We start from the raw sequence: 47,324 nt of genomic DNA, 5'->3' as shown, positions 1-47,324 counted from the left end.
GGCGCGCGCGTCGTCGTGGGCCTTTTTTCTTTGCGGCCCCCGGTGGGGGGGGCGGCGCGGCCCCCCCCCCCCCCGCCCCTCTACGTGCCTACTTGCACTGGGGCAGGTCGGCGGTGTTCCCGGTGCGGATGTCCTTCAACGCGTCCACGGCGTCGTCGATCGTGTTCACCTTGACGAGGGTGAGCCCGTCCGGGACGTCCTTGGCCGCGGCGGAGCAGTTGTCCTTCGGGGTCAGGAAGTACTGCGCTCCCTTGTTGCGCGCGCCGACGGTCTTCATCTGGATGCCGCCGATCGGGCCGACCTTGCCGTCGTCGTCGATGGTGCCGGTACCGGCCACGAACTTGCCGCCGGTCAGGTCGGTGGGCGTGAGCTTGTCGACGATGCCGAGGGAGAACATCAGGCCCGCGCTGGGACCGCCCACGTCGGCGAGCTTGATGTCGATCTGGAACGGGAAGGTGTGGTCGGTCCCGGCCTGAATGCCGACGATCGCGCGGCCGTCCTCGGCCTTGTCCGTCTTGATCGTCACATTCTCCGTACGGGTCGCCTCCTTGCCCTCCTTCTCGGCGGCGGCCGCCTCCTTGACGGGGACGACGGTGAAGACGACGTTCTCGCCGGGCTTGTGCTCGGTGACGAGCTTGGCGACGTCGGCCGGCTTGGTGACCTTGGTGCCGTCGACGGCCTTGATCACGTCGCCGGCGTGCAGCTTGCCCTCGGCCGGGCTGTCCTTGACGACGGTGGAGACGATGACCCAGGACTTCACGGGGATGTCCAGCTCGTTCAGGGCGGCGACCTTGGCGCTCTCCTGGGACTGGCTGAACTCCTCGGCGTTCTCCTGCGAGGACTGCTCCTCGGTCTGGCCGTCGGGGTAGAGCGTGTCGTGCGGCACCACGATGCTGTCGTGCGCGAGCCACCCGTAGACCGCCGACACCAGGTTCATGTTGTAGTCGGCGCTGGTGACCCGCACCGTCGTCATGTTGAGGTGCCCCGACGTGTCGTACGTCTTGTGCCCGGAGATCTGGATCACGGGTTCGCCGTCATGGTCCGCAAGGGTGTTCACCGTCGGCCCCGGGGACATCTCCGCGTAGGGCACTTTGATCAGAACTCCCGCGCACAGCAGCGCGATCAGGATCAGGGTCGAGGCGAGCATCGTCGCAGTGCGGCGTGGCATGGAACGACAGTACGGGACGCGCCTGTCAGCGCACCCCTGGGGCCGGTCCGTACGAGGTCAGGCGCCGGGGTCAGGTTCCGGAGTGCGACTTCTCCATGGCTTCGCGGAAGCGGGCGTAGCCGCTGAGCTCGCTCACATCGCCGGTCTTGTGGCGATTGCGACCGGCCCACGTTCCCCACAGCCCGGCGCCGACCGCGGCGACAACCGGAATGAGCAGCCACATGAGCGCTGCCATTCGGACCTCCCGACCCCATGAGCGACCGCAACTGACTGATCAGCAGATTAACCATCCGCACTGTCAACGCTCGCCGCAGGGGTGCGGTTACGCAACCGGAACCTCAGCAGGCCCCGACCCACTCTTCTGTCCCGTCCGAGAACGTCTGGTGCTTCCAGATGGGGACTTCGTGCTTCAGGTCGTCGATGAGCATGCGGCACGCGTCGAAGGCCTCGCCGCGGTGCGGGCACGACACGGCGACGACGACGGCGAGGTCACCGACCGTCAGATCACCGATCCGGTGGACCGCCGCGAGGGCGCGCACGGGGTACTCGGCGACGACCTTCTCCGCGATGCGCCGCATCTCGGCCTCGGCGCTCGGATGGCAGGAGTAGCCGAGCTTGTCCACGTCGGCGCCGCCGTCGTGGTTGCGCACGGTGCCCACGAAGAGCGCGGTGCCGCCCGCCGCGTCGTCCCCGACGGCCTGGAAGACCTCGTCGACGGAGAGCGGCGTGTCACGGATGGCGAGCAGCTTGATCGGATCCTGCGCCGCCTGCTCACCGGGGTGGTCCTGCTGAGTGGGTGCCATGCCCTCATCGTGCCGCACGTCACTGACAGCCGGGAATTGGATCCTCCTACAGTCGCCCCCGCCGCTTCTTAGATGCGCCGCCGAGCCTTGCGCACCCGCCGCACCACGGCCGCCGTGCCGAGCAGCGCGACCGTCGCGCCCGCGGCACCGGCCGCCGTCGCGTCCTTGCGCCCGAGCCGCCGTCCGGCGACCGTGCGCCGCCCCGCGACCTCTTCGAGGAGCTCGGCGAGGACCTCCTCGTTGGTCCACTGGGGGCGCCACCCGGCGTCGTGCAGCCTGCTGCCGCTGACGACCCACGGGTACATCGTGTAGGCGAGGTCGCCGGCCGGGGACGGGGTGAGGCCGATGCGGTGCAGCCGGGCCGCGGCGCCGAGCGCGACGGCGGACGGCAGCTCCATGCGCCGGATGCCGCTGAGCTCCTCCACCTCCTCCTGCTCCAGCCAGCCGTCACAGCCGACGGCGAGCTCCCCGTCGACCTTCTCCAGAACGGCGTACTCCAGGGCGCTGCACAGGTCCTCCACGTGGCAGAACTGCCAGGCGGGACGCGAACCGGCCACCACAAGGAGGCGCGGCGACTCGAAGTAGCGGGTCAGGGCCGTGTCCGTGCCGCCGACGAGCACCGCGGGACGCACCACGGTGACGTTCAGGCCGGGGTGGGCGCGCGGGGCGCGGCGCGCGAGGCGCTCGACCTCCAGGAGGTCGCCGACTCCGGTGGCCTCGGCCGTGGCGCGCAGTTCGGCGTCCTCGGAGAGAGGCAGCTCGTTCTCGGCGAGCGCTCCGTAGACCATCGTCGAGGTGCACAGGACGACTCGGTGCACCCCGGCGGCAGCGGCGGCGGTGAGCACGGTCTGGGTGCCGCGCACGTTGTAGGCCGTGCGGGCGGCGGGGTCGGACTCCAGGTCGAGGTCGAGCGCCAGGTGGACGACGACGTCCGCGCCGCGCAGTTTCTCGGCGATGGCCGGATCCCGTACGTCCAGGATGTGCCACGTCGCGGAGGCGCACTCGCCGCGCCGCTCGTCGATGGCGAGCACCTGCTTGATCGCGTCGGAGGCGGCGAGCCGCTCGGTGAGCAGGGCGCCGACGCCGGAGGCGGCTCCGGTGATCGCGACGACGGGCCCGCGCACGGCGGGACTGGTTGAGGGGTTTCGCGCTGCGCGAACCTGCGGATCTGGGGAACTCACCGGGCGTCTCCAGCGGTTGTCTTCAGTACGTACGTGTATGACGCGTACGTACCAGGAGGCATCCATCCTGCCGCAGGCCATGAGTCGGCGAAGCACCGAGGCCCGATCCCGCCATGGTGTCTACGCTGGGTGTGTAGTCGGGCAGTCGCCGCCGGGGCAGAACCGGTGGCCTTACCAGCCGAGGAATCCCGTGAGTGACACCCCATTCGGTTTCGGCCTTCCGCCGGAGGAGCCGGACGACGGCGACGAGGGCAAGAAGAAGGACCAGCAGGGCGGTGGCGGTCAGGGACCGGCCAACCCCTTCGGATTCGGGTTCCCGGGCCTGCCCGGCGCGGGCGGCCCGGGCGGCGAGGGGGGTGACAACCCGTTCGCGGCCATGTTCGGCTCGATGAATCCGAACGATCTGGGGGCGGCGTTCCAGCAGCTCGGCCAGATGCTCTCCTACGAGGGCGGCCCGGTGAACTGGGACATGGCGAAGGACATCGCCCGCCAGACCGTCTCGCAGGGCACGCAGGACGGCGTGAAGGACGCGAGCGTGGGCGGCGCCGACCGCACCGCGGTCGAGGAGGCCGTCCGCCTGGCCGACCTGTGGCTGGACGACGCGACGTCGCTGCCGTCCGGCGCCGGCTCGGCCGTGGCGTGGAGCCGCGCCGAGTGGGTCGAGGCGACGCTCCCCGCCTGGAAGGAGCTCGTCGACCCGGTCGCCGAGCGTGTCGGCCTGGCCATGGGCGATGTGCTGCCCGAGGAGATGCAGGCCATGGCGGGCCCGCTCATCGGCATGATGCGCTCCATGGGCGGCGCCATGTTCGGTTCGCAGATCGGGCAGGCCCTCGGCGTGCTCGCGGGCGAGGTCGTCGGCTCCACCGACGTCGGCCTGCCGCTGGCCCCGGCCGGCAAGGCCGCGCTGCTACCGCTGAACATCGAGGCGTTCGGCAAGGACCTCGGTGTCCCCCAGGAGGAGGTCCGCCTCTACCTGGCGCTGCGCGAGGCCGCCCACCAGCGCCTGTTCGCGCACGTGCCGTGGCTGCGCTCGCACCTGTTCGGCGCGGTCGACGGGTACGCGCGCGGCATCAAGGTCGACACCACGAAGCTGGAGGACGTGGTCGGCCAGTTCGACCCGCAGAACCCGGAGCAGATCCAGGAAGCACTCCAGCAGGGCATGTTCCAGCCAGAGGACACCCCGGAGCAGAAGGCCGCTCTCGCGCGCCTGGAGACCGCTCTCGCGCTCGTCGAGGGCTGGGTCGACGCGGTGGTCCACGCGGCCGCCAAGCCGCGTCTGTCGTCCGCCGACGCGCTGCGCGAGACGCTGCGCCGCCGTCGCGCGAGCGGTGGCCCGGCGGAGCAGACGTTCGCGACGCTGATCGGCCTTGAGCTGCGCCCGCGCCGGCTGCGGGACGCCTCGCGCCTGTGGGCCTCGCTCACGGACGCCCGTGGCGTGGACGGCCGGGACGGCCTGTGGGCCCACCCGGACATGCTGCCGACGGCGTCCGACCTGGACGACCCGGACGGCTTCGTCCACCGCGAGCAGCTGGACTTCTCCGAGCTCGACAAGATGCTCGGTGACGCGGCGGCGGGCGGTTCCGGCGACAAGCCGAACCTCTCCAAGGACGACAGCGGCGAGGACGACGACACCAAGTGAGCCTGTACGACGACGCGGTCCTCGTGCTGAAGAGCTACGAGGACCAGCCGGAGCTGCGCCAGACCTACCTGGACCATCTGGCCGAGCACGGTGACGCCGGCATGTGGAAGCCCTGCACCGCGGGCCACCTGACGGCGAGCGCCCTGGTCATCGACCCCGCGCGCGGGCGCGTGCTGCTCACGCTCCACAAGAAGCTGCGGATGTGGCTCCAGATGGGCGGCCACTGCGAGCCCGGCGACGCGACGCTCGCGGCCGCCGCGCTGCGCGAGGCGACCGAGGAGTCCGGCATCCAGGGGCTCACGCTCCTGCCGGGCGGCCCGGTCCGCCTCGACAAGCACCCGATCCCCGGGCCCTGCTCGTGGCATCTGGACACGCAGTACGCGGCGCTCGCCCCGGCGGACGCCACGGAGGCGATCAGCGACGAGTCGCTCGACCTGCGCTGGTTCCCGTACGACGAGGTCGCGGACGTGGCCGACACGTCGGTGGTGCGGCTCGTGGAGGCGACGCGGGCGCGCCTCTGAGGACGTACGTGTAAGGGGCGGACGCCATTGGCGTCCGCCCCTTACACATGCACCAGTAGGCGCTAACTCCAGACGTTGCCCTGGTTCTGGCCCCGGGCGCCCTGCTGACCCATCCCGTACTGCGCGGCGAGGCCCTGCCCGACCACCGCGTTCTGCGGCGGCAGCAGCTCGCTCGGCTGGACGAGCGCGTAGCCCGTTCCCATGAAGCTGAGCTCCCAGCCCTCGCCGGTGTTGCCGCGGCGCCGCCAGACGCCCGAGGAGTGCGTCTGGGCCTGCATCTGCACCCGGAGCCCGGTCGACCAGGCGACGATGGCGTCCGCGTCGGCATTGACGTACTTGTCGGGCGTGACCTGGAGCATCAGCGGCTGGCCCGACGTCATCAGGGCGACCTTGCCGCGCCCGGTGATGTTGAGCTGGTACTTGCCGGAGCCGGAGATGCCGAACTGGCTGTCCACGGCGATGACCTCGTGGTGCAGGGACGAGTCCATCGCCAGGACGTAGCTGCTGTCGACGGTCAGGCCGTCCTGCTCGACATCCACGACGTGGATGTACTGGGCGAGGTTCGCCAGGTAGACGGTGCCCTGCCCGTGGCAGCGCATCAGGCTCAGGCCCTCACCGGTGGTGGCGCGGGCGCGCCGCTGCCCCGACGTCTGGACCTCGCCGTCGAACTCCATCAGCCCCTGGTAGGCGACCATCGCGCCCTTACGGGCGAGGATGTCGTCGTGGCCTTCCAGGGTGACCCGCAGCATCTGCGGGTTCTGCACCGTGTAGCGGTCCTGGGACTGCTGCTCGGCGTGTGCGAAAAGCGGGCTCTGCATGGTGTGTTCGCTCCCCCTCAGCCCCGGACTCGGAGACGGTCGGTGCTGTCCTCACTGGGCTGTACGACGACGATGCCCTCGCCGGAGAAGCCCATCTGGTAGGCCTCCCCGCTGCCGCGCCCGATGAGCGAGCCGGCCCGGAAGCTGCGCTTGCCCTTCACCTTGAGCTTCGGCGACCACGCGATGAGCGCGTCGGGGTCCACGTACGTCTCGTCCTCGCCGCGGCCGCAGTCGACGACGATGGGGGCGCCCCGCGACGTCAGGGCGACGAAGCCCTGGCCGCTGATCGTGATGTTCCACAGGCCCTGCCCCGCGAACTTCGCGAGGCCCTTCACGCGCTCGACGCCCCACTGGAGGTGCGCGTCGAAGGCGAGCAGGTTGGTGCCGTTGACGGAGATCGAGTCGCCGCCGAGGTTGATGACGACGACGTCCGCTCCGTAGTCGGCCAGGTAGAGCAGACCGTCACCGGTGCACTTCATAAGAGGCGCGCCCTCGCCGGTCATCCAGTCGCGGGCGATCTGGCGTACGGCGGGCGGGTTCGGCTCGTACTGGACGAAGCCTTCGTAGGCGACCATCGAGCCCACGCGCGCGAAGAGGTCGTTTCCGGTCTGCATGGCGACCTTCAGCATGTTGCTGCCGTGGTTCTCCATGCGGGCGGCTACCGGGGTCGGGGCGAAGCCCGCGATCGGCTGGTTCATGACGGGCTCCCTCAGACCTCGTACGGCTGGACGACGATGAAGTTGCCGGGTGCGCCCCGGAACTGGAGGTTGACGCTCTCCCCGCTGTGGCCCGGGAACGCGTTGCGCCGCATCCGGACCTGGCTGGAGACGATCGCCTGGGCGGCCGCCGACCAGGCCACCACGGCGTTGCAGTCGGCGAAGGTCGTCGGCGTCACCGGGAGCACGACCGGCGTGCCGTGCGTCTTCACGACGACGGTGCCGGTGCCCTGGAACTGCATGACGAACAGGGCACCTCCAGGGATGCCGTGTCCTTCGATCCTGCGCACCTCGTGCTGGAGGCTCTCGTCGTAGGCAAGGACGTTCTCCGCGGAGACGCAGATCGCGTCGCCCTGGAGCTCGATGGGGTGCAGGTGGGTGGCCTCTTCCGCGAGGAAGACCTGGCCGCGGCCGGTGCAGCGCATCAGCTGCATCTCCTGGCCGGTGGCGTTGCCCACGATGCGTCCCGCGAACCCGGCGCCCTTGTAGCTGAATTCGACCTTGCCCTGGTAGAGCACCATGCTGCCCTGGCGCGCGAGCACGGCCTGGTCGCCGCCCGCACCGAGGTCGACGCGGATCAGCTTCTTGTTCTGAAGCGTCCAGCGCTGGCCGGTCGGTGCCTCGCGGTACTTCTCGAAGGCGGCCGACACACCCGGGGCGGGAGCCTGCTGCGGGACGCCCTGCGGAGCGCCGTACGGGGACGGTGCCCCGGGCGGCTGCTGGCCGTAGCCGGGAGGTGCGGCGGGGGTCTGCGGCTGCTGCCCGTAGCCGGGCGGCAGGGGCGCGCTGCCCTGGCCCGGGACCTGCCCGAACTGGGGCTGCTGCGGTGGCTGCTGACCGTACGGGCTCGGGGCTCCCGGCGCCGGAGGCGGCGGCACCGTGCCCGGCGGCGTGGCCAGGGGGGCGACGATGGTGGGCGCCGCGTGGACCGGCGGCGCGGCCGGAGCGGGCGCCGGCGGGGGCGTGGGCTGCTGCGGCGGCGCGAAGCCCTGCGGCGCCGGGGCCGGAGCGGGCGCCGGCGGGGGCGTGGGCTGCTGCGGCGGCGCGAAGCCCTGCGGCGCCGGGGCCGGAGCGGGCGCACCGAAGGCGGGTGGCGCGGTCGCCTGGGCGGGCGGCGCGAAGCCGGGGGCGGCGGCCTGGGGCTGCGGCGCGGCGGGCTCCTCCTCGGCGACCTCGCCGCCGAAGTTCTTCAGCAGCGCGTCGAGGCCGCCGTCGAAGCCCTGTCCGACGGCCGCGAACCGCCAGACGTCCTTCAGGTAGAAGTCACCCAGCATGACCGCGCGCTCGGTGGTGAACTCGCCACCGCCGAACGAGTAGCGGGCGACCTCCTCGCCACCGGCGACGATCCGGAGGTAGCCGGGCGCCACCTGGGACATCTGGCCCGCGCCGTCGATGGTCGCGGTGAACGACAGCTTGTGGATCTGCGCGGGGATCTTGTCGAGGGTGACGCGGAAGGACTCCGTGTCGCCGGCCTGCGCGCCGAGCAGCTGGACGGACTCCTCGGGGGTCTTCGGCTGGTTGAAGAAGACGAAGTACCGGTCGTCGGACAACCGCTCATCGGCGTCGAGGCCGAAGCAGCTGATGTCGAAGGAAAGGCCGGGGCCGCTGATCTGTACGCCTACGTACAGATCGGTGCCCGCGGTGAGGTCACTGATCTTGGCCTTGTGGCCGCGTTGGAATTCCCTGGCCATGCGTAACGACCGTCCCCCATCCCGATGGTGATTGCGTCGCGCCAGGCTAACGGCAAACCCTGTAGGCGGAAGAAGTCGGTACAGCCCTGGTACACACCCGAGGGAGGACCGTCACTCACCGCGCGCGGTCGGCAGATGCGGCAGCCGGTCGGCCGCCACCACCCCTTCGAGGTAGCCGCGCGCCCGCTCCGTCCGCGGATACGCCTCGAGGAGGCGCCAGAACCGCGGGCCGTGCCCCGGCACGAGGAGATGGGCGAGTTCGTGGACCAGGACGTAGTCGACGACGTACTCGGGCATGCCCTGGAGGCGGTGCGAGAGACGGATGCTGCCTTCGGCGGGGGTGCAGGAGCCCCACCGGGTGTTCTGGTTCGTGACCCACCGGACGGACTCCGGGCGGGCCTTGCCGTCGAGGTACTGCTCCGAGAGCCGCTCGGCACGCTCGGCCAGCTCGGCGTCGCCGAGGACCCGCTTGCTCTCCTGCGCCGCGAGCTTGTCGAGCATGACGCTGACCCAGCGCTGCTCCTCGGCCTCCGACATCCGGGCCGGGATGAGGACCACGGTGCGGTCGCCCTCGCGATAGGCGGAGACCGTCCTGCGCCGTCGGGCGCTCCTGCGGACCTCGACCGCGCTCACCCCCGGACCGCCTGGCGGCGGGCTGGTCGTGCTGCGCTGCGTGTTCGTGGCACGGTGCAGTGGGTCGGCGGGCACGCCCCGACGTTACCCGCTGTACAGGGCGGAAGTCCCGCCTCCTGACCTCTTCGGTGTGCTCCCGCGCCCCCACCCTTCGACTAGTACGACTATCCCCACAGCCCTGTGGACAACTTTCCGCACGCTTCCGGCCGGACGGGCATGCTGACGATCGGTCGACGCGAAGAGCGCGTACGACGGTCCGGCCGTACGGCGCCATGAGCGCAGTCGGCACAGCACGGGGGGGACAGCCATGCATCCGATTCTGAAACCGGCGCTGCGGCGCGGCTGGCACGACCTGAACACGGTGCAGTGCGGGATGACGCCGGCGCACGCGGTGATCCTCGGCCCGGTCGACACGGCGACGGGCAGCTTCATGACGCTGCTCGACGGGACGCGCGGCGTGCCGTTGCTGCGCGAGGAGGCGCAGCGGATGGGTCTGCCCGACGGACATGTGGACGCGCTTCTCGAACGGCTGGCCGGGGCGGGGCTGCTGGACGACGCCACCGGGGGCGGCCCGGCCGCCGAGGCGCTGCGCGCGCAACCGCGGGTGATGGACCGGCTCCGCCCCGACCACGCCGCGCTGACGGTGACGACGTCCGAACCTGCCGAGGCCGTGCAGAAACTGGCGGCGCGGCGCGCCGTGCGGGTGCAGGTCAGAGGGGCCGGTCGGGTGGGTGCCGTCGTGGCCTCCGTGCTCGCCGCGGCGGGCGTCGGCCATGTCGACGTACGCGACGGCGGCTGCGTGGAGCCGTGGGACGTGGCGCCGGGCGGTCAGGGCGTGGAGGCGGTGGGCGAGCGCCGTGACGTGTCGGCCCGGCGGGTGGTGCGGTCCATGGCCCCGGCCCGGGCACCACGCCCCGACCGGCGCAGGACCTCCTCGCGTCCGGCGCAGGAGGAGCCCGGGGAGCCGCCGCTCTCCTTGGTGATCGTCGCTCCGCGGGACGGACTCGCGATCCACTCCCCCGATCCCGCCGCGGTCGAGGACCTGGTGGCTGCGGGCATCCCGCATCTGTACGCGGGGGTCGTCGAGGCCACCGGGATCGTGGGGCCCCTGGTGCTGCCGGGCGGCACGGGGTGCGCGCACTGTTTGTCGCTGGGCCGCGCGGACCGCGATCCGACGTGGCCCCGGCTGCTCGCGCAGTGGCGCTCGGGGCGGGCCTCGCGCCAGGTGGGGGCCTGTGACGTGGGGCTCTCCACGGCGGTCGCCGGACTTGCCGCGGCTCATGGACTGGCGTTCCTGGACGGGGAGTTGCCGTCGAGCACGGGAGCGCGCTGGGAGGCGTCGGCGCCCGGTCTGGACTGGCACGCCCGGCCGGTGTGGCCGCATCCACAGTGCCCGTGCGGTGCGGGTGAGAGAGCTAACGGGCAGGAGGCCTCCGTGGAGCAAGGGCCGCACGACACAATGGTCGGGTAAGCAATGGCTGACGGTGTCACGTCGCCTGGGCATGCGCAGCACGGCTGTCCGGCACTTGGAGGGGTGTATGTCTGATCTTCCCCGGAAGGCGGTTACCCGGACCGCCAAGTTGGCCGCGCTGCCAATCGGCTTCGCCGGCCGTGCCACCTGGGGCCTCGGCAAGCGCATCGGCGGCAAGTCCGCCGAGATCGTCGGCCGTGAGCTCCAGCAGCGCACGGCGGAGCAGTTGTTCAAGGTCCTGGGTGAACTCAAGGGCGGGGCGATGAAGTTCGGGCAGGCCCTGTCCGTCTTCGAGTCGGCGCTGCCGGAGGAGGTCGCGGGCCCCTACCGGGCGGCTCTGACCAAGCTTCAGGAAGCGGCTCCTCCGATGCCGACCCGCACCGTGCACGCGATTCTGGCGGAGCGGCTCGGCGAGCAATGGCGCGAGCTGTTCCTGGAGTTCGAGGACAAGCCGTCGGCGGCCGCGTCGATAGGGCAGGTGCACCGGGCCACGTGGCACGACGGGCGCGAGGTCGCCGTGAAGGTGCAGTACCCGGGCGCGGGCGAGGCGTTGCTGTCCGATCTCACCCAACTCAGCCGTTTCGCGCGGCTGTTGGGGCCGCTCATCCCGGGGATGGACATCAAGCCGCTCATCACCGAGCTGCGGGACCGCGTCTCGGAGGAGCTGGACTACGCGCTGGAGGCCCAGGCCCAGCGCGCCCACGCCGAGGAGTTCGACGACGACCCGGACGTCGTGGTGCCGCACGTGGTGCACCAGTGCGACCAGGTCCTGGTGACGGAGTGGATCGACGGGACGCCGCTCGCGGAGATCATCAACGACGGTACGGAGGAACAGCGCGACCGCGCGGGCCAGTTGCTGGCGCGCTTCCTGTTCTCGGGCCCGGCGCGCACCGGGCTGCTGCACGCCGATCCGCATCCGGGCAACTTCCGTCTGCTGCCGGACGAGGAGGGCGGCTGGCGGCTCGGCGTCCTGGACTTCGGGACGGTGGACCGTCTCCCGGGCGGCCTGCCCGCACCGATCGGCGCCTCCCTGCGGATGACGCTCGACGGTGACGCGGTCGGGGTCTACGAGTTGCTGCGCGAGGAGGGCTTCGTCAGGGAGTCGATCGAGCTCGAGCCGGACGCGGTGCTCGACTATCTGCTGCCGATCATCGAACCGGCCGAGGTCGAGGCCTTCACGTTCACCCGCTCCTGGATGCGCAACCAGGCGGCGCGGATCGCGGACCCCCGCTCGCCCGCGCACCAGCTGGGCAAGCAGCTCAACCTTCCCCCTGCCTACCTGCTGATACACCGGGTGACGCTGAGCACGATCGGGGTGCTGTGCCAGCTCGGCGCCACGGTCCGGCTCAGGGACGAACTGGAGGCGTGGGTGCCGGGGTTCGTGCCGGAGTTCGCTGAGGAGGAGTCGCCGGGCAAGGCCGCCGAGGCCTGATCACCGCCGGTCGTGGTCACCACCAGTCGGAGTCGAGCCGCCCCTCGATGGCTCTGATGTTCTCCCGGGAGCAGGTGTCGCAGAAGTAGCGGCTGACACCGCTCTCTCTGGAGCACGTCCAGGTCAGCGGCACTCCTGGGGCGCGCGTGCCGCATCGGGTACAGACGACGGCCGAGGGTTCGGGCTGCTGGTCACAGTCCCCGCCAGGAAGAGACGTCACCCGGCGACGATAACTCCGCGGCGCGGGGAACGCCGGTCACACCACGCACCGCGGGGGCCGGTCCGGGAAGGACCGGCCCCCGCGGGGACAGCTACGGCGTCCGGCTGTCACGTCCGGTGGTCACTGCATGACGGCCATGGCCAGCGCGCGCCGGGCGCGCAGGGACGCGCGCTCGGCACGGCGCTGCATCCGGCGCGCCACGACGAGGCGCACGGCCCTGCGTTCGCTCTCGGCCTCACGCAGCTGTTCGTGCATATGCGCACGAGCCAGGGCTTCTGGGATGAGTTGCATCTGACGGGTCCTGTTCTGACGCGAGTCGTTCGCGCCGGTGGGGGTGAAGTCTGGGATCGCGGAGCCGGCGGGCTCGCTCGTGGACGGCTTCATCGGGGCCTGCTTCTTGGGGTCGTGCGTGAGGGGGCGGTCGATCGTTCCTGGGGTGTTCATGCCGCAACCGGGTTCTTGCGCGGGCGGCCACGCGGCCGCTTGCGGGCCACGACAACTCCCTGGACGAACAGCTCGCCACCCCAGACGCCCCACGGCTCACGCCGCTCCTTGGCGCCGGCGAGGCAGGCCTCGACCAGCGGGCAGGTACGGCAGAGGGACTTGGCGTACTCGACATCCGCCGGCGACTCCGCGAAGAAGACCTCGGGGTCGTAGGCACGGCAGGGGACGGGCACGCCGAGGTTCTCGATGGCGTCGTCGAGCGCGGTGAGCGCAGTCAGCGGGTTCAAGGTGGAGTCCTCCGTGGACACGGGCGGGGGCAGAGGGTCTGAAGGCGGTACGGACGGGGCGTGCGCTTCGAGTTGCACGGTGTTTTCTTCCTCGTCTGGTCATTCCGGCCGGTGGGCCGGGTGGCGGTGGTACCGGGTTCTTTTCTTGTCCCGAGGCCCCTTCGCTCTGGTTCCTCGGAAGATCGCTGGGTCTTCCGGGAAAACAGAAGGGCCGCGGATCCCGGGTGGGGTTCCGCGGCCCTGAAGGCGCCGGCCTGATCGTCGATCAGGCTGGATCACTCCAGGGTTCAGGCCCACGGAAGGCCCACATCGTGTGGTGCTGCGTCGTCTGCTTCCGGAATCCGGCACCGGCCGCGGCAAAGGCATAGGCCTGAGCCTGTGCCGTCGCTACTGCTTCCGGTGCCTTGGTCGGTCGCTCATTGCCCTCGCGAATGGGAAGACCCGCGAGAGACAGGGCAGAGGCCGGACGCATGGCGCTGACGCCAGACAGACCGGTGCCCAGGTTCGAGAAGCCGAGCAGGCAGGAAGCGACGACCGAGCGATCGGTCATTTTGACGGTGCTGGTGGAGCTGGCCTTGATGCTGATCACTGGATTCGCCTCCTCTCGGCGTCTAGGGGACCGGTCACCCGGTCCGACGGCTTTCAAGTACAACACGGAACCAGGGCCTTCGAGAAGGCCGCTGCTCTCGTGCTTAAGAACCTATGGGGATTCCTGGGGCATGCGCAAACTATTTTTTCGTCGAGTTTGAATCAGTCGTCCGACTCGTCGGCCACGGGCTCGTCGCCCACTGCCTGACCTGCACAAATGGCCAGGACATCGGATCCGTAGGTGCGAAATTTCCGTCTGCCGACGCCCGGGATGCGGGACAGATCCCGCTCGTCCTCCGGCGACGCCTCGGCGATGGCGATCAAGGTCTTGTCGGTGAAGACGCAGAAGGCGGGCTGACCGAGCTCGGCCGCGGTGCGCGAGCGCCACTCGATGAGCCGCTCGTACAGGCCCTCGTCCATGTCCGACGGGCAGTCCTCGCAGCGCATCAGCTTCATCTCGGCGGCCTCCAGCGTGCGCCCGCACACTCGGCAGCGCGCCACCTTCCGGTCGGTGCGGCGCTGTGCGGCGGCGCCGAGCGGTTCGCGCGCCTGGCGTCGGGTGCCGAGCTCGACGCCGCCCTGCCCGACGCCCGCGCCGCGCCCGGCCGCGCCGGTGGAGCCCGGGCGCAGGCCGTCGAGGAAGCGGCTGGGGCGCCGGTTCGGCCGGCCGCCGGGCGAGCGGGACAGGGCCCACGAGAGGCCGAGGTGGCGTCTGGCCCGGGTCACGCCCACGTAGAGGAGACGGCGCTCCTCCTCGATCTGCTCGTCGGTCTTGGCGTACGTGATCGGCATCATGCCCTCGGCGAGGCCGACCAGGAACACGGCGTCCCACTCCAGACCCTTCGCCGCGTGCAGCGACGCGAGCGTGACGCCTTCCACGGTTGGGGCGTGCTGCGCGGCGGCCCGCTCGTCGAGCTCCGCGACGAAGTCGGCGAGGGTCGCGTCCGGGTTGGCCCGGGCGAAGTCCTCGGCGAGCCGGGCGAGGGCCGCGAGGGACTCCCAGCGCTCCCGGACGGCGCCGGAGCCGACGGGCGGCTCGCTCGTCCAGCCCTCGCCGGAGAGCACGGCTCTCACCTGGGAGGGCAGGTCCACGGCCTCGTCCAGGCCCGCGTCGTTGCTCCCGAAGCGGGCCGCCGCGCGCAGGGAGTGGCCTGCCTTGCGGACCTCGGCCCGCTCGAAGAAGCGCTCGGCTCCGCGCAGCTGGTAGGGCACTCCGGCGTCGGCGAGGGCCTGTTCGTAGATCTCCGACTGTCCGTTCGTCCGGAAGAGGATCGCGATCTCGCCGGCCGAGACCCCGCCGTCGATCAGCTCACGGATGCGGCGGGCCGCGCCCTCGGCCTCGCTGGGTTCGTCGGCGTACTCGACGTAGACCGGCTCCGGGCCGGCCTCGCGCTGCGAGATCAGCTCCAGGCGGTGCTCGGCGGCGCGGCCGCTCGCCCGGGACAGTACGCCGTTGGCCAGGTGCACGACCTGGGGCGACGAGCGGTAGTCACGGACGAGCTTGACGACGGTGGCGCCGGGGTGGCGGGTACGGAAGTTGATCAGGTGGTCGGGGGTGGCGCCGGTGAAGGAGTAGATCGTCTGGCTGGCGTCGCCGACGACGCAGAGGCTGTCGCGGTCGCCGAGCCACAGGTCGAGCAGGCGCTGCTGGAGAGGGCTGACGTCCTGGTACTCGTCGACCACGAAGTGCTGGTACTGGGCGCGGATCTGCTCGGCGATGTCCTGGCGGTCCTGGAGGATGCCGACCGTCAGGAGCAGGACGTCCTCGAAGTCGATGACCGAGCGGTCCCGCTTGAGCGTCTCGTAGTTGGCGTAGATCTGGGCGATCTCGGCCGGATGGCGGGGCGATTCGCGGCCTGCCTTGTGGGCCGCCGCCGCGTAGTCCGCGGGGACGGTCTGGGTGACCTTGGACCACTCGATCTCGGCGCTCACGTCGCGCAGCTCGCCCCGGTCGAGGCGGATCCGGCAGGCCGTCGCGGCGTCGGCCACGAGCTGGATCTTGCGGTCGATGAGCCGCGGCAGGTCGCCGCCGACCGCCTTCGGCCAGAAGAACTGGAGCTGGCGCAGCGCCGCCGAGTGGAACGTGCGGGCCTGCACTCCCCCGGCGCCGAGCTGGCGCAGCCGGCCGCGCATCTCGCCGGCGGCGCGGTTGGTGAACGTGACGGCGAGGACCGTGCCGGGCTGGAGGATGCCCGCCCGGACGCCGTACGCGATGCGGTGGGTGATCGCGCGGGTCTTGCCGGTGCCCGCGCCCGCGAGCACACACACCGGACCGTGCAGGGCCGTCGCCACGGCGCGCTGCTCGGGGTCGAGCCCGTCGAGCACCGCGTCGGCCGATTCCGGGACCTGCGGGAACAGGGTGGAGTGCGTTGCTGCTGTCACCCCGCCATGCTGCCAGGTCGCCGGGGGCAGGTGCGCCGCGTTGCCCACAGGCAGCCGGTGTTCGTCGTACTAATGCGCCCGACGTGCGGGAATGGTCGGCGCGTCGCGTACGTTCGTCTCATTGCGAACACGCATCCCCAGCCACAAAGGAGCGCGAGAAACATGGCGGGCACTGTGACGATGTACAGCACCACCTGGTGCGGCTACTGCCAGCGGCTCAAGAAGCAGATGGACCGCGAGGGCATCGGATACACCGAGATCAACATCGAGCAGGACCCGGAGTCCGCCGCGTTCGTCGAGAAGGCGAACGGGGGGAACCAGACGGTCCCCACCGTCCTCTTCGCCGACGGCTCGACGCTCACGAACCCGTCGCTCGCGCAGGTCAAGCAGAAGATCGGCGCCTAGAGCGCGTCGTTGGGCTTCGGCAGGGGCTTGCCGTACCAGAGCTCGATCAAGCGGGCCGCAATCGAGATTCCGTAAGGGGGCATGACCTCCCCGGACTCGAAGGCGGCCCGCAGGTCTTCGCGGGAGAACCAGCGCGCCTCGTGGATCTCGTCACCGTCCACGTTGATCTCCGTGGAGGTGGCGTGCGCCATGAAGCCGAGCATCAGGCTGGACGGGAACGGCCAGGGCTGGCTGGCGACGTACTCGACGTGACCGACGTGGACGCCCGCCTCCTCGAAGACCTCGCGGCGCACCGACTGCTCGATGGACTCGCCGGGCTCCACGAAGCCCGCGAGCGTCGAGAAGCGGCCCTCGGGCCAGTGCACCTGACGGCCGAGCAGGATGCGGTCCTGCTCGTCCGTGACGGCCATGATCACGGCCGGGTCGGTGCGCGGGTAGTGCTCGGCCCCGCAGGCCTGGCAGCGGCGGATGTGGCCCGCGGCGGCGATGACGGTGCGCTCGCCGCAGCGGGAGCAGAAGCGGTGCAGCCGCTGCCAGTTCTCCAGGGCGACCGCGTGCACCATGAGGCCGGCGTCCCGCGGCGAGAGCAGCATCCCCGCCTCGCGCAGGCCCGCCGGGCGCGCGGACTGGTCCATGCGTCCGGGCAGTGTGTCCTTCTGGAGCGCGAAGTAGCTCACGCCGTCCTCGTCGGTGCCCAGGAAGTAGCGGTGGGCCTCGGTGAGGGGCGCTTCGAAGGACGGCGTCATGACCAGTTCCGTCGCGCCGTCCGGTGTCTCGTCGATGAGCACCTGGCCGCCGGAGACCACGAAGACCCGGGTCGTGGGGTGGCTCCACGCGGCGGCGAGCCAGGGCTCGTCGACGCGGTGGTGCGCGGCACGGTCGATGCCGCTCGGCGCGGCGAGCGTGAGCGGTCGGCCTCCGGCGAGGTCCGTGGTGCGATCGGTCCAGGTGGTCACAGGTGCTTCCAACTCCCCCGGTGAAAAAATGGGTGGTTCGACGGGCGGTTCAGCAGGACGTGCGGCAGGACGGCTGCGGGGCGCCTCGTTCAGTGTGCATCTGCCCAGCTCTCCGCGAGATCGCCCCACAAGTAGGCGGTGGTTTCGACGCCCTTCATGAGGAGGTCGAGTTCGACCTTCTCGTTCGGGGCGTGCCAGCCGTCCGAGGGGACGGAGATGCCCAGGAAGAGAACCGGGGCGTCGAGAACGTCCTGAAGGTCGGCCGCGGGCCCCGAGCCGCCCTCCCGCGTGAAGCGGATCTTCTGCTCGAAGGCCTGCCCCATGGCGCGGACGACGGACTGCAAGGCGGGGTGGTCGAGCGGCGTGAGGCAGGGGCGGGTGGCGGCGCCGAAGGTGATCGTGTGGCTGATCCCGGCGGGCAGCTGCTCGGCGACCCAGGCGGTGACGGCCTTCTCGATGTGGTCCGGATCCTGCCCCGCGACCAGCCGGAAGGAGAGCTTCAGCATCGCGGACGACGGCACGATGGTCTTGCCGCCGGGGCCCTGGTAGCCGCCGCCGATGCCGTTGACCTCCGCGGTGGGGCGCGCCCAGATGCGCTCCAGAGTGGTCAGTCCGGCCTCTCCGTAGGTGGCGTGCGACTTGGCCGTACGCAGCCACTGCGCCTCGTCGAAGGGCAGCTCGGCGAAGAGCTCGCGCTCCCGCTCGGTGAGTTCGACGATGCCGTCGTAGAAGCCGGGCACGGCCACGCGCGCGTGCTCGTCGTGCAGGGCGGCGACCAGGCGGGCCGCCGCGGTCGCCGGGTTCGGCACGGCGCCGCCGAACGAGCCGGAGTGGATGTCCTGGTCGGGCCCGCGCAGCTCGATCTCGCAGTCGGCGAGGCCGCGCATGCCGGTGCAGACCGTGGGGGTGTCCTCGGCCCACATGCCGGTGTCGGAGACGATCACGGCGTCGGCGGTGAGCCGCTCCTTGCGCTCCTCCACCAGCGCGCGGAAGTGCGGGGACCCGGACTCCTCCTCGCCTTCGATCAGCAGCTTCAGGTTGACCGCGGGGGCGGTGCGTCCCGTGGCCGCGAGGTGGGCGCGGACGCCGAGTGTGTGGAAGAACACCTGCCCCTTGTCGTCGGCCGCCCCGCGCGCGTACAGGCGGTTGCCGACGACGACGGGCTCGAAGGGGTCGGTGTCCCAGCCGTCCTCGCGGGCGGCGGGCTGCACGTCGTGGTGTCCGTAGACGAGGATCGTGGGGGCCTGCGGGTCGCCGGAGGGCCACTCCGCGAAGACGGCGGGGGCGCCGGGCGTCTCCCAGACCTCGGTGGTCGGGAAGCCGGTCGCGGCCAGCTTTCCGGCGAGCCAGTCGGCGCTGCGCCGCACGTCCGGTGCGTGGGCGGGCTGAGCGGACACGGAGGGGATCCGCAGCCACGCGGCGAGGTCGTCGAGGAATGCCTCACGGTGGTTCTCGACGTACGCACGGACGGTGCTGACGGCGCTGTCAACGGGCTTGCTCATGGTCACGAGCCTAATCCCCCACCAGAGTGTGTTCGTCCGGCGGCTCCTCGGCAGTCTCGTGGAGGGCCTGCGACTCCTCCTCGAAGAGTCGCTCCAGCTCCGCCCGCCCGGGCAGCCGCCGCGGCCGGACCGTCTCACCGGTGCGTACGTACAAGAAGGCGGCGCCCACCGACTCCAGGGGCACGTCCATCAGCTCGGCCCAGGCGAGCCGGTAGACGGCCAGCTGGAGCGGATCGGCCGCCTTCATGTGGCCCGTCTTCCAGTCGACGATCTCGTACGTGGCCTCGTCGCCGTCGCCCTCCTTGTAGACGGCGTCGATGCGGCCGCGGACGACGCGGTCCGCGAGGGCCAGCTGGAAGGGGAACTCGACCCTGTAGGGGGTGCGGTCGGCGTACGGGGTGCGCTCGAAGGCCTCCTTGAGCACCTCCAGGTCATGCGCGTCGGCGATCTCGGCGTCGCTGCCGGGCAGATCCTCCGGGTCGTGCATGGGCAGCCGCAGCTCTTCGTAGCGCGATTCGACCCAGGCGTGGAACCGCGTGCCCTGGCGGGCCGCCGGCTGCGGGGGGCGCGGCATGGGGCGGGCCAGCTCCCGGGCGAAGCCGTCGGGGTCGGCGGCCATGCGCAGGAGCTGCGACGCCGTGAGCGAATGCGGCACGGGCACGTCCCGTACGGCGGCGCGGGCGCGCAGCAGTTCACCGGCGAGGGCGTCGAGGTCGCGGTCCCAGGAGTCGAGGGTGCGGGCTTCCTCCGGGGTGAGCTCCGGCTCCGGGGCGGCGGCCGGGTGCGGTACGGCGGGCGGCGGCTCGGGGAACTCGTGCACGCGCGCGTGCGGCGCGGACGCGTCCGGCCGGGGCGCCGGGTGCGGGACGGTGGGCCGGTCGGCGGACAGGGTGTCCCAGTCGTCGGGGGCGTCGGCCGCAAAAGCCTCGTCCTCGAAGGCGAGTTCCTCGTCGTCCGGCGGGGGTGGCCAGTCGGGGTCCTCGAAGGGCGGCTCGTCGTGGACGGCCGGGTGGGCCTGCGTGTGGGCGCGCGCCTGCGCGGGGTCGCCGGCCCGCTCCAGGTGGGCGAGGACGGTGTCGGCGGCGCGGCGGCGGCGCGCCAGCGACGCCTCGTCGAGCGGCAGCGGCCAGGCGTGCTCGGCGGAGGCCTCCTGGAGGGCGGGGTTCTCCTCGTCCTCGGCGGGCTCGTCCGCCCAGGCCTCGATCTCGCCGTGCCCGGTGGCGCAGTGGTCGTACAGCGCCTGAAGGAAGTCGGAGGGGCCGCGGGGCTTCTTCTGTGAGGGACCCCACCAGTGGCCGGAGCCGAGCAGCAGGCTGCGGGGGCGGGTGAACGTGACGTATCCCAGGCGCAGTTCCTCGGTGTGCTGGTGGTCCTTCATGTCGGCGTGGAACGCCTTCATGCCGCGGGCGTCCCACGTCTCGACGTCGGGCAGCGTCGCGGCGTCCCCGCGCAGGTCGTGGGGCAGGACCTTGCCCTGTGCCGTCCACTTCTCGCGGCCCTGGGCGCTCGGGAACGTCCCCTTGACGAGGCCGGGCACCGCGACGACGTCCCACTCCAGGCCCTTGGACTTGTGGGCGGTGAGCACCTTCACGGTGTCCTCGCCGCCCGGCAGCGCGTTGTCGAGGCCCTTCTCGTACTGGGCCGCGGTGCGCAGGAAGCCCAGGAAGGCGAGGAGCGTCGCGGAGCTGTCGTTGGCCGCGAACGACGCGGCGATGTCGAGGAAGTTGGACAGCGTCTCGCGGCGCCGGGCCGCCAGCGCGTGCGGGGACGCGGAGAGTTCGACCTCCAGGCCGGTGACGGCGAGGACGCGGTGCAGGACGTCCATGAGGGGGTCGGACAGGGAGCGGCGCAGGTCGCGCAGTTCGGCGGCGAGCCGGGCGAAGCGCACGCGCGCGTCCGGCGAGAACGGCAGCCCGTCGTCGTCCCCGTCGGCCTCCACGGAGGTCTCCAGGAACGTGTCGAGCGCGTCCGCGAGCGATATCACCTCGGCCGGGTCGACGCCTTCGACGGCCTCGGCCAGGCGCCGGTCCGGGTCGTCCTCGCCGCCGCCGCGCGCGTGGGAGACGAGCAGCCGGGCCCTGCGGCCCAGGAGGGCGAGGTCACGGGCGCCGATGCGCCAGCGCGGGCCGGTCAGGAGGCGGACCAGGGCGGCGTTGGCCCCCGGGTCCTGCAACACCTCGCAGACGGAGACCAGGTCGGCGACCTCGGGCAGGTGCAGCAGGCCGGAGAGTCCGACGACCTCGACGGGGATGTCGCGGGCGACGAGCGCGCCCTGGATCTCCGCGAAGTCCGTCGCGGTGCGGCACAGGACGGCGATCTCGCCGGGCGGCGTGCCGGTGGCCACGAGGTGGGCGATCGAACCGGCGAGCCAGTCGATCTCCTCGCTGTGCGTCCGCAGGAGGGCGCAGCGCACGGTGCCGTCGCGCTCGGCTCCGGGGGCGGGGCGCAGAGCCTCCACGCCCGCGTGCAGGGCGCGCAGCGGCTCGGCCAGTCCGTTCGCCAGGTCCAGGAGGCGGCCGCCGCTGCGCCTGTTCTCGCTGAGCGCGAAGCGGGTGGCCGGGCGGCCGTCGGCGTAGGCGAAGTGGCGCGGGAAGTCGTCGAGGTTGGCGACGGAGGCGCCGCGCCAGCCGTAGATCGCCTGGCAGGGGTCGCCCACGGCGGTGACCGCGTGCCCCGTGCCGCCGCCGAACAGGCCTGCCAGCAGGATCCGCTGGGCCACGGAGGTGTCCTGGTACTCGTCGAGCAGGACCACGCGGAACTCGTCGCGGAGGATCTCGCCGACCTCGGGCCGGGTGTCGGCGAGCGTGGCGGACAGCGCGATCTGGTCACCGAAGTCGAGGACGTCCCGCGCCCGCTTGGCCTCTCTGTAGTGGCCGACCAGTTCGGCGAGCTCCAGGCGCGCCGCGGCGGCTTCGGGCACCTTGCGTAGATCCGCGTTGCTGAGCTTGACGTCTTCGAGGGTGCGCAGCAGGTCGTGGTCGTACGCGCGCAACTTGCCTGGCTGTACGAGGTGTTCTGCCAGCTCGGCGTCGAGCGCGAGCAGGTCGCTGACGAGGTCGGCGAAGGACCGCGTGAGCGCGGGGTACGGGCCGGGTGCCTCGCGCAGCACGCGCGCGGCGAGCTGGAAGCGGGTGGCGTCGGCGAGCAGCCGTGTCGTGGGTTCGAGGCCGATCCGCAGGCCGTGGTCGGTCAGGAGCCGGCCCGCGAAGGCGTGGTACGTGGAGATCACGGGCTCGCCCGGCGGGTTGTCCGGGTCGATGGCGTCGGGGTCGGTGACACCCGCCTTGACCAGGGCCTTGCGGACGCGCTCGGCCAGCTCGCCGGCCGCCTTGTTGGTGAAGGTGAGGCCGAGGACCTGCTCGGGTGCGACCTGCCCGGTGCCCACCAGCCAGACCACGCGCGCGGCCATCACCGTCGTCTTGCCGGAACCGGCTCCGGCCACGATCACCTGCGGGGCGGGCGGCGCGGTGATGCAGGCCATCTGCTCCGGGGTGAACGGGATGCCCAGCAGCTCCTTGAGCTGCTCGGGGTCGGTGAGGCGTGTGGTCACCTCATCGAGGCTAACCGGCACCACTGACAGCGCCGGCCCGTTCCGGCTCAGCGGAGGCGCACGTCACTCCACGACGTGTCTGCCCTCGGGTCGCGCGCTGCACGAGGCGCGGAAGGCGCAGTGCGTGCAGTGCTGGCCGGCGGTCGGCGCGAAGCGTTCGTCGAGGACCTTGCCGGCCGCGGTGGCGAGGAGTTCGCCGACCCACTCGCCCTCCAGGGGCTCCTGGGCCTGCACCTTGGGCAGGGTCTCGCCGCCGTCCTTCTTGGGGGCGCCCTGGCGCAGCTGCACCAGTTCGGCGCCGCCGGGCTCCGGGCGTACGCCGTCGAAGGGCTCGTCGACGGCGCCCTCGCGGACGGCGAGCTGGTACACGGCGAGCTGGGGGTGGCGTGCCACGTCCGCGGCGGTGGGGGCCTGCTTGCCGGTCTTGAAGTCGACCACGTAGGCGCGGCCTTCGGCGTCGCGCTCGACGCGGTCCATGGAGCCGCGGATGCGCACTTCGTAGGAGCCCGCTTCGAGGGTCACGTCGAAGTCGTGCTCACTGGCGACGGGGGTGCGGCCGGTGCGGTCCATGACGTGCCACTGAAGGAACCGCTCGAGCGCCGCGCGCGCGTTCTCCTTCTCCTGCGCCGACTTCCAGGGCGCGTCGAAGGCGAGCGCGTCCCATACGGAGTCGAGTCGCTCCATGAGGACGTCGAGATCGGCGGGGGTGCGGCCGGAGGCGACCTCGTCGGCCAGGACGTGCACGACGTTGCCGAACCCCTGGGCGGCGGTCGCCGGGGCGTCCGCCTTGACCTCGCGGCCCAGGAACCATTGCAGCGAACAGGTGTTGGCGAGCTGGTCGAGAGCGCTTCCCGACAGCACGACGGGCTTGTCGCGGTCCCGCAGCGGGACCTTGCTCTCGGTCGGCTCGTACATGCCCCACCAGCGGTAGGGGTGGGCGGACGGCACCAAGGGGCGGCCGTCGTCGTCGCTGAGTGCCGCGAGGCGGGCGAGGCGGCGGGCGGCGGCCTCCCGCAGGGCGTCGGACACGCGCGGATCGACGGTCGTGGCGCGCAGTTCGGCGACGAGCGCGGCGACGGAGAGCGGACGGCGGGGGCGGCCCGTGACGTCCTTGGGCTCGACCCCGAGTTCGGTCAGGAACCGGGAGGGCTGGTCACCGTCGTCCGCGGGCGCCTTCACCGCGGTCACGACGAGTCGCTCCCGCGCGCGCGTGGCGGCCACGTAGAACAGCCGCCGCTCCTCGGACAGGAGCGCGCCGGGAGTGAGGGGTTCGGCGAGCCCGTCGCGTCCGATGCGGTCGGCCTCCAGGAGGGAGCCGCGGCGGCGCAGGTCGGGCCACAGGCCCTCCTGGACGCCCGCGACCACCACGAGGCGCCACTCCAGGCCCTTGGAGCGGTGCGCGGTCATCAGGCGGACGGCGTCGGGCCGTACGGCGCGCCCTGCGAGGGTGTCGGCGGCGATGTCCTGGGCGTCCAGCTCCTCCAGGAAGTTGCGTGCTCCGCGCCCGCCGACGCGCTCCTCCGCGCGCGCGGCGACGGCGAACAGGGCGCACACGGCGTCCAGGTCCCGGTCGGCGTTGCGGCCCGCGGCGCCGCCGCGCCGGGCCGCGCGCTCCAACCGCTGCGGCCAGGGCGTGCCGTCCCACAGCTCCCACAGGGCGTCCTCCGCGGTGCCGCCGTCGGCGAGCTTCGCGCGGGCGCGGGCGAGCAGGGCGCCGAGCCGCTGCGCGCCCCGCGCGTAGGCCGGGTCGTGCAGGGCGAGCCGCTCGGGCTCGGCGACCGCGCGGGCGAGCAGGTCGTCCGAGGGCGGGGGCAGGTGGTTGCCGGCGGCGCGCTCCTCCTCGCGCAGGGCGCGTCCGAGGCGGCGCAGATCGGCGGCGTCCATGCCGGCCAGGGGGGATGCGAGGAGGGTGAGCGCGGTCTCCGTGTCGAGCCAGCAGGCCTCCTCGCCCTCCTCCTCGGCCTCGTCCCCAGGCCCGTACGACACCGCCTTGAGGGCCGTCAGCAGCGGTGCGACCGCCGGTTCGTGGCGCAGCGGAAGATCGTCGCCGTCGATGTCCAGGGGCACGCCGGCCGCGGTGAGCGCCCGGCGCACCGACGGGATGCTGCGGGTGCCCGCGCGCACCAGGACGGCCATGTCGCTCCACGCGATGCCCTCCTCCAGGTGGGCACGGCGCAGGATGTCCGCAATGTTGTCGAGCTCCGTACCGGACGTCGGATACGTGTAGACCTCGGTCCTGCCTCCGCCGCGTACCGGCGCGAGATCGCGGTGGGCGCGCACCTTGTCGGCCGGCAGGCGGGTCAGCGGCATGCGCTGGGTGACCCGGCGGGTCGCTTCCAGGAGGCGGGCCCCGGAGCGCCGGGAGGTGGTGAGGACCTCGACGGGCGCGGGCCTGCCGTCGGTGCGCGGGAAGGCGTCCGGGAAGTCCAGGATGCCGTTCACGTCGGCGCCGCGGAACGCGTAGATCGACTGGTCCGGGTCACCGAAGGCGACCAGGGTGCGGCCGCCGCCCGCGAGCGCGTGCAGCAGCCGCACCTGCGCCGGGTCGGTGTCCTGGTACTCGTCGACGAACACGGCGTCGTACTGGGCGGCGAGCTGCTCGGCGACGTCCTGACGGTGGGCGAGGAGCACGGCGCGATGGACCAGCTCGGCGTAGTCGAGCACGCCCTGCATGTCGAGCACGTCCAGGTACTCGGCGAGGAACGTGGCGGCCGCGCGCCAGTCCGGGCGGCCGATGCGGCGCGCGAACGCGTCCAGGGCGCCCGGTCCGAGGCCGAGTTCGCGGCTGCGCGCGAGGACGGCGCGCACCTCGTCGGCGAAGCCGCGCGTGGTCAGGCAGGCACGCAGCTCGTCGGGCCATCGCACATGCGCGAGTCCGGCCTGCTCCAGGTCGATCTGGCCCGCGAGCAGCTCCCGTACGGTGACGTCCTGCTCGGGGCCGGACAGCAGGCGCAGCGGCTCCGCGAAGAGATCCGCGTCCTGGTGGGCGCGGACCAGGGCGTAGCAGAACGAGTGGAACGTGGTCGCCTGGGGTGCGCGCGCCGCTCCTATGCGCAGCGCCATGCGGTCGCGCAGTTCGACGGCGGCCTTGCGGCTGAACGTGAGCACCAGGATGCGCCCGGGTTCGGTGCCCTGGGCGATGCGTGCGGAGACGGCCTCTACAAGAGTCGTCGTCTTGCCCGTCCCGGGTCCGGCGAGGACGAGGAGCGGTCCGTGAGCGTGGTCAACCACGGCACGCTGATGTGCGTCCAGTCGAGGGGGGTCCACCGGAACCGGCGGGGTACGCACCAGTCGATACGCACCGGGGACCGCCTGTCGCGCCTGGTGCGGCGACAGGTGCCGGGTGGACGAAGAGGAGCTCACGTGGATCGCTGGTCCTGGTGGGTGTGCTGGTGGTCGGAGCGCCGACCGCGCAGGGCGGTGACTGGGGGGTGAAGGAGGTGTCTGCCATCGACGGTTCCGTCGACGCTACGCCGTCGAGTGTGGCGGAAGCCGGGCTTCCGACGCCTCCCTCGGGTCCCTCTCGGCACAGGTGTGCTCTGTCTCACGAACGGACACGGTCGTGGCGGAGTGCCCCGCTCGCCCCGTTTCCCCCGTACGGGCCACAGGCACCCCACCCGCGCGCGGGATGGCCGAAGCTGTCAATTGTGAGCTTCCGTACGCGTCCGGCCGTCCCATCGCGCGCGCTTCATGTCGAGGCGCGGCAGATGGCCGTCGGCGGCGCGGGAGGCGTCCCGCAGCGGCGTGCTCTCCTCCCGGTAGTGGCCGAGCGCCCGCAGTTCGTGCCCGGGCAGCAGCGCTCCGTCCGCGCGTACGACGCGCCACCACGGCACCGCTCCTCCGTAGAGCGCCATCACGCGGCCCACCTGGCGCGGACCGCCCTCCTCCAGCCACTCGGCCACGTCCCCGTACGACATGACGCGCCCCGGCGGGATCAGCTCGGCGACCTCCAGGACCCGCTCCGCGTATGCGGGAAGCTCTCCCGCCGACCCGCTCTCCTCGCTCATCCGGCCCATCCTGCCCCATGGCACCGACAACATGGGGAGACGTTCGAGCAGCGCTCCGACACGACGCACAAGAAGGCGCTTGTCCGCGACTCCGCTCTCCTCGAATGCACCCTGATGCCCCCCTATGGCGATGGGACATGCCACCATCGTGCGGGCGGTGACTGGTGATACGAGATCAAGAAGAGACGACGGAGCAGAGCGTGCACCCCGACAAAGCGGAGGGCACCTCTGTGACACCGGCGCGCCCTGAGGAGACCGCCGACGAGGCGGTCGAGGCGAAGCACGAAGAGCCCCTGCACGATCCCGACTGCGTCGACGCCGACGCGCACGCGGAGCGGGTCGAGGGCGACGAGCCGCTGCTCCCCGCGCGCGTGCACCGCCCTTCCGATCTCATGCGCCTCCTTGTGGGACTGCTCGCGATCGCCGTCCTGCTCGCCATCGCCGCGTTCGCACACGCCACGACCTCGGGCTTCGCCCAGGACATCGACAAGGGCACCGGACAGGCGCCGGACCTGCTGACGAAGTTCGCGGGCCTGGCGTCGAGCATCGCCATCCTTCTCGTACCGGTCGCGTTCGCGATCGAGCGCCTCATCAAGCGCGACGGGCTGCGGATCGCCGACGGTGTCCTCGCCGCCGTCCTCGCGCACGGGGTGACGCTCGCGACCGACCTCTGGGTCGCCAAGGCGGCGCCGCAGTCGATCCAGGACGCGCTCACCAAGGTGTCGCCGGGCGACATTCATGCGCTGACCGATCCGGTGCACGGCTACTTGGCGCCCGTCATCGCCTACATGACGGCCGTAGGCATGTCCCGGCGACCACGCTGGCGCGTGGTGCTGTGGGTGGTGCTGCTGCTCGACGCCTTCGCGATGCTGGTCACCGGCTACACCACCCCGTTCTCGATCATCCTGACGATCCTCATCGGGTGGACCGTCGCCTACGGGACCCTGTACGCGGTCGGCTCCCCCAACGTGCGCCCCACCGGGCAGACACTCCTCGCCGGGCTGCGCCACGTCGGCTTCCACCCGGTCAGCGCGGCCCGTGAAGAGGCCCATGAGGGCGCCACGGAGAACGGCGACCGGGGGCGGCGTTACTTCGTCACCCTGGAGGACGGCCCGCCGCTCGATGTGACGGTCGTCGACCGGGAACAGCAGGCGCAGGGCTTCTTCTATCGCGTGTGGCGGCGTCTGACGCTGCGCGGCATCACACAGCGCCGCAGCCTCCAGTCGCTGCGCCAGGCGCTCGAGCAGGAGGCGCTGCTCGCGTACGCCGCGATCGCCGCCGGGGCGAACGCCCCGAAGCTCATCGCCACCTCCGAACTGGGTCCCGACGCCGTGATGCTCGTCTACGAGCACATCGGCGGCCGCTCGCTGGACGCGATGCCGGACGAGGAGATCACCGACGAACTGCTGCACGACACCTGGCGTCAGGTGCAGGCGCTCCAGTCGCGGCGGATCGCGCACCGGCGGCTCGCCGGCGACGCGATTCTGGTGGATCGTTCCGGCACGGTGATCCTCACGGACCTGCGCGGCGGCGAGATCGCCGCGGGCGACCTCGTGCTGCGCATGGACGTCGCCCAGTTGCTCACGACGCTGGGGCTGCGGGTGGGCGCCGAGCGGGCCGTCGCGTCCGCGGTCGCCGTGCTCGGCCCGGACACCGTCGCCGACTGCCTGCCGATGTTGCAGCCGATCGCCCTCACCCGCTCCACCAGGGCCACGCTGCGCAAGCTCGGGCGGGAACGCGCCCAGCGCGAACGCGAGGCCGTCCTGGAGGCGTCCAGCAAGGCCAAGCAGACGCGTCTTGAGGAGTCCGCGGCCGAGGCCGACACGGACGCCAAGAAGTCCGTACGCGCCGAGAAGAAGTCCGAGAAGGCCGAGCGGCAGGCCGAGAAGCGCGCCCTGGACGAGGCCATGGACGAGGCGCGCGAGGAGGATCTGCTCACCCAGATCCGCCATCAGGTGCTGCGCATCAGGCCGCAGGCGCCCGTCGAGCCGGCCCGCCTGGAGCGCATCAGGCCGCGCACGCTGATCAGTTTCATCGCGGGCGCGATCGGTGCCTACTTCCTGCTGTCGCAGCTCACGCACATCGACTTCGGCACCATCGTCGGCGAGGCCGAGTGGGGCTGGGTCGGTCTGGCGGTGCTGTTCTCGGCGCTCAGCTACTTCGCGGCGGCGATGAGCCTTCTGGGCTTCGTGCCGGAACGCGTGCCCTTCATGCGGACCGTCGCGGCCCAGGTCGCCGGGTCGTTCGTGAAGATCGTCGCGCCTGCGGCGGTCGGCGGCGTCGCGCTCAACACGCGCTTCTTGCAGCGCGCCGGTGTCCGTCCCGGGCTGGCGGTCGCCAGTGTCGGCGCCTCGCAGCTGTTCGGCATGTGCAGCCACATCCTGTTGCTGCTGACCTTCGGCTACCTGACCGGGACCGAGAAGACGCCTTCCTTGTCGCCGTCCCGCACGGTCATCGCGGGTCTGCTGACCGTCGCTGTCCTCGTCCTTGTGGTCACGTCGATCCCGTTCCTGCGGAAGTTCGTCGTCACGCGCGTGAGGTCGCTGTTCGCCGGTGTCGTGCCGCGCATGCTCGACGTGCTCCAGCGGCCCCGGAAGCTGCTCACCGGCATCGGCGGCATGCTGCTGCTGACCGCCTGCTTCGTGATGTGCCTGGACGCCTCGATCCGTGCCTTCGGGGACAACACGACGAGTCTGAGCCTGGCCAGCGTCGCGGTCGTCTTCCTCGCGGGCAACGCGCTCGGTTCCGCCGCGCCGACGCCGGGTGGTGTGGGCGCCGTCGAGGCGACGCTCACGGTGGGCCTCATCGCCGTCGGCCTCCCCAAGGAAGTGGCCGCCCCCGCGGTGCTCCTGTACCGCCTGCTCACCCTGTGGCTGCCCGTGCTGCCCGGGTGGCTGTTCTTCAACCACCTGACCCGCAAGGGCGCCCTCTGAGAGAACACGCCGAGGCCGCTTGCTGACGGGCCCTCACCCGCACAGCCCGCAGCCCGAGCGCCCCGCAGCAGGCCACCGCAGGATGGACGCATGCCCAATCCGTCCCGGCCCCGCGCCGCTGCCCTGGCCGTCACCGCCGCCCTGCTCTCCGTCTCCCTCGCGGCGTGCAGCAGCGACTCGAAGGACGACGTGGATCTGCCGTCCCAGGCGCTGAACTGGAAGGACTGCCCCGCCCCTTCGGAGGCCGAGGGCGGCGGCGACGCCCCTTCCCCGCTGCCCGGCGGCGCCGAGTGGCAGTGCGCCACCATGAAGGCGCCGCTGAACTGGGACGACCCCGAGGGCGACACCATCGACCTCGCGCTGATCCGCGCGCGGGCGAGCGGCGACGAGGACAAGCGGATCGGTTCGCTGATCTTCAACTTCGGCGGCCCCGGCGGCTCGGGCGTCACGACCCTGCCGGCGTTCGGCTCCGATTACGCGAAGCTGCGTACCCGGTACGACCTGGTCAGCTTCGATCCGCGCGGGGTGGGCCGCAGCGCGGGCGTCGCATGCGAGGACGACGAGCAGCTCGACGAGTACTTCGAGCAGGACTCCACACCGGACGACGCCGAGGAACAGAAGAAGCTCGTCGACAACATCACGGCGTTCAACGCGGCCTGCGACAAGAAATCCGGCAAGGTCCTCCCCCATGTACGCACCACCGACGCGGCCCGCGACATGGACCTGATGCGCCAGGTGCTCGGCGACGACAAGCTGCACTACTTCGGGATCTCGTACGGCACCGAACTGGGCGGTGTCTACGCCCACTTGTTCCCCAAGAACGTCGGTCGTGCCGTGTTCGACGGTGTCGTCGACCCCACGCAGGACCCGGAGCAGGGCTCCCTCGGCCAGGCCAAGGGGTTCCAGCTCGCTCTCGACAACTACGCGAAGGACTGCACGTCCAAGACCGAGGAGTGCCCGATCGGGGACACGCCCGAAGAGGTCAAGGCCAAGATCGCCAAGCTCCTGAAGGAACTCGACGACAAGCCGATCCCGGGCATCTTCCCCCGGGACCTGACGCAGACCGCCGCCACCAACGGGATCGCGCAGTCCCTGTACTCGCAGGACTTCTGGGAGTACCTCACCGAGGGCCTCCAGCAGGCGTACGACGACGACGGCAAGATCCTGATGCTGCTGTCGGACTCGATGAACGGACGCAACGAGGACGGCCGGTACAGCAACATCCAGGCCGCGAACATCTCCATCAACTGCTCGGACGACAAGCCGCGTTACACGACCGAGGACGTCGAGGCGAAGCTGCCGGAGTTCCGTGAGGCGTCTCCCCTGTTCGGCGACTACCTGGCCTGGGGCATGCTCAGCTGCACCGACTGGGCGGTCGACGGCGCCGCCGACCATCCCGACGTGAGCGCTCCGGGCTCCGCCCCCATCCTCGTCGTCGGGAACACGGGCGACCCGGCCACCCCGTACGAGGGCGCGCGGAAGATGGCCGACGCGCTGGGCGACGGGGTCGGTGTCGAGTTGACGTACAAGGGCCAGGGGCACGGAGCGTACGACAGCGACAGCACGTGCGTGCACCGTGCCGTGAACGACTACCTCCTCGACGGGACCGTCCCGAAAGAGGGAACGGTCTGCACGTGATCGCGGGGTTGTCCACAGGCTGAAGCGGATGTCGGCGGCGCCTCCTACGATGGCCTGACTGCCCTTCGAGCGGGGGCGGTTGAGGGGGGAGGTGCCATGGCGGCACAGGAGGCGCATGCCCGTGCGGGCGTCCGCACACGCACAGGACAAGGGGCCCGCGCCCGCACGCTGGCGGTCGGCGCCGTGTTGTCGATCGGCCTGGTCGCGGGGTGCGGTTCGGGCGATGACGGCGGCGGGTCCGATCCGAAACCGTCCCCTGCGGGCAACAGCGCGTCGCGCTCGGCGAGTTCGACACCGAGCGCCGCGAAGCTGCCCGCCCTGCCGTCCTCGATCACCGGACAGCGCCTCGGCTGGGGTCCCTGCAAGTCGACCGCGAGCGCGCCCGCGCCCGGCTCCGACTGGCAGTGCGCGACGCTGAAGGCACCGCTCGACTACGCGAAGCCGGACGGGCCGACGATCGGCCTCGCCCTCATCCGCGCCAAGGCACGCGGCGACCGGAGCGAGCGGATCGGCTCCCTGCTGTTCAACTTCGGCGGCCCCGGCGGGTCCGGCGTGGACCTGCTGCCGGCCTTCGCCCCGCAGTACGCGAAGTTGCGCGAGCGCTACGACCTGGTGAGCTTCGACCCGCGCGGCGTCGCGGCCAGCCAGGGCATGCGCTGCCGCAGCGACAAGAAGACGCAGGCCGCGGAGTCCGTCGACCTCACACCGGACACGGCCCAGGAAGAAGCGGCGTACTTCAAGGACGCCACCGACTTCGGTCAGGGCTGCCGAAAGGCTGGCGCCCTGCTGGGCCATGTGTCGACCGTCGAGGCGGCCCGCGACATGGACCTGATGCGCCAGGTCCTCGGCGACGACGAGCTGCACTACATGGGCGTCTCGTACGGCACCGAACTCGGCGGTGTCTACGCCCACTTGTTCCCCGGCAAGGCGGGCCGGCTCGCCCTGGACGCGGTGGTCGACCCGACGGCGGGCCGGGTGGGACAGGCGGAGAACCAAGCGCGCGGTTTCCAGCGCGCGCTCGACAACTATCTGAAGTCCCGGGGCACGGACCCGAAGAAGGGCTCGCGCGAGATCGAGGCGCTCCTCAAGCGTCTCGACAAGAAGCCCCTGCCCACGTCGGGCGGGCGCGAGTTGAACGAGTCGCTCGCGACGACCGGCATCGCCGTCACCCTGTACAGCAAGAACAGCTGGCCCGCCCTGACGCGGGGCCTCCAGGACGCGGAGAAGGGCGACGGCACCGCGCTCCTCGCACTCGCCGACTCCTACAACGACCGTGACGCGAGCGGACATTACGGTACGTCGAGCCACTCGCAGCGCGCGATCTCCTGCCTCGACGACAAGGCGCGGCCGACGGCGCAGCAGACGAAGAAGCAGCTCGCGAAGTTCCGGGAGATCTCGCCCGTCTTCGGCGCGTACATGGGCTGGGACACTGCGGGCTGGTGCCACGACTGGCCGGTCGCGGGCCAGTGGGAGGACCCGCAGGTGAGCGCGCCGGGCGCGGCTCCGGTGCTCGTGGTGGGCAATACGGGAGACCCGGCGACGCCCTATGAAGGCGCACGGCGGATGGCCGACGAGCTGGGCAAGGGCGTCGGTGTCGAGCTGACGTGGAAGGGCGAGGGGCACGGCGCGTACGGCTCCGGCAGTTCCTGCGTCGACTCGGCGGTCAACCGCTATCTGCTGGAGGGGCGAATACCGCGCGACGGCACGGTGTGCTCCTGAGCGCGGACGCCCGCGACATGACCGACGGGCCCCGCGCGCAGTGCACGAGGCCCGTCAGGGAAGGTCACAGCCGGGTGGTCGCCCGGCAGGCCGGCTAGTAGACCGGCTTGTCCGGCTCGATCTGGTTGACCCAGCCGATGACGCCGCCGCCGACGTGCACGGCGTCCGCGAAGCCCGCGGACTTCAGCACGGCGAGGACTTCCGCACTGCGGACACCCGTCTTGCAATGCAAGACGATCTTCTTGTCCTGCGGCAGACCCTCCAGGGCGGTGCCCATGAGGAACTCGTTCTTCGGGATCAGCTTGGCGCCCGGGATGGAGACGATCTCGTACTCGTTCGGCTCGCGGACGTCGATGATCTCGATGCTCTCGCCGTCGTCGATCCACTCCTTGAGCTGCTTGGGAGTGATCGTCGAACCGGCGGCCGCCTCCTGCGCCTCTTCGGAGACGACGCCGCAGAAGGCCTCGTAGTCGATGAGCTCGGTGACGGTCGGGTTCTCGCCGCAGACCGCGCAGTTGGGGTCCTTGCGGACCTTGACCTGGCGGTACTGCATCTCGAGGGCGTCGTAGATCATCAGTCGGCCGACGAGCGGGTCGCCGACGCCGGCCAGAACCTTGATCGCCTCGGTGACCTGGATGGAGCCGATGGACGCGCAGAGCACACCCAGGACGCCGCCCTCGGCGCAGGAGGGGACCATGCCCGGCGGCGGGGGCTCCGGGTACAGGCAGCGGTAGCACGGCCCGTGCTCGGACCAGAAGACCGAGGCCTGGCCGTCGAAGCGGTAGATGGAACCCCACACGTAGGGCTTGTTGAGCAGCACGCACGCGTCGTTGACGAGGTAGCGCGTCGCGAAGTTGTCGGTGCCGTCGACGATCAGGTCGTACTGGCTGAAGATGTCCATCACGTTGTCGGCCTCGAGCCGCTCTTCGTGCAGGATCACGTTCACGTACGGGTTGATGCCGAGGACCGAGTCCTTCGCGGACTCCGCCTTCGAGCGGCCGATGTCGGCCTGGCTGTGGATGATCTGACGCTGGAGGTTCGACTCGTCGACCTCGTCGAACTCCACGATGCCGAGCGTGCCCACGCCAGCGGCGGCCAGGTACATGAGGGCCGGGGATCCGAGGCCGCCGGCGCCGACGGCCAGCACCTTGGCGTTCTTCAGCCGCTTCTGCCCGTCCATCCCGACATCCGGGATGATCAGGTGGCGGGAGTACCTGCGGACCTCGTCTACGGTGAGCTCAGCAGCTGGCTCGACCAGGGGTGGCAGCGACACGGGGACTCCGTTGGTCGGTATCTACGTACGGTTGTTCCGTCTGTAACACTGCCACGCCCCCCTTCATTCCGAGACACCTGGTCCGATACGCGAGACGATCTCGTCCCAGTAACCGGGCATGGACTCCCAGGGGGCGCCCGGCCCGCCGCGGTCCGTGCGGTCGGTGAAGTAGATGGTGCCGGCACCCTGCCAGCGCGCGATGCGCAGCGCCTCCTCCAGATGCCCGCGGGGCATGCCGTGGACGAAGTGGCAGAACCGCTCGGGCGGATAGTCGGCGGTCCATTCGGCGACCTGCGACCAGCGGTAGTCGCTCCACGGGCCGGAGAACGTCACCAACTGGTCGGCGGTCTCGGCGTACCCGGGGTACGGGTGGGTGCCGTGGCCGAGCACGATGTACGCGTCGTCGACCAGGGCGCGCAGCGTGGTGACGGTCCGGCGGACCTCGGGGAGGGCGGCCCGCTCGGTGGGACAGCGGTCCACGGAGAAGCCGTCGACCTGGTACCAGTCGAGGAAGCGGTGGGCGTCGGAGACGAGTTCGCCGAAGGAGCGGGCGCCGTAGGTCATGTCCAGGTGACCAAGGACACGCACGCCCGCGTTCCGAAGCCGGCCTGCCGCCGCGAGGCAGTGCGGGTCGGGGCGAGCCCCGGGACCATTGGCGACATTCAGGACAACCCAGTTCAAAGGGGTTGTCGGGCGGGTGAGTTCGCCCCATTCGGTGGGGGCGACGAGGGGGTGGGCGAAACCGGGGATACCGAAGCCCAGGCGTACGTCGGTGCTCGACTGGCCGGTAGTGGCAGGGGTCAGATACGGCATGCCGCCTCCATCCAGATGTCGGCGAGGGACTCTTCGAGGTTGATGCGCGGGCGCCAGCCGAGCCGGTCGCGCGCGGTGCGCACGTCGGCCTGCTGCCAGCTGCCACAGCCGTCGGGGTACGGGTACGCGGCGGCGGGCGGGCTGTGCATCCCGTGGTCGGATTCGGAGCGGGGGTGGGCGACGGATTGCCGCAGCCCGAGGGAGGGTGCGTCCAGTTCGTGGAGGGCGCCGCCGAAGCCGGCGACCCGGGCGAGCACGGCGGCGGCGTCCCGCAGGCGCACGGCGCGGCCCGAGCCGATGTTGATGACGCCCTGTGCGGCGGAGAGCGATGCGGCGTGCACGGCGCGGGCGACGTCCCGTACGTCGATGAAGTCGCGCTGTGCGCCGAGGCCGCCGAGCTTCAGTTCGCCGTCGCCTGCCTGCATCGCGCGGCGCATCGCCTCGGCGAGCCGGCCGAGCGGGGATCCGGCCGGGGTGCCGGGGCCCGCGGGCGAGAAGACGCGCAGGACGACGGCGTCGAGCCCGGAGCCGAGGACGAGTTCGGTGGCGGCGAGCTTGCTGACGCCGTACGGGCCGCCGGGCCGCGGCACCGCGTCCTCGGCGGTGGACGAGCCGGGCTGCGACGGACCGTACTCGGCGCCGCAGCCGATCTGCACCAGGCGGGCGCCGCAGCCGCTGCGGCGCAGGGCCTCGCAGACGGTGGCGACGGCGACCGTGTTGTGCCGGGTGAGATCGCGGGCACCGCCGCGGGTGGCGCCGGCGCAGTTGATGACCACCCCGGGGTGCACGGCGTCCAGGAAGCGGGTGAGCGCGCCCGGGCTGCCGGTGGCGAGGTCGAAGCGGACGTCGGCGTCGTCACCGCGGCCGAGCGCGGTCAGCTGCACGGCCGGGTCGGCGAGCAGCCGGTCGGCGACGAAGCGGCCGAGATACCCATTGGCGCCGATCAGCAGGACCCTCATCGGACACCTCCCGCGGTGCGCGCTCCGCGCGCTCCCGGCGCCGCACGTCGGACGCACCGGTCGTGGGTTCCGCGCTGCCCGTGAGGTCCGGAGTATCCGGCATATCCGGCGCCTCCGGGAGGAGGGGTGGTCATCTGGCGTTCTCCTTAGGGGTGTTGCCATGGATCGGGTCGGCCCGCGGTGTCGGCCCCGCGGGTGGGGGGTGGTCCTGGTCACGCGGCGCGCGGCGGGCTCGAAGGCCCCGCGCACCCGGTGGTGGCCAAGAAGAAGGGGAGGGCGTCGGTGGTCATGGCGTACCGCCGGCCGAGGTGTCGGTGTGCGCGTGCGCGGAGGCGCGGGTCAGCGTGCGGGTGGCGTGGACGAGCAGGGCGAGTGCGGCGACGGCGCAGGCCGTGGCGGGGACGACGCCCGGGCCCGCCGCGTCGACGGCCGTCTCGACCGGGGTGCCCAGGACGTCGCAGCCGGGCAGCCGCGCGGCGAAGACCAGGGCGACGGCCAGGGCCTCGACGGCGGCGGCCGCGCCGAGCACCACGGCGGGGGCATGGGCGCGGCCGTGCGCGGTGAGGAGTCGGGCCAGCAGGAGCAGGACACCGAGGGCGCCCGCGGCGGCGTAGTCCGCGTCCTCACCGAGCAGGGATCCGGCCAGGCCGAGGAGCACGGCCAGGGCAAGAGCGAACAGGAGGACGCAGCCGAGGAGCAACGGCCTTACGGAGGAGGCGAATTCGGCGAGACCGCGGCTGGCCGCGAGGCGGCGGCGCGCCCCGGCGACGAAGAGGTGGGCGCACCAGGTGGCGGGCGCCACGGCGACGGCGAGCGCAAGGTCCGGGGCGGTTGCCGGGGCCCAGGCCTCGTCGGGCCCGCCGGCGAGCGCGGCGTTCAGCAGACCGTCGCCGAGGAGTGCGTAGCCGAGGAGCCACCAGACCCACAGGCGGGTCGCGGGGGCGGCCGGGCCTTCGACGGCGCGCAGCGGGCCGTGCCGCAGGGTCGTGCGCAGGGCGGCGGCGAGGGCGAACGCTCCGCCGATACCGACGGCCAGGCGGGCGGTGCCGGTGGTGGCGGTCAGGGCCGGCAGCACCAGCGCGCAGACGGCGCCCGGCAGCAGGGCCAGACCGGCCCACGCGCCGCGCACCCCGGTCGGCTCCGCCGGGGCGACGGCGAGCAGCTCGCCCGGGTCGCCGTCCCTCGGCACACGCGCGTACATCTCCTCGGCGAGCGAGAAGACGTCCTTGTGCCGGAAGCGGGCGGCGGTCCTGTCGGTCACACCGTGGGCTTCGAGCCCGGCCGCGATCTCGAGCGGATCGACGGCGCGCTCGCACAGGTCGCGGTGGCGGTGCATCAGGACCTTGACCGGGTCGGCTCCCGAACGGCGTTGCGGGGTGCGGGAGTTGGCGAGGCGCCCGTCGGCGCGGAGGGAGGGGACGGCGGAGGTGGCGGCTCCGGTGATGCCCGAGCCATCCACAGCTCCAGCCGACTTCGCCCCGGCGTCCACATCCGCATCCGCGTCGGCGTCGGCGTCGGCGTGGAGGCCGACCCCGTCGCCGGCGCCCGATCCCACTCGCCACGCACCGGGTGCCTCCAACAACCCCTCGCTCAGCTCCCCGTCCAACTCATCGTCCAGGGTTCCGAGACCACCCAGCTCGGCGGCCGGAGGCGTCGCGGTCAGCGCCTCCTGCGACCCGGAGCCCCAGGCTCCGGCGCTCACCGGCACCCGGGGCACGTCCGCCCCGGCGCCTCCGGGACCGCGCCCGTACCCGTCGTCCACACCGTCACGCGTCCTGCCGTCCCGCCCGCTCATGCGTCCCTCTCCCCGCTGCCCTGCGTCACGCCGGCCAACTGCTCCCGCTCCCCGCCGGCTCCGTCATCTCCGCCGTCTCGGCCGTCGGCATCTGCGTCGGACACCGGCCCGGCCCCCGCCGCAGCCCCGGATTCGCCCTCGGAGTCCGCGGCCCAACTGGGCGCCCCCGAACCGGCGGGCCGCCCCGCGAGCCAGGTCCCGCCGGTGCCGCCGCCGCCCGGCGCCGTCCACCGGCCCGGCACGTGGGCCTCCGGCGGATGGGAGAACGGGAGGGGCTCCCCGGCGTCGTCCACGGCCTCCCGCCGGACGGGGCAGTGCGAGACGATCTCCAGGTAAATGCTGCGAAATGCCGCCACGTTCTGTTCGACGGTGAACAGCTCGAGCGCCCGTGCACGGGCCGCAGCTCCGAGCCGGTCACGGCGCTCGGGGTCACGCAGCAGCGCCACGCACGCCTCGGCGAGGGCCTTCGGGTTGCGCGGCGGCACGACGAGGCCGGTGCCGCCGATGACCTCGACAACGGCGCCCACGTCGGTCGACACGGTGGCGCGCCCGCAGAACATGGCCTCGACCAGGCTGATCGGGAAGCCTTCAACGACGCTCGACAGGACGACGACGCTTCCGGCGCCGTATGCGTCGGCCAGGTCGGGCGCTTCGGGGCCGCCGAGTTCCTCGAAGGAGACGGGGTTCTCGCCGACGGCGTGGATGCCCGCCGCCTCGTCGGGGAACAACTGCGCGGCGAGCGCCTTGCAGTGCCCGAGATACGCCTCGGCCTCACGGTCCTCGGAGCACTCGGACCCCGGGCCGCCGTTCGCGCCGGACCCGGCCGCCCCGCGCGGCATCGCCCCCACGATCCGCAGCCGTGCCTTCGGCTCCTCCTTGCGGATCTCGGCGAAGGCGTGCAGCAGGGAGATGAGGTCCTTGGACGGGTCGATCCGGCCGACCCAGACGAGGGTGTCCGGCTCCCCCGGTTCCTCCCGCTCGCCGATCTCCGCGAAGCGCGATGCCTCCATGCCGGGGTGGACCGTGCGCAGCTTGGCGCGGTCGGCGCCGCACCGTTCCTGCCAGCGCCGGGCGTGGGTGTTGCCCGGGGTGATGACGGCGGCCTGCCGGTAGACCTCGGCGGCGAGGCGGCCGTGGAAGGCGGCGAGGAGCGCGCGCACGGGCGCGCTCAACTCGGCGTCGCCTGCAGCGATGTAACGGGCCCTGAGCTGCACCCCGTACTCCGTGACGAGCAGCGGGACACCGAAGAAGCGCTTGGCGATCAGGCCGGGCAGGGCCGCGGCCCCGCCGGACGTCGCATGGCACAGGTCGACGGAGCCGAGGCCGCCGCCGTCGTACGAGCCGGAGGTGTCCTCGTACCAGTCGAGGGAGAGCGGCCGCAGCGCGCGCTCCACGTGTCCGGCGAAGGCGAGCAGGTCGGGCACGCGGGCCGCGCGGGCGGCGCGCAGTGCGCCCGGCGCGCGACAGGCGCGCTCCAGGATGCGCATGGCCGCTTCCGAGCGCAGGGCGGCACCCAGGCCGCCTTCGTCGCGGGCGAGTTCGGCGAGGCCGTAGAGCGCGTTGGCGAAACGGTCCGCCTCTTCGCCGACGGTGTCGGCCGCGCCAGCACCGGCACCAGCGGCCGTACCGACACCGGCGCCGCACACGACGGCCTCGACCAACTCCCCGTACAGAGAAGCGAATCGACGCCGCGCGCGCCACCGCAGCCCGCCGCCACGCACCCCGTCCTCATAACCCGAGTGCCCCGGCCCCCCGGAACCCGCGCCACCCGTCCACAGCGGCGCGGTCCGCACGCGACTGACCTGCGGGGGCAGTTCGAGCCACCCCGCGTCCTCCTGCTGCTGGCTGCGACTGAGCGCGTAGATGTCGAACTCGTGCTGCTCGAGCCCGCGCACGAGCCGGTCGCACCAGAGCCTGGCCTCACCGCTCACATACGGGTAGCCACCCTCGGTAAGCAGTCCGATGCGCACGAGTGCACCCCCGATCTCCCTTGTGAGGAGCCGCCGTTGGCCCGGCGGCTCGCAGCGGGACGAACGTATGCGGACATGCCGGTGGCGTGATGGACGGTTGTCCATCACGCCACCAAAAGGGGTGAACGGTCGTAACTTTCCCGCGCGCGTGACGTTCAGTCGCGCTAAGAGATCAGTCGGCTACGAAAAGTCACGGAGCGTCAACCCTTGGGAAACGCCCAGGGGTTGGCTTTGCACGTGATCCCGTCGAAGGTCAGGAACTTGGTCTGCTGCTGCATGACCGGCGCGAGCGCACCGGCCTGCGAACAGGTCACGTGATTGAAGCCGAGCCGGTGGCCGACCTCGTGATTGATGAGCATCTGCCGGTACGGGTGGATGGCGTGGCTGCCCAGTTCCTTGTCGTACGTCTCGGAACCCTGCGCCCAGCGATAGGCGTTGATCATCACGCGGTCGGTGGCGGCGGAGTCGCACGACACGTTGTCCTGGGTCGTGTCGAGCCCCGACTTCGCGCACCACTTCGCCGTCGTGCCCGGGCTCGCCAGCGTGATCACGAAGTCCGGCTTGCCGGACGAGATCCGCTCGAAGGTCCGCGCCCCGTCGTGGGCCCAGCTCCGCTTGTCGTTCAGCGTCTTCTGCACGGCCTGCGCGAACAGCTCGCCGTCGAGCCCGATCCCCTTCTCCACGTCGACCCGGTAGCGGAACTTCTGCCCCTTGCCCGGCGCCTTGTCGAACCCGGGGATCGCATCGAACGTCCCCGAGGCCTTCAGGCCCGCGGCGAGCGGGTACTTCTTCGCCATCTTCTGCTCGTACGTCGCCGGGGCGGCCTGCGCCGTGTGCGACGGGGTGGCCCGGTCGTCCGAGCGCGAGGCGGAGCCGCCGTCGGCGCGCGCGCCGTCCGCGGCCCGCGCCTTCGCTCCGCCGGCCGAGTCGCCGCCCCTGCCGGTGACCTGTCCGGCGACGACGACCGCGAGCACGGTGGTGACGGCAGCGGCGGCGATGCCCGTATAGGTCAGGCCCTTGCCGCGCTTCTCCCGAGGCGCCTCGGCCTCCGGCGGCGCTTCGTACGCCGGTCGCGGGGGCTCGGCGTCCCAGTCCGTGACGGCGGCGTACGGATCCCCCGGCGGGCGCGACGCGGCGTCGAACGCGTCGACGTACTCCTGGCGCGGACGCGGACGCGGCATCGAGGGCGGTCCGGCGGGACCACGCGGGCTGGGGACCGGGCCGGCGCCGGGCGCGCCCCAGGCACCGCCCGGCTCGCGCTGCTCCGGATGGCCGCTCCTGACCTGCGGGGCGCTCGGCCGCGCGGGCATGTGCGCGGGCCCCGTGGCCTGTGCGGGCGCCCTGCGTCTGCGCCCTGTGCCGGGCCCTGGGTGCGAGGGGCCCTGCGCCGGGGGCGCTACGGGTATGTCGGCGGTGTCGCCGTTGTCTGCCGGTCCTCGGCGGCTATGCCGTCCCACAGGCCGCCTCAGCTCCCCAATTCCGTACTGGTACCGCCACTGTCACTGCCACTACCGCCACCACTGCCGCCGCTGCGGCCACTCGTCGCGCGGTCACGCCCGACGCCCGGCCGCCCCCGGCCCCCACCCCACTCGCCCTGCTCGCCCTGCTCGATCGGCTCACTCTGCGCGCTCGCCCCACGCGACCCGCTCGGCTCGCCCGCGCCCCTCGCACCGCCCCGCTCGTCCAACGCTCCGGTGTCCGCGAGGAGTTCCCTGAACGCCGTCGCGACCGTCTCGGGGTACTCCATCATCGCGACGTGCCCCGCGTCCGGCAGCGTGAGCAGCCGCGAGTCACGGAAGGCACGCGCCGCGCGCGCCGCCATCCTGTACGAAACGAGCAGGTCACGCCCGCCGTACACGAGCAGCGTCGGCGCGAGCACGCGCTCGGCCTGGCGCCACAGGCCGTGCTGGCCGCCGAGCGTGTACGCGTTCACGACGCCGCGCGCGGAGCGGGCCATCGCGTCCCAGAAGTACGGGAGCTGAAGGCGCCGCTCCATCTCCTCCACGGCCGCGCGGAACCCCTCCGGGGTGACCCGGTTCGGATCCCCGTAGCAAAGAGCGGTGACGCCGCGCACGCGCTGCTCGGGCGTCCACTCCTTGGTGAGCCGGGTGAAGAGCGCGGCCACGCCGGGCACCGCGAGCAGTCCGGTCGGCAGGGCCGAGCGCTGCACGCGGATCTCCGGCAGCGCGGGCGAGACCAGCGTCAGGGTCCGTACGAGATCGGGCCGGACGGCCGCGACGCGGGTGGCGACGGCTCCGCCCAGCGAGTTCCCGAAGAGGTGCACGGGCCCGCGGCCCTGCGCGTCGAGATAGCGGATGACGGCGCGGGCGTGCCCGGTGACCGAGTAGTTGCCGTCGTCCGGCGGCGGCGAGTCGCCGAAGCCGGGCAGGTCGACGGCCTCACTGTCGACGACGTCCTCGAGCAGCGGCATCAGCGCCGACCAGTTCTGCGAGGAGCCGCCGAGCCCATGGACGTACAGGGCGGGCGGAAGCCCTTCGCCCGTTCCCGGCCGCGACCGGACCGACAGCGTCAGGCCCGGCAGACCGACCGAGCGCAGACGCTCCCCCTCGGCGACCCTGACGGTGCCCGGCTTGGGTACCGCGGCGGCGATGGCGGGGGGTACGCGCGGCGGATCGGTCGAAGGCATGCCGCATATGTTACGAGACGATCACGCAGGGGATCGTGTGTTCGCCATCACAGATCGCGTACAGCTCTGCCCAAAGCTTCTCCGGCCCGGACGCACCGCTTTCCGCCGCCTGTCCGCGGCGAGATCGCAATGCGCCCCGATCGGGTGTCTCCTACGCTCGATATCAGGGCACCCGCCCACGTAAGAACAGTGAGGAAGGGAGCCATTCATGACGGTCGACCCCAGCGATCCCGAGACCTTCGCGGACCGCCGCCCGCCCGAGATCGACGTGGAAGCCCCCGAGGCCGACGCGGCAGAACAGTCCACCGAGCTCACGCCCGACGGCGACGACGCCCCCGACGGGGCCGCCGACCCGGACGGCGCGAACGAGGCGGACCGAGCGGAACAGGCCAGGGTGGTCGCGCTCGACGAGGACGATTACCGGTGACGTGACCGCGACGGTATGCGCCCCTTTGCGACCGCGGACGGGCCGGGACGGTCTCCGCGCGGCTTTCACAGCCGTCCGGTCCGTGAAATTCTGCGCTCGCACCGCGCACATCTTGGTTACCCAAAAGTACGATGACGGCGCGGCGCACACCGCGTACGGACGATTTTGGGAGGCGGCGTGACAGCCATCGAGCAGACGGAGGCAGCGCGCCCCAAGGGCACACGCCTGCCGCGCCGTGCCCGACGCAACCAGCTCCTGGGTGCCGCCCAGGAAGTTTTTGTCGCGCAGGGGTACCACGCGGCCGCGATGGACGACATCGCCGAGCGCGCCGGCGTCAGCAAGCCGGTGCTCTACCAGCACTTCCCGGGCAAGCTCGAGCTCTACCTCGCGCTGCTCGACCAGCACTGCGAGTCGCTCCTCCAGTCGGTCAGGACGGCGCTCGCGTCCACGACGGACAACAAGAAGCGCGTCGAGGCGACGATGGACGCCTACTTCGCGTACGTCCAGGACGAGGGCGGGGCGTTCCGTCTCGTCTTCGAGTCGGACCTGACGAACGAGCCGGCGGTGCGCGAGCGCGTCGACCGGGTCAGCCTTCAGTGCGCCGAGGCCATCTCGGACGTGATCGCCGAGGACACCGGCCTGTCCAAGGACGAGTCGATGCTGCTCGCGGTGGGTCTCGGCGGCGTCTCGCAGGTCGTGGCGCGCTACTGGCTGTCCAGCGCGAGCCCGGTCCCGCGCGAGAAGGCGGTCCAGCACCTGACGTCGCTCGCCTGGCGCGGCATCGCGGGCTTCCCGCTGCACGGGAGCGAGCACCACTGACCCGCTGATCGCCCCTGGGCACATTTGTTCCCGCCCCGGTGTTCGCTCTTGGCGTGCAGCCGGGGCGCCGGGTGCCTCGCCTGGCCGGGCTAATCTTTGCTGCGTACGGCGCGCGGTCGTCCGCGCACATCACGGATCGTCGGAGGGACAAGGCCGTGGAGGTCAAGATCGGCGTGCTGCACACGCCTCGCGAGATCGTTCTGGAGAGCGGCCAGCCCGTCGAGGAGGTCGAGAGCGCGGTGGCGGAGGCGCTGGCAGGCAAGGCTCAGCTGCTGTCCCTGACGGACGAGAAGGGCCGCAAGGTCCTGGTCCCCGCCGAGCGTCTCGCTTACGTGGAGATCGGCGAGCCGACGGTGCGCAAGGTGGGCTTCGGCCCGCTCTAAGCAGCCCGGGACACACCGGAAACATGGAAGAAGGCCTGGTGGCATCGTGCCACCGGGCCTTCTTTCACGTGCTGACGCGTTCTGCCGCGTTCACAGCCGATGCACACGGGGAGGGTTGCGTTCCGGGTGCCAGGGGTAGACCGGGTACGACCGATTTGCACCGACCGGCCGCGCGGGAGGGACCCTCACCATGCTTCTCGAAGCTCTCGGCTCCGCACTGCTCGGCCTGGCCCTCGCCCTGGCCGCGGGACACCGTCTTCCGCACCGGCTTCCGTCGCGCACGCTCGTGCTGCCGACCGGGGTCGCGGGCGCGCTCTTCGGGGCGTTCGTCACGCACAGCGCGCTGGGCGCCGGACATGTGATCGCCACGCTCGTCGGAGCGCTCGTGATGGCGGCGGCCCTGCTGTCGCTGCTGCTGCGCCCGGCCCGGGGCAGAGCGCGGCAGCTGACGCCGTACGCGTAAGAGCCGCACTCCGTAAGAGCCGTACTCGGAAGAGCCGTACGCGGAAGAGGCGAAGACCTCGGCCGGCTCAGGCCGCCAGGCCCAGCGCCGCCATCCGCTTCGTGTGCGCCTCGGTGATCCGCGAGAACATCCGGCCGACCTCGGCCAGGTCGAAGCCGTCGGCCACGCCGCCCACCAGCATCGTGGAGAGCGCGTCGCGGTCGGCGACCACGCGCTGCGACTGCGACAGGGCCTCGCCCATGAGGCGTCGCGCCCACAGCGCGAGCCGCCCGCCCACGCGCGGGTCCGCGTCGATCGCGGCGCGCACCTTCTCGACGGCGAACGACGCGTGCCCGGTGTCGTCCAGGACCGCGAGGACCAGCTTGCGGGTGTCCGAGTCGAGCCGGGCCGCGACCTCCCGGTAGAAGTCGGAGGCGATCGAGTCGCCGACGTACGCCTTGACCAGACCCTCCAGCCAGTCCGACGGGGCGGTCTGGCGGTGGAAGCCGTCGAGCGCGGCGACGAACGGGTCCATCGCCTCGGTCGGCTCGGCGCCGATCGCGGAGAGCCGGTCGCGCAGCTGCTCGAAGTGGTGGAACTCGGCGGACGCCATCTTCGCCAGCTCCGCCTTGTCGGCCAGCGTCGGCGCCAGCTTCGCGTCCTCCGCGAGCCGCTCGAACGCCGCCAGCTCCCCGTACGCGAGCGCGCCCAGCAGGTCGACGACGGCGGCGCGGTAGTTCTCGTCCGCGGCCGCGGTGGCCCAGTCCTGGGCCGCGATACCGGTCACGGCGGGGGTCTCTTCGGCGGTCGGCGTGGCGTTGTCAGGCGTCTCCATGAAGCGCACAATAGCCCGCTCACCGCTCCCCGGAAGTCCCTGGTCAAGGAGTGTGACGACGGCTACGTGACCAATTCGGCCATCGCACATGCGGGTTTCCGGGGTATGGTGGTAAAGAGCCCGCCGAGTGCAAGCCAGGTTCCTGGTGCTTGCGCGTACATGCGACGGGCCGCACGAATGAGGATGCCCGGTCGGTGGCCCGATCGGCTCCGACCCGACAGCCCTCCGGGTCGTACGTCACAAGACGTACGGATCGAGGAGGGGCCCCCTCAGCGGCACGAGCGCTCGAGCGTCGGCAGTGGTCCCGCGCCATCCGGTCCAGCCCGCAGCAAGCGGTTCGAGACCGGCGTACCAACGGCACGGCACTGGCACGGTCAAGACCCCCGCGTTCGCCTCACGCCGCACCTCACAGAAGAGGCAACACCCTGACTACGCAGACTTCGACATTCCGTCAGCTCGGGATCCTTCCCGAGACCGCCGAAGCCCTTGAGGCCGTCGGCATCGTCACCCCCTTCCCCATCCAGGAGATGACCCTCCCCGTCGCCCTGACCGGCACGGACGTCATCGGCCAGGCCAAGACCGGCACGGGCAAGACCCTCGGTTTCGGTCTGCCGCTCCTGGAGCGCGTCACCGTCCCCGCGGACGTCGAGGCGGGCCGGGCCAAGCCCGAGCAGCTGACCGACACCCCGCAGGCGCTCGTCGTCGTCCCGACGCGCGAGCTGTGCACCCAGGTGACCAATGACCTGCTCACCGCCGGCAAGGTGCGCAATGTGCGCGTCCTCGCCATATATGGCGGTCGTGCCTACGAGCCCCAGGTCGAGGCCCTCAAGAAGGGCGTCGACGTCATCGTCGGTACGCCCGGGCGTCTTCTCGACCTCGCCGGCCAGAAGAAGCTGAACCTCTCGCACGTGAAGGCGCTCGTCCTCGACGAGGCCGACGAGATGCTCGACCTGGGCTTCCTGCCCGACGTCGAGAAGATCATCAACATGCTTCCGGCGAAGCGTCAGACGATGCTGTTCTCGGCGACCATGCCGGGTGCCGTCATCGGTCTCGCCCGCCGTTACATGTCGCAGCCCACGCACATCCGCGCCGCGGCGCCGGACGACGAGGGCAAGACGGTCGCGAACACCAAGCAGTTCGTCTACCGCGCGCACAACATGGACAAGCCCGAGATGGTCTCGCGCATCCTCCAGGCCGACGGCCGCGGGCTCGCGATGATCTTCTGCCGTACGAAGCGGACCGCCGCCGACATCGCGGAGCAGCTGCAAAAGCGCGGCTTCGCCTCCGGTGCCGTCCACGGCGACCTCGGCCAGGGTGCGCGCGAGCAGGCGCTGCGCGCGTTCCGCAACGGCAAGGTCGACGTGCTGGTGTGCACCGACGTCGCCGCGCGCGGCATCGACGTCGAGGGCGTCACGCACGTCATCAACTACCAGTCGCCCGAGGACGAGAAGACGTACCTCCACCGCATCGGCCGCACCGGCCGCGCGGGCAAGAAGGGCATCGCGATCACGCTGGTGGACTGGGACGACATCCCGCGCTGGCAGCTGATCAACAAGGCGCTCGAGCTGGACTTCAACGACCCGGTCGAGACGTACTCCTCCTCGCCGCACCTGTACGAGGAGCTCAGCATCCCGGCCGGCACCAAGGGTGTCCTGCCGCGTTCGGAGCGCACGCGCGCCGGGCTCGGGGCCGAGGAGATCGAGGACCTGGGTGAGACCGGTGGCCGAGGCGCGTCGTCGCGCGGTGGCCGCGGTGGCCGTCCGGACCGCGACCGTCCGCGTGACCGGGACCGCGATCGTGACCGGGACCGTGACCGTGACCGTGACCGCGGTGACGGTGAGCAGGAGCGTGCCGCGCGTACGCCGCGTCGCCGTCGCCGTACGCGCAACGGCGAGCCGGTCGCCGCGGAGGCCGCCGGCACCACGGCTGCTCCCGTGACGCCGGTCGCGGAGGACTCCGCCGAGCCGCGCACGCCGCGCCGCCGCCGTCGCACGCGCAACGGTGCCGCCGAGCCGGTCGCCTCCGTCGCTCCGGCCGCCGAGGCCGTCGTCGAGGCGGTCGAGACCGTCGCCCCGGTGACCGAGGTGGTGGCCGAGGCCGAGGCGGAGGCCAAGCCGCGTCGCCGTACGCGCAAGAAGGCGGAGGCCGTCGTGGAGACGGTCGAGGCCGTCGCGCCGGTCGCCGAGGCCGAGCCCGAGGCGGAGGCCAAGCCCCGTCGCCGTACGCGCAAGAAGGCCGAGGCCGCGGTCGACACCGC

At 71.9% G+C, this 47,324-nt stretch carries 39 protein-coding genes (1 of these 39 cut by a window edge); 13 read left to right on the top strand and 26 right to left on the bottom strand.

Annotated features, from left to right (window positions below; translation table 11 throughout):
• Positions 1–88 precede the first annotated feature (88 nt).
• The 4 genes from AB0L37_RS27635 to AB0L37_RS27620 all read right to left on the bottom strand — a co-directional run bounded on the left by AB0L37_RS27635 (position 89) and on the right by AB0L37_RS27620 (position 3,152).
• Positions 89–1,168, bottom strand: a complete 1,080-nt coding sequence (locus AB0L37_RS27635; RefSeq protein WP_365510889.1) for a PDZ domain-containing protein — start codon at positions 1,166–1,168, stop codon at positions 89–91.
• Between the two features lie 70 nt (positions 1,169–1,238).
• Positions 1,239–1,403, bottom strand: a complete 165-nt coding sequence (locus AB0L37_RS27630) for a hypothetical protein (RefSeq protein WP_365510886.1) — start codon at positions 1,401–1,403, stop codon at positions 1,239–1,241.
• Between the two features lie 103 nt (positions 1,404–1,506).
• Positions 1,507–1,971: a molybdenum cofactor biosynthesis protein MoaE gene (locus tag AB0L37_RS27625; protein WP_365510883.1), complete on the bottom strand. Its 465-nt coding sequence runs from the start codon at positions 1,969–1,971 to the stop codon at positions 1,507–1,509.
• A gap of 68 nt (positions 1,972–2,039) precedes the next feature.
• On the bottom strand, positions 2,040–3,152 hold the full coding sequence (locus AB0L37_RS27620) for an SDR family oxidoreductase (protein WP_338700262.1): 1,113 nt from the start codon (positions 3,150–3,152) through the stop codon (positions 2,040–2,042).
• Between the two features lie 190 nt (positions 3,153–3,342).
• Here AB0L37_RS27620 and AB0L37_RS27615 point away from each other — a divergent pair, with 190 nt between their 5' ends.
• Together AB0L37_RS27615 and AB0L37_RS27610 are read left to right on the top strand one after the other, a co-directional pair.
• Positions 3,343–4,791: a zinc-dependent metalloprotease gene (locus AB0L37_RS27615; RefSeq protein ID WP_365510879.1), complete on the top strand. Its 1,449-nt coding sequence runs from the start codon at positions 3,343–3,345 to the stop codon at positions 4,789–4,791.
• A complete protein-coding gene (locus AB0L37_RS27610) occupies positions 4,788–5,312 on the top strand; it encodes an NUDIX hydrolase (RefSeq protein ID WP_365510877.1) in 525 nt (174 codons plus the stop codon). Before AB0L37_RS27615 ends, AB0L37_RS27610 begins: the two co-directional genes overlap by 4 nt.
• Before the next feature lie 62 nt (positions 5,313–5,374).
• Here the strand turns inward: AB0L37_RS27610 and AB0L37_RS27605 are convergent, their stop codons facing one another.
• The 4 genes from AB0L37_RS27605 to AB0L37_RS27590 all read right to left on the bottom strand — a co-directional run bounded on the left by AB0L37_RS27605 (position 5,375) and on the right by AB0L37_RS27590 (position 9,245).
• A complete protein-coding gene (locus AB0L37_RS27605; RefSeq protein ID WP_365510874.1) occupies positions 5,375–6,130 on the bottom strand; it encodes an AIM24 family protein in 756 nt (251 codons plus the stop codon).
• Positions 6,131–6,147: 17 nt separating this feature from the next.
• Positions 6,148–6,828, bottom strand: coding sequence for an AIM24 family protein (locus AB0L37_RS27600; protein WP_365510871.1), 681 nt, complete (start codon positions 6,826–6,828; stop codon positions 6,148–6,150).
• A gap of 11 nt (positions 6,829–6,839) precedes the next feature.
• Positions 6,840–8,537, bottom strand: a complete 1,698-nt coding sequence (locus tag AB0L37_RS27595; RefSeq protein ID WP_365510868.1) for a TerD family protein — start codon at positions 8,535–8,537, stop codon at positions 6,840–6,842.
• 111 nt (positions 8,538–8,648) lie between these two features.
• On the bottom strand, positions 8,649–9,245 hold the full coding sequence (locus tag AB0L37_RS27590; protein WP_365510865.1) for a M48 family metallopeptidase: 597 nt from the start codon (positions 9,243–9,245) through the stop codon (positions 8,649–8,651).
• A gap of 232 nt (positions 9,246–9,477) precedes the next feature.
• On the opposite strand from AB0L37_RS27590, the gene AB0L37_RS27585 reads away from it, so the two are divergent.
• Together AB0L37_RS27585 and AB0L37_RS27580 are read left to right on the top strand one after the other, a co-directional pair.
• Entirely contained in the window at positions 9,478–10,641 is a 1,164-nt protein-coding gene (locus tag AB0L37_RS27585; RefSeq protein WP_365510862.1) for a TOMM precursor leader peptide-binding protein, read from the top strand.
• Positions 10,642–10,708: 67 nt separating this feature from the next.
• Entirely contained in the window at positions 10,709–12,073 is a 1,365-nt protein-coding gene (locus tag AB0L37_RS27580; protein WP_365510859.1) for an AarF/ABC1/UbiB kinase family protein, read from the top strand.
• A 16-nt stretch (positions 12,074–12,089) separates the two neighbouring features.
• Here AB0L37_RS27580 and AB0L37_RS27575 read toward each other — a convergent pair whose 3' ends face one another.
• The 5 genes from AB0L37_RS27575 to AB0L37_RS27555 all read right to left on the bottom strand — a co-directional run bounded on the left by AB0L37_RS27575 (position 12,090) and on the right by AB0L37_RS27555 (position 15,994).
• A complete protein-coding gene (locus tag AB0L37_RS27575) occupies positions 12,090–12,293 on the bottom strand; it encodes a hypothetical protein (protein ID WP_365510856.1) in 204 nt (67 codons plus the stop codon).
• 120 nt (positions 12,294–12,413) lie between these two features.
• Positions 12,414–12,737 (bottom strand): hypothetical protein, encoded by a 324-nt coding sequence (locus AB0L37_RS27570; RefSeq protein WP_365510853.1) that lies wholly within the window; start codon positions 12,735–12,737, stop codon positions 12,414–12,416.
• Positions 12,734–13,102: a WhiB family transcriptional regulator gene (locus AB0L37_RS27565; RefSeq protein WP_338700248.1), complete on the bottom strand. Its 369-nt coding sequence runs from the start codon at positions 13,100–13,102 to the stop codon at positions 12,734–12,736. Before AB0L37_RS27565 ends, AB0L37_RS27570 begins: the two co-directional genes overlap by 4 nt.
• Positions 13,103–13,289: 187 nt before the next feature.
• Positions 13,290–13,613, bottom strand: coding sequence for a hypothetical protein (locus AB0L37_RS27560; protein WP_365510850.1), 324 nt, complete (start codon positions 13,611–13,613; stop codon positions 13,290–13,292).
• Positions 13,614–13,774: 161 nt separating this feature from the next.
• Positions 13,775–15,994, bottom strand: coding sequence for an ATP-dependent DNA helicase UvrD2 (locus AB0L37_RS27555; protein ID WP_365510847.1), 2,220 nt, complete (start codon positions 15,992–15,994; stop codon positions 13,775–13,777).
• Between the two features lie 162 nt (positions 15,995–16,156).
• Here AB0L37_RS27555 and AB0L37_RS27550 point away from each other — a divergent pair, with 162 nt between their 5' ends.
• Complete coding sequence (locus AB0L37_RS27550; protein WP_365510844.1) at positions 16,157–16,399, top strand: mycoredoxin; 243 nt, start codon at positions 16,157–16,159, stop codon at positions 16,397–16,399.
• Here AB0L37_RS27550 and nudC read toward each other — a convergent pair.
• The 5 genes from nudC to AB0L37_RS27525 form a co-directional block, all read right to left on the bottom strand.
• Positions 16,396–17,355 carry an NAD(+) diphosphatase gene (gene nudC, locus AB0L37_RS27545; RefSeq protein WP_365510841.1) on the bottom strand — a complete coding sequence of 320 codons (960 nt, stop codon included), beginning with the start codon at positions 17,353–17,355 and terminating at the stop codon, positions 16,396–16,398. The two genes, AB0L37_RS27550 and nudC, sit on opposite strands and share 4 nt — an antisense overlap.
• A gap of 89 nt (positions 17,356–17,444) precedes the next feature.
• Complete coding sequence (locus tag AB0L37_RS27540) at positions 17,445–18,857, bottom strand: dipeptidase (protein ID WP_365510838.1); 1,413 nt, start codon at positions 18,855–18,857, stop codon at positions 17,445–17,447.
• A gap of 10 nt (positions 18,858–18,867) precedes the next feature.
• Positions 18,868–22,407 (bottom strand): ATP-dependent DNA helicase, encoded by a 3,540-nt coding sequence (locus AB0L37_RS27535; protein WP_365510835.1) that lies wholly within the window; start codon positions 22,405–22,407, stop codon positions 18,868–18,870.
• Positions 22,408–22,470: 63 nt separating this feature from the next.
• Entirely contained in the window at positions 22,471–25,770 is a 3,300-nt protein-coding gene (locus AB0L37_RS27530) for an ATP-dependent DNA helicase (RefSeq protein WP_365510832.1), read from the bottom strand.
• Positions 25,771–26,048: 278 nt separating this feature from the next.
• Positions 26,049–26,414: an MGMT family protein gene (locus tag AB0L37_RS27525; RefSeq protein WP_365510830.1), complete on the bottom strand. Its 366-nt coding sequence runs from the start codon at positions 26,412–26,414 to the stop codon at positions 26,049–26,051.
• Between the two features lie 164 nt (positions 26,415–26,578).
• Between AB0L37_RS27525 and AB0L37_RS27520 the strand changes: the two genes are divergently transcribed.
• From AB0L37_RS27520 to AB0L37_RS27510, 3 genes are all read left to right on the top strand, one after another.
• Positions 26,579–29,347, top strand: coding sequence for a lysylphosphatidylglycerol synthase domain-containing protein (locus AB0L37_RS27520; RefSeq protein WP_365510827.1), 2,769 nt, complete (start codon positions 26,579–26,581; stop codon positions 29,345–29,347).
• A gap of 90 nt (positions 29,348–29,437) precedes the next feature.
• Positions 29,438–30,985 (top strand): alpha/beta hydrolase, encoded by a 1,548-nt coding sequence (locus tag AB0L37_RS27515; protein WP_365510824.1) that lies wholly within the window; start codon positions 29,438–29,440, stop codon positions 30,983–30,985.
• A gap of 96 nt (positions 30,986–31,081) precedes the next feature.
• Positions 31,082–32,704, top strand: coding sequence for an alpha/beta hydrolase (locus AB0L37_RS27510; protein WP_365510822.1), 1,623 nt, complete (start codon positions 31,082–31,084; stop codon positions 32,702–32,704).
• 94 nt (positions 32,705–32,798) lie between these two features.
• Here the strand turns inward: AB0L37_RS27510 and moeZ are convergent, their stop codons facing one another.
• The 7 genes from moeZ to AB0L37_RS27475 form a co-directional block, all read right to left on the bottom strand.
• Entirely contained in the window at positions 32,799–33,977 is a 1,179-nt protein-coding gene (gene moeZ / locus AB0L37_RS27505; protein ID WP_365510819.1) for an adenylyltransferase/sulfurtransferase MoeZ, read from the bottom strand.
• A 63-nt stretch (positions 33,978–34,040) separates the two neighbouring features.
• Positions 34,041–34,790 (bottom strand): spherulation-specific family 4 protein, encoded by a 750-nt coding sequence (locus AB0L37_RS27500; protein ID WP_365510816.1) that lies wholly within the window; start codon positions 34,788–34,790, stop codon positions 34,041–34,043.
• Complete coding sequence (locus AB0L37_RS27495; RefSeq protein ID WP_365510813.1) at positions 34,778–35,749, bottom strand: NAD-dependent epimerase/dehydratase family protein; 972 nt, start codon at positions 35,747–35,749, stop codon at positions 34,778–34,780. Before AB0L37_RS27495 ends, AB0L37_RS27500 begins: the two co-directional genes overlap by 13 nt.
• 286 nt (positions 35,750–36,035) lie before the next feature.
• A complete protein-coding gene (locus tag AB0L37_RS27490; RefSeq protein WP_365510810.1) occupies positions 36,036–37,544 on the bottom strand; it encodes a hypothetical protein in 1,509 nt (502 codons plus the stop codon).
• Entirely contained in the window at positions 37,541–39,514 is a 1,974-nt protein-coding gene (locus AB0L37_RS27485; protein WP_365510804.1) for a DUF3492 domain-containing protein, read from the bottom strand. Before AB0L37_RS27485 ends, AB0L37_RS27490 begins: the two co-directional genes overlap by 4 nt.
• Positions 39,515–39,714: 200 nt before the next feature.
• Positions 39,715–40,971 (bottom strand): DUF3152 domain-containing protein, encoded by a 1,257-nt coding sequence (locus AB0L37_RS27480; RefSeq protein ID WP_365510801.1) that lies wholly within the window; start codon positions 40,969–40,971, stop codon positions 39,715–39,717.
• Positions 40,972–40,979: 8 nt separating this feature from the next.
• Positions 40,980–42,161 carry an alpha/beta hydrolase gene (locus AB0L37_RS27475; RefSeq protein ID WP_365510798.1) on the bottom strand — a complete coding sequence of 394 codons (1,182 nt, stop codon included), beginning with the start codon at positions 42,159–42,161 and terminating at the stop codon, positions 40,980–40,982.
• 208 nt (positions 42,162–42,369) lie between these two features.
• Between AB0L37_RS27475 and AB0L37_RS27470 the strand changes: the two genes are divergently transcribed.
• From AB0L37_RS27470 to AB0L37_RS27455, 4 genes are all read left to right on the top strand, one after another.
• Complete coding sequence (locus AB0L37_RS27470; RefSeq protein WP_365510796.1) at positions 42,370–42,588, top strand: hypothetical protein; 219 nt, start codon at positions 42,370–42,372, stop codon at positions 42,586–42,588.
• 177 nt (positions 42,589–42,765) lie between these two features.
• On the top strand, positions 42,766–43,407 hold the full coding sequence (locus tag AB0L37_RS27465) for a TetR/AcrR family transcriptional regulator (protein WP_365510793.1): 642 nt from the start codon (positions 42,766–42,768) through the stop codon (positions 43,405–43,407).
• Between the two features lie 155 nt (positions 43,408–43,562).
• Positions 43,563–43,790: a DUF3107 domain-containing protein gene (locus AB0L37_RS27460; RefSeq protein WP_365510791.1), complete on the top strand. Its 228-nt coding sequence runs from the start codon at positions 43,563–43,565 to the stop codon at positions 43,788–43,790.
• A 190-nt stretch (positions 43,791–43,980) separates the two neighbouring features.
• On the top strand, positions 43,981–44,253 hold the full coding sequence (locus AB0L37_RS27455; RefSeq protein ID WP_365510788.1) for a hypothetical protein: 273 nt from the start codon (positions 43,981–43,983) through the stop codon (positions 44,251–44,253).
• A gap of 67 nt (positions 44,254–44,320) precedes the next feature.
• Here AB0L37_RS27455 and AB0L37_RS27450 read toward each other — a convergent pair whose 3' ends face one another.
• The gene (locus AB0L37_RS27450; protein ID WP_365510785.1) at positions 44,321–45,076 is read right to left on the bottom strand and encodes a ferritin-like fold-containing protein; all 756 of its coding nucleotides are present in this window, start codon (positions 45,074–45,076) and stop codon (positions 44,321–44,323) included.
• Between the two features lie 518 nt (positions 45,077–45,594).
• Between AB0L37_RS27450 and AB0L37_RS27445 the strand changes: the two genes are divergently transcribed.
• Positions 45,595–47,324: the 5' portion of a DEAD/DEAH box helicase gene (locus tag AB0L37_RS27445; protein WP_365510783.1), read on the top strand. The gene runs 406 nt beyond the window's last position; 1,730 of the gene's 2,136 nt are visible here — the first part of the coding sequence; its start codon is at positions 45,595–45,597; its stop codon lies beyond the right edge, outside the window.

It is taken from the genome of Streptomyces sp. NPDC052225 (genome assembly GCF_040679615.1).
Taxonomy (GTDB): Bacteria; Actinomycetota; Actinomycetes; order Streptomycetales; family Streptomycetaceae; genus Streptomyces.
This window is presented reverse-complemented; position numbering and strand designations above follow the sequence as displayed.

Coding starts and splice junctions, on each gene's coding strand:
- AB0L37_RS27595 (WP_365510868.1), bottom strand. CDS start 8,537: ATGGCCAGGGAATTCCAACGCGGCCACAAGGCCAAGATCAGTGACCTC.
- AB0L37_RS27500 (WP_365510816.1), bottom strand. CDS start 34,790: ATGCCGTATCTGACCCCTGCCACTACCGGCCAGTCGAGCACCGACGTA.
- AB0L37_RS27630 (WP_365510886.1), bottom strand. CDS start 1,403: ATGGCAGCGCTCATGTGGCTGCTCATTCCGGTTGTCGCCGCGGTCGGC.
- AB0L37_RS27585 (WP_365510862.1), top strand. CDS start 9,478: ATGCATCCGATTCTGAAACCGGCGCTGCGGCGCGGCTGGCACGACCTG.
- AB0L37_RS27550 (WP_365510844.1), top strand. CDS start 16,157: ATGGCGGGCACTGTGACGATGTACAGCACCACCTGGTGCGGCTACTGC.
- AB0L37_RS27470 (WP_365510796.1), top strand. CDS start 42,370: ATGACGGTCGACCCCAGCGATCCCGAGACCTTCGCGGACCGCCGCCCG.
- AB0L37_RS27570 (WP_365510853.1), bottom strand. CDS start 12,737: ATGAACACCCCAGGAACGATCGACCGCCCCCTCACGCACGACCCCAAG.
- AB0L37_RS27525 (WP_365510830.1), bottom strand. CDS start 26,414: ATGAGCGAGGAGAGCGGGTCGGCGGGAGAGCTTCCCGCATACGCGGAG.
- AB0L37_RS27580 (WP_365510859.1), top strand. CDS start 10,709: ATGTCTGATCTTCCCCGGAAGGCGGTTACCCGGACCGCCAAGTTGGCC.
- AB0L37_RS27625 (WP_365510883.1), bottom strand. CDS start 1,971: ATGGCACCCACTCAGCAGGACCACCCCGGTGAGCAGGCGGCGCAGGAT.
- AB0L37_RS27455 (WP_365510788.1), top strand. CDS start 43,981: ATGCTTCTCGAAGCTCTCGGCTCCGCACTGCTCGGCCTGGCCCTCGCC.
- AB0L37_RS27475 (WP_365510798.1), bottom strand. CDS start 42,161: ATGCCTTCGACCGATCCGCCGCGCGTACCCCCCGCCATCGCCGCCGCG.
- AB0L37_RS27540 (WP_365510838.1), bottom strand. CDS start 18,857: ATGAGCAAGCCCGTTGACAGCGCCGTCAGCACCGTCCGTGCGTACGTC.
- AB0L37_RS27515 (WP_365510824.1), top strand. CDS start 29,438: ATGCCCAATCCGTCCCGGCCCCGCGCCGCTGCCCTGGCCGTCACCGCC.
- AB0L37_RS27495 (WP_365510813.1), bottom strand. CDS start 35,749: ATGAGGGTCCTGCTGATCGGCGCCAATGGGTATCTCGGCCGCTTCGTC.
- AB0L37_RS27600 (WP_365510871.1), bottom strand. CDS start 6,828: ATGAACCAGCCGATCGCGGGCTTCGCCCCGACCCCGGTAGCCGCCCGC.
- AB0L37_RS27605 (WP_365510874.1), bottom strand. CDS start 6,130: ATGCAGAGCCCGCTTTTCGCACACGCCGAGCAGCAGTCCCAGGACCGC.
- AB0L37_RS27510 (WP_365510822.1), top strand. CDS start 31,082: ATGGCGGCACAGGAGGCGCATGCCCGTGCGGGCGTCCGCACACGCACA.
- AB0L37_RS27635 (WP_365510889.1), bottom strand. CDS start 1,168: ATGCCACGCCGCACTGCGACGATGCTCGCCTCGACCCTGATCCTGATC.
- AB0L37_RS27490 (WP_365510810.1), bottom strand. CDS start 37,544: ATGAGCGGGCGGGACGGCAGGACGCGTGACGGTGTGGACGACGGGTAC.